Source organism: Peptoniphilus sp. HMSC062D09, assembly GCF_001811425.1.
Taxonomy (GTDB): Bacteria; Bacillota; Clostridia; order Tissierellales; family Peptoniphilaceae; genus Peptoniphilus_A.
The window spans coordinates 51499-103862 of record NZ_KV804685.1; the positions used below are offsets into that span (position 1 = coordinate 51499).

Consider the following 52364-nt stretch of genomic DNA (forward strand, 5'->3'; position numbering starts at 1 on the left):
TGCCAACTTCCTTCGTATGGAACACTGGATTTTCGATTCACCTGACCAAGTTGGACGAGCATATCAAGAATTCCAAGAAGAAATGTATCACAAAAATAATTTGATTAAGGGAGAATTTTATCTCAATGGCGAAAGAGTTGACCTTAAAAATGTAAAATGTCCAGTGCTTGCAATATTAGGCACAAAGGACAACCAAGTTCCTCCAAATGCTACTAGACCAATACCTAAGGCTGTTGGTTCAAAGGATGTTGAACTTGTTGAAGTTGAAACAGGTCACATTGGCCTCTTTGTATCTGGCAGAAGCCAAAGGGAAGTTGCACCAAAGATTAATGAATTTTTAACAAGCAGATCTAAATAAAAAATTAACCGGGCTTTGATGCTCGGTTTTTTAATTATATTTTAAATTTTGAGGCTCCTTAGTGGAGCTTTTCTTTTTGTATGCCTGAAAAACATAAAGGGACTCCTTAGTAAGAGTCATTATTTGTGACGTGGGGGGAAAATAAAAATCTAAAACTTTAAAAAAAATTTAATCAATTATAAAAAACAATAAAAAAAAGAGTACCAGACTTGGTACTCTTATGGTGCCCAGAGCCGGAATCGAACCAGCGACACGAGGATTTTCAGTCCTCTGCTCTACCGACTGAGCTATCTGGGCAAGTTAATGGTGGGCCTTCAGGGACTTGAACCCGGGACCTACCGGTTATGAGCCGGGCGCTCTAACCAACTGAGCTAAAGGCCCTCACCATTGGCGGAGAAAGAGGGATTTGAACCCTCGCGACCCTAATCGGGACCTACTCCCTTAGCAGGGGAGCCTCTTCAGCCACTTGAGTATTTCTCCAAATCGAAGGTCACTCTTTAGCAACTTACTTTATCTATTCTAACGGACCAGAAGTTTTTTGTCAACTATTTTTTACAAAAAATTTAAAATCTTTTTATACTTTCACCCTATTTAAAGGACCCTGCTCAAGCATTATCTCATACTTTTTAAAAAAAATAAAGGTAAAAAATGATATTGACATAAAATTAAATTGACTATATAATGAATGTATGAACAAATATCGAATCTTAATTCGTGTAATTTTTAGCGTGAGGTAATTATGAATAAATATATTTTTCACTTAAAGGGACTTACTTGTGCAAACTGCGCAGGAAAAATTGAAGAAAAACTTAAAGAGACGCCTGGCATGATAAATCTCAACTACGATTTTTTAAATGATGAGCTTACTTTTGAATCTGAAAAAGAATCTAAGGATTTAAAAAGTGAGATTCAAGATATAGTTGACTCCATAGAAGAGGGTGTAACAGTTACAGAAGATTTAAATGAAGAGATTGAGTATGAAGAGGAAGAAGAGGAGGAAGAAAACTTTTCTATTTACAAGTGTATCTTAGTCTTTTTTGGAATAATAATTCTACATTTTTTAAATCTTCCTGAAAAAATTAGATTTGTCTCTTACATAGTTTTATATGTAATTATTGGATACGATATAGTTAAAGCTTCCATTTCAAAAATTACCACGGGAAATTTTATGGATGAAAAATTTCTAATGACAGTGGCATCTATTGCAGCTATTATTTCTGGAGAATACGCCGAAGCTGTTGCTGTAATGCTATTTTATACTGTTGGAGAAATAATCCAAGATAGGGCTGTAGATAGTTCAAAGAAATCAATTAGAGAAGCCTTAAAATTAAAACCTGAATTTGCGAATTTAAAGAAGGGTGATAAGATAAGTAAAGTTGATCCAACGGAAGTTTCTGTTGGTCAAGTTATTGTAATTATGCCTGGAGAAAAAGTGCCTCTCGATGGAAAAATAATTAAGGGTGCATCAAACCTTGACACTTCAAATATTTCTGGAGAGTTTGCACCAATTTCTCTTGAAGTTGGGGACGAAATCACTTCAGGTTTTGTCAACTTAGACTCATCTCTTGAAGTTGAAGTTACAAAGGAATATAAAGAGGGGACAATTGCAAAAATTATTGACATGGTAAAAAATGCCAGTACAAACAAGGCGAAAGTTGAGAAATTCATCACAAGATTTGCAAAAATTTACACACCAATTGTCATAGGACTTGCAGTCTTACTTTTCCTAGTTTTAAATTTTGCAAGTTCACTAACTTTTAAAGAATCAATTTATAGGGCTGCCATATTTTTGGTAATATCCTGTCCTTGTGCTTTAGCAATTTCTGTTCCTCTTACAATTTTTGCAGGAATTGGCTCTCTTTCAAGAAGATCAATTTTTGTAAAGGGAGGAAATTCTATTGAAGCTTTGACAGATATTGATGGTGTTGCCTTTGATAAGACAGGAACAGTTACTAAGGGCGAATTTACTCTCGCAGAAGTTGAAGAAATAAAGGCTACAAGAGATGAAATTTTGGAAATTGCAGCAGTGGGAGAGATGTACTCAACTCATCCTATTGCAAAGGCAATTGTAAAAAGTTTTAAAACTACAAAGACGCCTGAACACTTAAATAACATTGGTGGAAAGGGAATTGAGTTTGAATTAGATGGCAAATCTTATTTAGTTGGAAATAAAAAATTAATGGACGACTTTTCTTTAAAACTTGAAAAGGAAGGAAGTTCAAATTTTGTAGATGTCTTTGTTGCAGATAAAAATGAAATTTTAGGAATTATAAAACTAAAAGATGAGATAAAAGAAGGCGTTAAGGAAAGTGTAGATAATCTTCACAAGAGGGGCGTAAAAACTTATATGTTCTCTGGCGACAAGGAAAATGTAGTTATGGAAATAGCCACTGAAGTTGGAATAGATTATTACAAGGGCTCACTTCTTCCTGATGACAAGGTTAGGGAAATAAGGGAAATCGAAAAAAATAAAAAGATTGCCTTTGTTGGAGACGGAACTAATGACGCACCTTCTCTTGCAAGCGCCTACCTAGGCATAAGTATGGGCAGCGGATCTGACATCGCCATTGAAACTTCAGATATAGTTTTATTAAAAAATGACATTTCCTCTGTAGTAAGAGCAATTGACATTGCAAAAAAAGTTAAAAAGATTGCCTATCAAAATATTTTTATAGCCCTATTTTTAAAGCTAGTAGTCCTAGTTCTTGGCGCAATAGGATATGTTTCCATGCCACTTGCTGTTTTTGCCGATGTGGGAGTTGCCCTTATCTGTATTTTAAATTCTCTTAGAGTTTTTAAGGAGAAATAAAACATAGTAAAATGCTATGAATTATTAGTGTTAATAAATAGTTGGATAATTTTAAAAATAAATTTTTAAGGTTTTTGAATTTAAAAAACACCATAAAAGCTTATAAAATAGAGAAAATTTATTATTTTTAATAAAATTAATAAAATTTCATCATAAAAAAATAACAATATTTATTGAAAAATTAAAATTATTATGTTACTATTATGACAGAACATTATGAATATAAAAATTCATAAATTTTGGTATAATTTTATGGAGGTAAATTAAATGGCATATGTAATTAACGATTCTTGCATCGCTTGTGGTGCATGTCAACCAGAATGTCCAGTAGGATGTATTTCTGAAGGAGATATCTATACAATTGACGAAGCTCAATGTATCGATTGCGGTAGCTGTGCAGCTGTTTGCCCAGTTGGTGCTCCAAATCCTGAAGACTAATTACTTAAAAGAAAGATAGGTTTCATGCCTATCTTTTTTTATTTTTAAATTTTATTTATTTTTAAAGAGAGAACTGTGTTTTCTCTTTTTTTATTGTAAATTTTTTGAAATAAAGTAAATATTTCACTATAAGTTCACAATTTCGGTTATAATAGATATAAACGAAAAGTTAAGAAATGTTTAATATTTTTATAATAAATATCAAACTTTATTTAAAAAAATATTGAATTAAGGCATTGAAAGTGCAATAATTATTTTTCATTAAATTTTAGTTAATAAAAAATCAATAAAATTAAAATAAATTATTTTAAATGAAGTATTAGAAATTATACTCAATTTGCTTTTAATTTGAAAGGAGAAGTAGAGTATGCTAATTCATATGGGATTAGATGTTGGTTCCACTACTGTAAAACTTGTAATATTAGATGAAAAATTAAATATCTTGTATAAAACTTATAGAAGACATTATTCTGATGTTAGAAAAACTGTAAAGGATGTCATCAATGAAGTTTATAAGGACTTCAAATATGAGACAGTTACTGTAAATGTAACTGGAAGTGGTGGTCTTTCTGTCCACAAATTTTTGGATATAGACTTTATCCAAGAAGTTGTGGCAGGAAGGGAGGCAATATCTTGTTTCATTCCAAAAACTGATGTTGCCATTGAACTTGGTGGCGAAGACTCAAAAATTACTTATTTAAGAGGGTCTGTTGAACAGAGAATGAACAGTATTTGTGCTGGAGGTACTGGTGCCTTTATAGATCAGATGGCGTCTCTTCTTCAGACTGATGCTTCTGGCTTAAATGAAATGGCAAAGGATTATGAAAAAATATATCCAATAGCATCTCGCTGTGGTGTCTTTGCCAAGACTGATGTGCAAGCACTTATTAATCAAGGTGCCAGCAAGTCTGACATAGCAATTTCTGTCTTCCAATCAGTTGTCAACCAAACTATTTCAAACCTTGCTTGTGGCAGACCAATTAGGGGAAATGTAGCCTTTTTAGGTGGACCCCTTCACTTTTTGCCAATGCTAAAGGAAAGATTTGTTGAAACTTTAAATTTAAGTGAAGACGAGATAATTTCACCAGAAAATTCACAAATATTTGTGGCTCTGGGAGCAGCTCTTTCTAGTTTTGATTCAAAGCCAATTTCCTTTGTGGAATTATTTAATCGCGTAAATAAAAGTGCCGACATAAACATCAAGGAAAGTGATGTAATGCCGCCACTTTTCACAAGTGATGAAGAAGTCATAGCCTTTCGTGAAAGACATAAGACTAAGTCACTTAAAAAAGTGGATTTAAAAACTTATAAAGGACCAATTTATTTGGGCATAGACTCAGGATCAACAACATCAAAACTTGTGGCAATTTCTGATAAAAATGAACTACTCTTCAGTTTTTATGGGTCAAACAAGGGCAATCCCCTTGACATAGCCATAGAAAACTTAAAAGAAATATATAAAGAAAAAAATGACAAGGCATATTTTGCTGGCTGTGGCACAACTGGTTATGGGGAAGAATTTTTAAAGGCTGCACTTAACTTAGACTTTGGAGAAGTTGAAACCATAGCTCACTTTACTGCTGCCAAATATTTTGACCCGGAAGTTGACTTTATTTTAGACATTGGCGGACAAGACATGAAGTCCATGAAAATTAGAAATGGCGTAATAGAATCAATACTTCTAAATGAAGCTTGCTCTGCCGGCTGTGGATCCTTCCTTGAAACTTTTGCTCATTCAGTAAATATGAGCGCAGAAGAATTTGCCAAGGAGGCAACATTGTCAAGAAAGCCAGTAGATTTAGGTTCACGCTGTACAGTTTTCATGAATTCCAATGTAAAGCAAGCTCAAAAGGAAGGGGCATCAGTGCCAGATATTTCTGCAGGACTTGCCTATTCTGTAATTAGAAATGCCATTCAAAAGGTAATAAAAATTAGGGACCCTAAGGAGTTAGGCGAACACATAGTAGTTCAAGGCGGCACATTTTTGTCTGATGCTGTCTTAAGAGCCTTCGAAAACTTGACTGGTGTTGATGTTACAAGACCAGACATTGCAGGCCTTATGGGTGCACTTGGAATGGCACTTATTTCTAAAGAAAAATCTACAGGTAAATCTAATTTAATATCTGAGGAAGAATTAGAAAAATTTGAATATAAATCAATTTCAACAAATTGTAGACAATGCACAAATAATTGTGCCCTTTCTGTAAATGTATTTCCCAATGGAAAGAGATACATCACAGGAAACAGGTGCGAAAAGGGAGCAGGTCGCTTAAGAAGTAAAGAAGATGAGCTGCCAAATATGTTCCGCTACAAATACGAAAGGGTCTTTGACTACAAATCACTTCCAGAAAGGGAAGCTAAGCGTGGTCTAGTGGGTATACCTAGAGTTCTAAATATTTATGAAAACTATCCCTTCTGGCATACATTTTTCACAGAGCTTGGATATTCAGTAGTCCTTTCAAGTAAATCGTCAAGAGAAATTTACGAAAAGGGAATAGAGACAATTACCAGTGAAACTGCTTGCTATCCGGCAAAAATTTCTCACGGTCACATAGAAGACCTGATAGAAAAGGGACTTGACTTTATATTTTACCCAGCAGTATTTTATGAAGAAAAGCAATTTGAGAAGGCAGACAACACATTAAACTGTCCTGTGGTGGCAGGTTATTCTGAAGTTATAAAGAACAATGTGGATGCCATAATTGATGGAAAAGTAAAGTTTATGAATCCCTTTATTTCCTTTGACGACAGAAAAAAACTTGAGAAGAGACTTTCTGATGTCTTCGACTTCATACCTAAAGACGAAGTGAAAAAAGCTGTCCGTGCAGCTTATGAAGAGCAAGACAGGTATAGACTTGATGTCTTAAATGAAGGCAATAGAATCTTAGAAGAAGTGACTAAAAAAAATCAAAGGGCAATAGTTTTATCAGGTAGGCCTTATCACATTGACCCAGAAATAAATCACGGCATACCAGAACTAATTACAAGCCTAGGTCTTGCTGTAATTTCTGAAGATGGAATTGCAAGAAATGTTGAAATCGACTCAAGACTTAGAGTCCTAGACCAATGGAATTATCACTCAAGACTTTACAGGGCGGCAAAATTTGTGGGAGAACATGAAAACTTAGAGCTTGTTCAACTTAACTCCTTTGGTTGCGGAATTGATGCAGTTACAACTGACCAAGTTCAACATATTTTAGAGTCCTACAACAAGATTTATACAGCCCTAAAAATTGACGAAGTTTCAAATTTAGGTGCCGTAAAAATTAGAATTAGGTCCTTAATTGAAGCAGCAGAAAAGAGAGAATTTGAAAAAATAGACGCTGAACTTGAAGGACTTCTTGACGATGATCCTGTAATGTTTACAAAGGAAATGAAGGAAGATTATACAATTTTAATGCCGCAAATGTCTCCGCTTCACTTTAGCGTTTTTGAACCAATCCTAAGACATGAGGGAATAAACATTGAACTCCTAGAAGATTCGGGTCACAAGGTTGTCAATGAAGGCTTAAAATATGTAAATAACGACGCTTGTTATCCATCAATTTTTGTAGTTGGACAATTTATGGATGCAGTAAAGTCTGGCAAGTATGACACAAACCGCCTGGCTCTTTTAATGAGTCAAACTGGTGGTGCTTGCAGGGCATCAAACTATGTTGGCTTTATAAGAAAGGCATTAAAGGATGCAGGTTACGGACACGTGCCAGTAATTGGACTTTCCTTCCAAGGAATTGAAAAGCACACAGGTCTTGAATTTGACAAAAAACAATTAGTTAGAATTGGCAGAAAATTAATTCAAGGCATGCTTTACGCAGATCTCATCATGAGACTTACTCAAGCAACGAGACCTTATGAAGTGATAAAGGGTTCAGCAAATATTTTGCGCGACAGATGGATTGACATTACCACATCAGAAGACTTAAATTACAGCAAGAAAACTTTTATATCCAACATTAACAAGATGATTGGAGAATTTAATAGACTTGAAATAAGAAATGAAAAGAAACCAAAAGTTGGAATAGTTGGAGAAATCTTAGTAAAGTATGACCCAGCTGCCAACAATCATGTGGCAGAACTTCTTGAAAAGGAAGGGGCAGAAGTTGTTATTCCTGATTTGACAGATTTTATGATGTATTCCTTTAAGAATGCAAGGGCAAAGGCTGATAAACTTTCAAAGTCAAGACTTACTGCCTTTGTATGTGAAATGGGAATTTCCTATATTGAATCCTACAGAAAGCATATTAGATTGGCACTTGAACCTACAAGGTTTATAGTTCCAGAAAAAATTGAAGAGATAATTGACTATGCAGAAAAGTATGTTGACCTTGGAAACCAATATGGTGAAGGATGGCTTTTGACTGGCGAAATGGTGGAACTAATTGAATCTGGCGTGGAAAATATTGTCTGCGTTCAACCTTTTGGCTGTCTTCCAAATCACATCACAGGCAAGGGCGTCATAAAGGCAATAAGAAATTCCTACGAAAGGGCAAATATCATTCCAATTGATTATGACGCTTCAGCATCAGAAGTTAATCAATTTAACAGAATTAAACTAATGCTTTCACAAGCCAAGAGAAATATGGAACAAGGCGAAGATAAATACAACAGAGGCTATTTAAAGAAAGCTGCCAGCTTAAAAAATTAAAATTTATTAAAGTTTAAAAAATAAAAAGGACAAAAAATTTCCCCTCAGCCTTGAGGGGATTTTTCTTGTCCTAATTTATTAATCTTAATTAAATATAAATTTTCTAAATAAACTCGAAATAATTAGATTTTTTTAAAAATATTTTTCAAAGTTTCATCTTGCAATAAATTATTTGTGCTATCTTGTTTTTTCTTTTCGTCGTTGTAAACTTGGATGTCCTTTTGTGGGTTGTAAGTTTGACCCTTAAGAGCTGCCTCAAAGGAATCCTTAGCTTCTTGCATCTTAACTTGGAAATCATTTAGTTCAATAATAAATTTTTTGGCAGAATCTTCATTTTTAGTCATAATAGATTCCTTAAGTCCAGGCAAAATTTCTAGTGCCTTTTCGCTTGCCCTTACAGTGTAATCGTGAGAGTTTTTAAATTTATCTGGCACGCTCATATTTTTAATTTTATCAACAGTATTTCTAATTTCAGAATCTGCTTTGTCATAGGCAGCATTTAAGTCTGCATCAGAAAGTTTTGCTGCATTTTCAAAGAAACTTGATTTTAAATTGACAATAGATTTAGTCAAATCATTTTGCAAATTTTTAATTTCCTTTACATATACTTCTTCATCAGTTGATAAATCTAGGATTGAAGAATTTGCTGAGTCCTTAATAATTACCTTAAAGTTGTCATTGTCCCACTTAACTTCAGCCTTCAAATTTTCAGCAACAAATCTTAGGGGAACAAAAGTGCGTTCGCTTTTTATAATAGCTGGTGCATCTAGTTCAAGATCTTTTCCATTTACCTTTGCTTTTTTTGAATCAATTTTTAATTCAATGGAAGTATCCTTGCCCTTAACAGTAACAAGTCTTGCATCATTATTCCAACCTACTTCATAACCTAGTGTTTCAGAAATAAATCTAATGGGAACCATGGTTCTGTCATTTTGAATAAAGGGTGCAACGTCTGATTTAATAATTTTTCCATTGTACTCAATTACTGGAGTTCTAGATGCAAATACATTTGAGCTAATAAAAATTAAGATTACTAGTGAGAATATAAGTGATTTAAATTTTTTCATTTAATTCTTCCTCCTTATTTACTTTTACTTGTGTAAGAGTTTGGGTCAAATTGCTTTTCAATATAAATTAAGTTAGAATCCTTGTCACCTTGAAGTTCAATAAAAGCACCATCTCTTTCTGTAGGTGAAACTTCACCCTTGTCATCATCCTTAAAGAATACAATGTATTCTTTGTTTGGTGTGAGAGTCTTAGGAAGGCTTACTTCAATTTGTGATAAGTCGCCCTTATAGTCCTTTAAGAAAGAAGTGTTCATGCCTTCTGCTGTTGAAGTTGAAATTCTAACTCTTGATATGTAATCAGAGTTTTTAATCAGTTCATTAACAGCTTCCTTGTCAAAGTTTGATGTAGTAATTTCTTCTTCGCTAGCTTCTTTTTCTACAGCAACAGAAGATATTTTTGCGTCATTAGTTTTTTCTGCCTTAGCATTTTTTTTGCCACAGCCTGCTAGACTAAGTGCCAAAGTAAAAGATATTAAAACAATTAATAATTTTTTCATAACTACCTCCAATTTAGTTAATTATATCATAAATAAGCTGAAGAAGAATTATATAATTTTAAATTAAGGACAATATGATATAATAAAAAGGGTGATAGAATGCCAAAAGAAGTGCTATTTATTTTAAATAAATTAAATGAAGAAGGCTTTGACGCCTACATTGTAGGAGGTTGCGTCAGGGACAAACTTTTGGGTCTTCATCCTCACGATTATGATATAACAACTTCTGCTGAGCCTAATGAAATTAAAAGAGTTTTTAAAGATTTTAAAACTATATTAATAGGCGAAGAGTTTGGCACAGTTGGCGTTTTAATTGATAAAACTCTTTACGAAGTCACGACTTTTAGGATTGATGGCAAGTATTTAAATTTTAGAAAGCCAGAAAATGTAACTTTTTCAAAAAGTTTAAGAGAAGATTTGAAGAGGCGAGACTTCACAATAAATGCCATGGCTATGGATTCAAATGGAGAGCTTTACGATCCCTTTGGCGGTAAAAAGGACTTAGATGATAAAGTTTTAAGGGCTGTTGGAAGGCCCAATGAAAGAATAAAAGAAGATGCCATAAGAATTTTAAGGGCAATTAGGTTTGCAGGTAGGTTTGATTTTTATATTGAAGATGAACTTTTCGATGCAATTTCCTTTGAAAGAAAACTCCTTAAAAAAATTTCCCCAGAGAGAATTTTTGATGAGTTTTCAAAAATGATAACATCAGAAAGACCTTCTTACTATCTACTTTTAATGGACGAGACGGGAGTTCTCGATGTAATTTTTCCGGAGCTAAAGAGGACAGTTGGCTTCTCACAATTTTCTCCCTACCACGACAAAACTCTCTTTGATCACTTAGTTTGTGTAATGGATGAGGTAAAGCCAGACTTAGCTCTTAGACTTGCGGGGCTTTTTCACGACATATCAAAGGTTGATACACTTTCCATTGGCGAAGATGGCAGGGGACACTTTTACGGTCACGAAGTTTTGGGATCAGATTTAGTTTCTGAAATTTTAAAGAGATATAGAGTCTCCAACAAAATTATTGATAAGGTTAAAATTTTAATTCTAGACCACATGAAGGTTCACAGCGAAATGACAGATAAGGCACTGAGAAGGCAGATAAAAAGAGTGGGAAGAGATAATGTATTGGACCTCTACGACCTTTTAATTGCCGATTGCAGGTGTACTAGAATTGATAGAGATGCAAGCTTTATTATAAAGAGAAAAAATAGGGTAAAAGAACTATTAGATGAAAAAGAAATGAAAACTGAAAAGTTTTTAGAGATAAATGGAAATGACATTAAGGCTTTGGGTTTTAAAGAAGGCAAGATTATTGGGAAAATCTTAAAGATCTTGAAAACTTAGTTTTAGATGACCCAGAGAAAAACAAGAGAGATTACTTAATAGATTATATAGATAAAAATTACAGGTGATAAAATGACAAGATTATTTGGAACAGACGGAGTTCGTGGCATTGCCAATCAAAAACTAACTCCAAAACTATGCTACGATATTGGAAGGGCAGCTGCCTTTGTACTTACAAAGAATAAAAAGGGAAAAGTTTTAGTTGGAAGAGATACAAGACTTTCAGGCGACTTAGTAGAATCTGCTCTTATTGCAGGCTTTATGAGCCTTGGACTTGATGTAGATGTGGCTGGAGTGATTCCTACACCAGGAGTAGCCTACCTCACTAGGACTGGAGACTACCTTTGCGGAGTTTCTATTTCTGCCTCACACAATCCCTTTGAATACAATGGCATAAAGTTTTTCTCTAGCGATGGACTTAAACTTGACGACAGTCTCGAAGATGACATTGAAGAAAAAGTTCTTTCTACTACAAAAATTTATAAAGATGTAACGGGAGAACAAGTGGGAAGAGTAAATAGGTCTCATGAATTTACAGAAAAATACATTTCTTACTTAAAGGGACTTACTGATGAGAGGTTTGATGGATTTGAAGTTGCAGTAGATGCAGGAAATGGCGCTCAATCCTTTATAGCAGAAGAAGTTTTAAAATCCTATGGAGCAAGGGTAAAAATTATAAATAATGAGCCCAATGGCAAAAATATCAACGATAAGTGCGGCTCAACAAATCCAAAATTAATTGAAGAACTAGTAAAAAAAGAAAAATCAAATATTGGCATGAGTTTTGACGGAGATGCAGACAGGATTATTGCTGTTGACGAAGAGGGGAAAATTGTTGATGGCGACCACATCTTGGCAATTGCTGCAACATACCTAAAGGAAAATAATAAACTTAATAATAATGCAGCTGTGGGAACTATAATGTCAAATATGGGCCTCAAAAAATATCTTGAGTCCATAGGCGTGGATTTTATCGAGACAAAAGTTGGCGACAGATACATTTTAGAGAGGATGTTAAAGGACGACTATATAATTGGGGCAGAACAATCTGGTCATGTCATCTTCCTTGACTACAATACAACTGGCGACGGACTTGCAACGGGAATACATCTTTTGGGAATCATGAAAAAAACTGGCAAAAAATTGTCAGAATTAAATGGACTTATGAAAGATTATCCACAAGTTTTAAAAAATGCAAGGGTTAGAGACGAATTAAAAAATAGATATGAAGAATTTCCTGATATAATTAAGGCAATAAAGGAAGTGGAAGAAGCTTATCACGGAAGTGGAAGAGTTGTAATTAGACCATCTGGTACAGAAGCTCTTGTTCGCGTTATGATCGAAGGCGAAGACACTTATAAACTTTCACAAGATGCTGATAAACTAGTAAAAATTATTGAAGAGAAATTGAATTAGGAGCATATAATGTACAAAATAATATCAGATACAAGTTGTGATTTATCAAAAGAAGAAGTAAAAGAATTGGGAATTGAATATGTGCCCTTTAAAATTGCCATTGATGGTGTTGAGTATGAAGATGATTACAATTTAAACATGGAAGAATACTTGGATAAAATGGAAAAGACAGAAAATGCAATAAAGACAGCTTGTCCATCACCCTATGATTATTTAAAAATTATTGAAGAAAATTCCGACAAGGACCTTTATATTCTTACAATTTCCTCAAAATTATCTGGATCTTACAATTCTGCCAAAATTGCAGAACAGGAAGCAAGGGAAAAATTTAAGGACATAAAAATTCATGTAATTGACACAAAGGCAGCCTCAGCAGGACACACAAGAGTGGTTTTAAAACTTTTAGATTTAGTTAAGGATAAAAGTTTTGAAGAAGTTGTGCCTGCCATCGAAAGTGAAGTCAACAATTCTACAACTATGTTTGTCCTTGAAAGCATGAAAAATTTAATAAAAAACGGAAGAATAAAAAAGTCTGCTGGTCTCATTGCCAATGTCTTAAATATTAGACCTATTATGATTTCAAAGGATGGAGATATTGAGCTATTTGAGATCAATCGTGGAATAAAAAAATCTCTTGATAAGATGATTAAGGCAATTGGAAGTGAATGCAAAGCAGGCGCCCCAAATCTTATTACAATTTCCTATGTCAAGAACAAAGAGCGTGCAGAGCAAATTAAAGATAAAATTGAAGAACTATACCAAGGTGCAATAGTTCACGTGAGACATACTAATGGTCTTTCCTCTGGATACGCAGACATTGGAGGTATTGTCATAGGTTTTTGAGGTGAATTATGAGAAAAAGCGAAAATGAAAAAAATTTTGAAGAAAAAATTAATACTGCTTTTAGAGAAGAAAATTTTAAAGAGATTGGCGATTTAATTGGCGAAGGAATCGACACTGCCATTGATGTTACAAAGTCATCTCTTAACAAATTTATAAATAAAAATAAGGTGGATTTGCCCTACAGCGTGCAAAATGACGACAGAATAATAAACCAAAACCCAAAAACTGTTAAAAGAGTGAAGACTTTGGGCTTTATTGCCAAGGCTTCAATAGTTTTTCATCTATTTGCACTCTTTGGATTTCTAATGGACATGTTTGATACTTATGGAACAATTAGAGAAGATCTCCCAGCTTTAATTTTTTGGGTAATACCTGCCCTTGTTATTTCTTTCTATATAAATTACAGAGTAAAAAAAGATAAGAATCAAATAATTAGGTTTAGAAAGTACAATCGTGAAATTGGAAATAATACAGTAATTCCAACAGCTGACCTTGCTGCTATAACTGCAAAGCCAATTGATTTTACAATAAATGATCTCTTAAATATGATTGAAAAGGACTATTACAGACAAGCTAGGATTGTGGAAAATGGAGAACTTTTTATATTAGATTCCAATACCTATAAGCTCTACAAGGAAGAAATGCTTCGCGACCCCAAGGAAAGGTATGAGGAGCTAGAGGATAAGGAAAGTAATGCTCTTGTAGAAGAATATTTATCTAGGGCAAAAAGAGATGTTACAGCTTTAACAGAAATGACTCCAAAACTTAGAGAGCCAATGAAAGCTAAGATATCTGAATTTTTACAAATAGTGGGAAAGATTTTTGAACTTTTAAAGGAAAATCCAAATACAGCAAAGGATTTAGACAAGGTCATAAATTTTTACTTGCCAACCACAGTAAAACTCATGGATAATTACATCGACCTAAGTGAAAAACCAACAGATTCAGTAAAATCATCTTTAAAATCCATGGAGCAAACTATGGATTTAGTAAATGATGGATTTATGAAAATGTTAGATAATATTTACCAAGAAAAAATCATGGACCTTTCAAGTGACATGAGCGTTTTAAAATCAATGCTTAGACAAGAAGGACTTTTAGACCAAGATAACTTTAATTTAGGAGGAAAATAAAATGGATAAAGAAATAAAATTATCCTTAACAGATGATTTCGAAGATCTAAATAAAGACAATGTATTACATGAAATGAAATTAGTTGACGAAAAAAATGAAGTGAGATTAAGTCCTGAAGAAGAAAAACAAGTTGAGGAATTTGCAAAGACAATTGATATAACAAATTCAAATATAGTTTTGCAATATGGAATTGGCGCACAGAGAAAAATTTCTAACTTTTCAGAAAAAACTCTTGAAAGTGTCAAGACTAAAGACCTTGGCGAAGTTGGCGACTTGCTTTCTGGAGTTGTAAATGAACTAAAGAGCTTTGATGTAGATGAAGATGACAACAAACTAGTTGGATTTTTCAAAAAGCAACTTAATAGTGTCACTTCTTTAAAGACAAAATACGATTCTGCAGAAAAAAATGTAAACAACATTATAAAGGCACTTGAAGACCATCAAGTCACTCTCATGAAAGACATTGCCATGCTTGACCAGATGTATGAACTAAATGAAAATTATTACAAAGAACTTAGCATGTACATACTTGCTGGCAGAAAAAAACTGGAAGAAGCTACAAATGTTGAACTTCCAAAACTTCAAGCAAAGGCACAGGAGACAAACCTACCTGTAGATGCACAAGTGGCAAATGATTATGTAAATATGATTAGCAGGTTTGAGAAGAAACTTCACGATTTGGACTTAACTAGAATGGTTTCAATTCAAATGGCGCCACAAATTAGAATGGTGCAATCATCAAACACAGTTATGGTTGAAAAAATTCAATCCACAATTGTAAATACAATTCCACTTTGGAAGTCTCAAATGGTAATTGCCCTAGGTGCAAATCACTCAAAGGAAGCTGCCAAGAGCACCAAGGAAGTAACTGATTTAACTAATAAACTTTTGAAGAAAAATGCAGAGACCTTAAAGCAAACTACAGTTGACACTGCAAGGCTTTCTGAAAGAGGAATAGTCGACATAGACACAATTAAGCACACAAATGACCAACTTATATCTGCTTTAAATGAAGTTCGTCAAATTCAAATTGAAGGCCACAAGAAGCGTGAAGAAGCATCCCTTGAATTAAGAAAGATTGAAGAAAACTTAAAGTCTTCACTAATAGAAATTGCAAATAAATAATTTTAAATTTAAAAAACTTAATAAAATGATAAAAGCCGAGAAGAAATCTTCTCGGCAATTTTTTTCATAAAATATTTTTTAAAATTTAAAAATTTATCTAAAGCTTATTTTTCCATCTTCAATTGAATCAATAATGGCAAGGGAAAGTAAATCGTAGCCCATATCCCTTATAATTTTGCCGCCTTCTTGGAATCCCTTTTCTATGGCAACTGATACTCCAGATACAGTTGCGCCTGACTGGTTTGCAACATCAATTAGTCCCTTTAGGGCATTTCCTTCAGCCAAAAAGTCATCGATTATAAGTAAATTGTCTTCAGGAGACAAAAATCTTTTAGAAACTGTAATTGTATAATTTTTCTTTGTAGTAAAGGATTCAACCTTTGATTCATAGACATCGTCACCAATGTTTAAAGTTTTTTGCTTTTTACAAAAGACAACCATGGCATCGTCAAAATGTTTTGATGCAACAGTGGCAAGGGCAATGCCGCTTGCCTCAATTGTTAGGATTTTATTTATTTTTTTATCTTTAAAATAGGATGCCATTTCTTCAGCAAGCTTATCTAAAAATTTTATGTCAAGTTGGTGATTTAAAAATGAATCTACCTTTACAATATTTCCATCTAAAATTCTTCCGTCTTTAATAATTCTTTCTTCTAATAATTTCATTTTACACCTCTCGATTTATTTTAAGTCATTAGGATAAACTAATCAAGACCAGTAATTATTTATTAAAAAAATATCTACTGTGGTATAATAAAGACATGAAGTACATATTTTTATTATTAGTTTTATTGACGGCATGCACAAAGGATACTCTAATAGATTCAGCTTCTGCAAATAATATAAGTGCAGAAATTATTTCGCAGGACAAGAAGTTTGGATATGATTTAAAAATTAAATCTGAAGGAAATGAATTTATAATTGATGTTGAGGACCTTAAACCATGGAAAGTTGATTTTTGTAATGTTGATGGAGGTGAGATGGAGCTTGCACTTGGCGTTTACAAAAAGACACCCTTTGATCCAAAATTTGATAGGAGATGTTTCTTATACAATATTGACTTTCAAAATAGAAAGTTAAAGCCAAAACTTAGGATTTCAAGACTATATAATCCTATTGTGGATTTTAATTTGTGCGATATTGATGGCGACTCTTACGACGAAATTATTTCAATCGAAAAAAATATTGATGGCAATTTTTTATTTGGAGTCTATGACTGGACTAATTTTGCCTTTCAAAGAAACCACGGCAGCATAATTTTAAAGGATGAGCCAAAGTTTTTAGATAAGGAGAAAAAAGTTGAAATAGCTGGTAGCGAGAGAGAATTATATTTAGAAGGAGATGAAATAAAATGGAAGTAAGGAAAAAAATACTTATTGCTTCACTTATAGGGCTTTCACTTCTAACTGCTTGTAAAAAAGATAAAGTAGAAGAAAGTCCAAAGGAAGAAGCAAAAATTGAAATGCAGGACACAAAATTTTTAGATGAAATGGAAAATAAAACTACCTATATTGACTACAAGCTTTCTCAGTTTACACCAAGTGTGAAAGATTATAAAGTAGCTGAAGATTTTTCCAATGTAGTAAATTTTTCTGAATTTGGAAATTTTACGCCTAAGCAAAAAGAAATGCTTCTAAAAAATGGTTTTGTAATCACTAAGCCAAAAAATTTAAAAGATAATGCCTATAGTGAAGAACCATGGAATTACGAATTTGACCAAATTCATCAAATTTATGAAGATAACGAGTATAAAAACTTAGCAAGTTTTGTGACAACTGATTCAGTAACTCACATCTTCCACATTTTTTATGATGGATTTTTGAGAAATTTGGAAAAAGATGAGCTTTATCCAAAATCTATTGACTTAAATAAAAGATTGTTAGCAGAAAATATAAATCTTTTTAATGAAATAAAAAATGAAAGGTTAAGGGACATACAAATAAAAAATATTGCCTTTATTGCTACAGGACTTAAGCTTTTGGGAAGCGAGCCAGAAAATTTGCCAGGAAAGGCAAAAGAATTAGTTGACGAAGAGATGAAAAATGTATCACAAGGAGAAGTTTGGCCATCTAATATAAATGAAAGAAACGTTGACTATTCACAACTTAAACCAAGAGGACACTACACAAGAAGCGAAGAATTAAAAAAATATTTTAAAGGAACAATGTATTTTGGTCAAGTTGGACTATTTATTGATAAGGATGATAAGCCTGATGAAGACAGTATCTTGCAAGGACTACTTTTAACACACTCAATTTATAAAAATCCTGAAATTCTAAAGACTTGGGAAGATTTAGTTGAGCCAATTGACTTTTTAGTTGAATCAGCCGATGACCTTTCTATAAGAGAGTATGCAAGGACGCTTTATGGAGTCTACGGAAAAGATTTTGATATAAATAAATTAGATGATGAGAAAAATTTAAGTAGTGCCTATAAAGTTTTAAGCCAGTATCCAGATCCACAAGTTGCTGGTTTTATGGGCAAGTCCTTTAGATTTATGCCACAAAGAGCAGTTATGGATAGCGTATTAATGCAAAATGTCGTTGACATAGCAAGGGATGACAAGCCATCTGATAGACCAATTTATTCTGGTCTTGACCTTATGACTTCCTTTGGTAATGAAAAGGCATTGGAAATTCAAAAAGAAGATCCTTATAATTCTCACTGGGATAAGTACAAGGAAAGGACAGATGAAAATATTTCTACTGTTGAGAAGATGGAAGATTTAGACTGGCAAAAGAATATGTATCGTGGCTGGCTATGGATGCTAAAGTCCTATGACCAAAAATTTGGCGAGGGCTATCCAATGTTTATGAGAAATGATGCTTGGGAAAGAAAAGACCTTGTATCTGCCCTTGGTTCCTTTGCAGAGTTAAAACACGACACAGTTTTATATGGCAAGGCTCTCATGGCAGAGATGGGTGGCGGAGGAGATACTGATATTCCAAAATCCTATGTTGAACCAAATGTAGAGCTTTACGAAAAATTAAATTGGCTTCTTGAATTTACAAAGGTCAATTTAAAAAATCGCGATATGTTAAGTGAAAAGTATGAAGAAAAAATAAATAACTTCCAAGCCATGGTAGTGAAGTTTAGAGACCTTTCTATTAAGGAACTTCAAAATGAGCCTCTTACAGAAGATGAAACTTTAGATTTGTTATACATTGGTGGAGAAATGGAAAGACTAATGGTGGATTTTGTTGAGTCTTCTGATGAAAATGAAGTTATGTATTGGTATGAAATACAAAATGCAACAGATAGGAGAATGCCAGTAGTAGTTGACTTAATGAGAGTTGTAGAAAATAGCGTAGGTCTTCCTAAGGATGAAATTTTTAGCATAGGAACAGGTAAGCCAATGGAAATTTTTGTAATTTATCCTCACCAAGGAAAACTTTACATGGGTAGGGGCGCAACTTTCTCTTACTACGAATTTTTAAATAAGGAAAGACTTACTGATGAAGTTTGGCAAAAGATGGTTTATGATGAAGCAACTGGTTTTCCAACTTGGTACAAGGACCTTGTAACAGAAGAAAAGGAAGCTATAGAATTTGATAGCTATGGACCAGATTATGAAGAAAGCATGTATAAAGAATAGTTAAAGAGGGCGAGTCCCTCTTTTTTTCTTGCAAAATTTTAAATTTGAAATTAACATGTGTTATAATGTTTTGAGGTGATAATATGCTTTTAGAATTAGTTGAAAAGAGAAGAAGTATAAGAAAATTTACTGACGAAAAAGTTTCTGATGAGGACTTAAAGGAAATTTTAACTATTGCACTTCATGCCCCAACGGCAAAAAATAGAAATCCAGTGAGGTATATTGTAATTCGAGATAAAAAAAGGCTAGAAGAACTATCTCACTATAAAATAAATGGAGCAGGCTTTTTAGCTGGAGCAGATCTTGCCATTGCTGTTCTTACAGACACAGAAATTGCACCAAATACCAACCATCAAGATGCATCTATAGCTGCAACTTTTATTTTACTTGCCGCAGCTGACTTAGATCTTGGTGCAACTTGGGCAAATGTAGTTGATGCAAGACATGAATCTGGAATTTCTGCTCAAGAATTTTTGCACAAATTCTTTGACTTAGAGGACAAGTTTGATGTGGAATGTATAATTGGCATAGGTCATCCCGCAGAAGAAAAGTCAGAAAAAGTTCCCTTTGAATATTCTGAAAATGTATTTGAGGATCTCAATGATAAAGTTAAATAATTTAGAAGAAACAGAAAAATTTGGAAGGTTTTTGGGAGAAAATTTAAGACCAGGAGATGTTCTTTGCCTCAACGGAGACTTGGGGGCAGGCAAGACAACCTTAACGAAGAGCATTGCCCTTGGACTTGGCATTGATGATTATGTAACTAGTCCAACTTTTACCATAGTCAATGAATATTATGGCAAGATTAACCTCTATCACATTGACACCTATCGCCTTGACGACAAAGTTGATGTGGCTTATCTTGGCTTTGATGAGTACTTTTATTCTGATGGCGTGACAATAGTGGAATGGGCAGAAAAAATTAAGGAGGCTCTTCCAGAGGAATATATTGAGATAAATATTTCATCAAGTGGAGACACTAGAGAGCTTGAAATTAATTTTATTGGCAATAGATTTGAAAAGCTGAAGGAGAAATTAAATGAAAGTTTTGGGAATTGACACTTCTACAAAGACAACGGCAATAGGACTTATTGAAGACGAGGAAGTCCTTTGCGATTACAATTTAACAGGTCGCGTGGCCCACTCTGAATCTGTAACAGATATGATTCATGAAATTTTTAAAAAATTTGAATTTACCCTAGAAGACATAGATTTAATTGCAGTGGGTCTAGGTCCAGGTTCTTTTACAGGTCTAAGAATTGGCATAACTATAGCCAAGGTCATGGCTTTTGCCCTTGATGTAGATGTAATTGGAGTTTCATCTCTTCTTGCAAATTCCATGTCAGATTATGGTCTTGTGTCAACAATAGTTGATGCAAGGCGTGGCAATGTCTATGCTTCAATAATAAAAAATGAGGATGAGCCAGAGGTTCTATTTGAAGATGAAATTTTATCCTTTGAGAAATTCAAAGATGAACTCAAAAAATATCGAGAAATAACTATTGCAGGACTTGATGGAGATAAATTTATTGGAGAAATTAGTAATGGCAAATTGTCAAAAAATAAGGCAATGAGGGGCTCAAACATTGCAAGGCTTGGTCTAATAGATTACAAAAAGAATGGTCCCATGGATGCCTTTAATTTAGTTCCTAATTATTTGAAAATTTCTCAGGCAGAAGCACAATATGAAAAGAATAACGAGACTGGCAAATAAAAATGATGTAGATGGAATCTATGAAATCGAAGCAGCAAACTTCGACTTTCCTTGGTCAAAAAATGCCATAGAAAATTCCATTATAAATGATGACTTGCAGGACATAGTAATAACTGAAGTTGATGGAATCTTAGTAGGCTACATCAGCTACATGATAGTCTTCGATGAGATTCACATCGCAAATGTTGCTGTGAGAAGTGAATACAGGGGACAAAAAATTTCTCTTGACCTCTTTGATTTTTTGACAAAAAAAGCAGATGAGGAGAAATTAAAAATAACTTTAGAAGTTGCAGAGAAAAATAAAATTGCAATTAATTTATACAGAAAATATAATTTTAAAATATCAGGAATGAGAAAAAATTATTACGGCATTGACAGAGATGCCTATATAATGTGGAGGGAGTGATGAGATGAAAGTTTTGGCAGTGGAATCATCATGCGATGAAACTTCAGTTGCCGTCGTGAAAGATGGTCGCGAAGTTTATTCAAATGTAATTGCATCCCAAATTGACACTCACAAAAAATTTGGCGGAGTTGTGCCTGAAATTGCATCAAGACAACATGTTGAGGCTATAAATACAGTCTTAAAGGAAGGACTTGACCAGGCGGGCGTAAAATTAGATGACATAGATATTATTGCAGCTACAAAGGGACCAGGGCTTATTGGTGCACTTTTAGTTGGACTTAGTGCAGGGAAGGCTCTTGCACTTGCTACAGGTAAGCCTTTTGTTGGAGTTAACCACATAGTTGGTCATGTGTGTGCCAATTATATTTCCTTTAAGGATTTAGAGCCTCCATTTATTGGCCTAATTATTTCTGGTGGTCACACTTATTTAATTGAAGTTAAGGACTATGTTGACTTTACTCTTCATGGAAGGACTGTTGACGATGCAGTGGGAGAAGCCTTTGATAAGGTTGCAAGATCCCTTGGACTTGCTTATCCAGGTGGACCACTAATTGATGCTCTTGCAAAAAAGGGAAAAGAGACAATTGAATTTCCAAGAGTAATGATTAAGGAAGACAATTACAATTTTTCCTTTAGTGGACTTAAGACAGCCGTCCTAAATTATTTAAACAGCACAAGGCTTCGTGGCGAAGAAATTATAACAGAAGATGTGTGCAAGTCCTTCCAAGAGGCAGTAGTTGATGTCCTTCTTGAAAAATCCTTTAGACTTGCAAGGGAAAAGAATATGGATAAAATTGTTCTCTGCGGCGGAGTTTCTGCCAACTCAAGAATTAGAGAGGCCTTTGAAGAAAGGGGAAGAGAAGAAAATATAAAAATTTTCTATCCTGAACTTAAACTTTGCACGGACAATGCAGCCATGATTGCATCAGCTGCCTATTACGAATACATGGCAGGAAAAGTTGATGAAGAAAATTTTGCAAATCCAAACTTAGGATTAAAGTAAATTTGCTAAAAAATAAAAAGTGCATCTCTGCACTCTTTATAAATTATTTATAAATTTTAAAATTTCCATCTTAGAAAGATTATTTTCAAAAACTTCCAAGTGGTCAATGCCCATTATGTCGTGGGCATTTTTTATGCCTTCTTGCACTAATTTTTCTACAGAATAAAGTTCTCCAAAGTCAGAATTTTTAGAAGAGATGAAAAATAAATTGCAAATTTTATTTACATTTCTCTTGTAACTTTCTCCAGGAATTTTTTTGTAGTTTTCAAAAACTGAAATGCTTACATTTTTTAAATTAAATCTTAAATCTGCATAATTTTCTTCCAAGTTAAAAAGCTTAATTAGTGCGAAGAAGAAGTCTTCGCCATTTAATGCCTTAAAAGCATTACCTACGAAAATGGAATTTTTATTTGGATTTAAAATTTTTAAAATTACCTCATTGCCAATAATTTTTGCAGAGATGCCAGACTTTACTTTAAAGATGAAAAAATCATTATCTTGCAAATTTTTCTTTAATTTCTTTATAAAGGAGTCGTCAGAAAATTCTAAATTGACAAATAAAATTGATGAGTCTCTAGTCTTTCCCTCGATTTCCTTGTAAATATTTTGTGTAGAAAAATTATTTTTTGAAATGTAGCTAGATAAAATTTTTTCAGGAATGTTTGTTGTGTTTCCCAATGCCAAATTTGACAGATAAGTTGGAGATTCAATGGAAATAATGTCCTTTAAATCAGTTAAAACTTCTTCAACTTGCTCATTCTTTTCAAAAGTTAGTTTATCTACATAATTATCTTTGGCAATGAAGTCGATAAACTTATACTCGTCATAAAAGTTTACGCCAAGTTCAATTAAATAGTCCCTTAAAAATTTATAAATTCTATCTGTATCCAGATCAAAATAAGATTCTGAGCCTATAAAATCTGATAAAGCTTCCTTTAATTCAAGAACAGGAGAAGTTGACTTCAAGTTGTAGATGCTAGCCAAGTAATAAAATAAATTTGAACTTAAAAAGTCAGAGAACAAAAAGTATTGTTCAAGGGAAGTTTTATCATCTAAGTCCATGGGATAAAGCATTAGCTTGTATAATTTCTTTTTGCTTGCTTCATCAACTTCTAAAACTTTAGAAAATTTATTTAAGGATAAGTCCAAAAGCATGGGCTTTTCTTTTTTTGCAATTTTTTCAGAGATTTTGTTTAATTCATCTTCATCTAAAATATTCTTCAACACTTCATAGGTGTTTTTAAAATTAAATTCTGAAAACCTATTGTCAAAGGTTGGGTAATTATTTTCGCCTTCCTTTATTTTTACAAATTCGTTAAAGTTCTTAGTGTAAATATTTATATTAAGTGGCGATAAATTTGCGTGATTTATAAGAGCGTAGGCAAGGGCTAAATTGCCAAAGCCGTCGCCAAGTAAGTAAGCTTTTGAGTTTTCGTCGCGATTAGGCATTAAGACTTTTACATCATCATCGGAGACTTTTTTTGCAGCAAAAATGGCAGCAGAAATTGTTGCAGCTGCAATAGCTAATTTTTTGATGTCATCTTTTCTTGACATAATCTCACCTCAATTTAATTTTACCCAATTTTTACAAGACTTAATTCAATTTGTTAAATTGTTTTTTTACAAGTATAATAAGGACTGGAGGGATTAACTTGAAAAATTATAAATTAATCGAAGAAAAATATATAGACGAAGTTGCATCAAATTGCAAGGTCTATTCTCATATAAAAACTGGCGCAAAAGTGTTGACACTGGAAAATAATGACGACAACAAGGCCTTTGGCATAGGTTTTAGAACTCCACCTGAAAGGGGCAATGGAGTTTGCCATATTGTTGAGCACTGCGTACTTTCTGGCTCAAGAAAATTTAAAACTAAGGAGCCCTTTATGGATTTGATAAAGTCATCACTGCAAACTTTTTTAAATGCCATGACTTTTCCAGACAAGACAATTTATCCTGTGTCAAGTCGAAATGAAAAGGACTTTTATAACTTAATGGATGTCTATTTAGATGCAGTTTTTTATCCAAGCATCTATGAAGAAGAAAAAATATTTCTACAAGAAGGTTGGCACTACGATTTAAAAAGTGAAGATGACGAATTAAAATACAATGGCGTTGTCTACAACGAAATGAAGGGAGTTTATTCTTCATCAGAAAATATTGTATCTGATGCCATGATATTTAATCTTCACGAAAACTCATCCTATGGAGTGGACTCTGGTGGCGACCCAAAATTAATACCAAGCCTTTCCTATGAGGAATTTAAAAATTATCACAAAAAATATTATCATCCATCAAATTCTTACATTTATCTTTATGGAAATCAAAATATGGAAGAGGCTCTTGATTTTATAGACAAAAATTATTTAGCTGACTTTGATAGACAAGAAATAAATTCAGAAATAATTTTAAATTATGAATTAAAGGTTACTAAGGATGTTGAGATTACTTTTTCTGCATCAAAGGAAGAGATGAAGGAAAAAATCGACTATCTTTCCAAGGGTTGGACTATTGGCTATGCTGATTCAAAGATGGATGTCTTCATGCGCGACTTTTTGGCTGAACTTTTAATTGATGCCCAAGCTGGACCACTTAAAAAGGCAATTCTTGAGGCAGGCCTTGCTGAAGATGTTTATTCAGAAACTTCATCTTCACTTCCACTAGACCTTTCCATTGTCCTAAAAAACACTGACGCAGATAAAAAAGATGAGTTTTTAAAAATTTTAGATGAAACCTTAAGGAACTTAGTGGAAAATGGTATTGACAGAGATCTTCTTGAAGCAACTTTAAATAAATTTGAATTTATCTTTAGAGAAGGCGGCGGCACACAAAAGGCAATAATTTACTATATAAGGGCCCTTAACTCATGGCTTTACGACCAGTCACCACTAGATGCCCTATATTACAACGATGTTTTATCTGAAGTTAAGGAAAAACTTGATGACAAGTTCGTGGAAAATTACATCAAGGAAAAATTAATTGACAATAATTATTCTGTAAACTTATCTGCAAGACCTGAACTTGATAAAAATGAAAGAGAAGAAAAAGATTTAAGGGAAAAACTAAAAACTTTAAAGGAAAAAATGACTAAGGAAGAAAGGGAAGAAGTCATCAAAAAAAGCCTTGAACTAGAAAAATATCAAAGCCAGGAAGACTCTCTTGAAGCAAAAGGAACTATTCCATCTTTGGAACTTTCTGACATTGACGAAAAAGTCACAGACTATGAATTGGAAGAAGATAAAATTAAAGATGTGCTTTACCTAAAGTCTAATCAAGAGACAAATGGCATTGTCTACACAACAATTTCTCACGATATTTCTTTTATTGAAAAAGAAGAAATCGAAACAATGTCCCTTCTTCTATCCTTAATCGGACTAATTGACACGAAAAATTATTCTTACGAAAAATTAAATAACGAAATTTACAAATCAACTGGTGGCATTAGTTTTAATCCAACTGTCTATGTTGACTCAAAGGACAAGGAAAAATATTCTCTTAGAATGAACATCAAGATGAAATCTACTGCAGACAATGTAAAGAGGGGCCTTGAAATAGTTAAAGAAATTATGAATAATTCACTTCTCGATTCAAAAAAGAGAATTAAGGAACTTTTAAACATTTTGAAGTCAAGAGTTGAGTCCACTATGCTACAAAATGGACATCAATTTATAATTTCAATTTTAAAATCTTACTACTCAAGGGTTGCAGACCTTCAATCTCACCTAGGGGGACTTGATTATTATGACTTCATGAGAGATTTAGTGGAAAACTTTGAAGACAGATGGGAAGAATTTGAAAAAGAATCTGAAAAAATTTATAAGAAATTATTTGTAAGAGATAATCTAATAATTTCAACAACGGGAAATATTTCTGACTTAAATAAAATTAAGGATGACTTAAAAAATTATATAGAAAAATTAGAAGTTAAGAATGTAAAGCCTTGCCCATATGAATTTAAAAGTGACAATAAAAATGAAGGGCTCTATACAACTTCTAATGTAGTCTATGTGTCAAAGGGCTACGACCTTGAAGAACTTGGCATAAAATACACAGGCGACCTTACAGTTCTTGCCAACATATTAAATTCATCCTACCTTCACAACGAAATCAGAGCAAAGGGTGGAGCCTACGGTGCAGGTATTACCATTGGAAGAAATGGGGACATGGCAACTTACTCCTACAGAGACCCAAATTTGAAAAACACTGTAGAAGTTTATGATAGCATTGGAAAATTTGTTGAGAATTTAAAAATGTCAGAGGTCGACTTAAAGGACTTTATCATAGGTTCTATGAATGCCTTTGACCCACTTTTATCGCCAGAACAAATTGGAGATATAAATTTATCAAGATTTATAACTGGACTCACAGCAGAAGATATAGAAAAATCTAAAAAAGAAGCCTTGGAAACTAAGGTAGAAAAATTAAATTCCTATGGAAAAATATTTGATAAGGCAATGAAGAAAAATTATCTAGCAGCCTTTGGCAGTGAAAGTATAATAAGAGAAGACGGAGACCTATTTAAGGAAATTAAATCTATTAAATAGTTGGAGGATTTATGCTAAATTATCCAAAAATATTAGAAAAAATTGAAAAATTAATGAAAGAGGCGGGAGAAATTTTCTTTGATCTTGATCCAAAAAATAATTTTGAGATGAAGGGCAGAAATGATTTCGTAACTGAAGTTGATTTTGAAGTCCAAGAATTTTTAGAAAAAAATCTTTTAAATTTAATTGAGGGATCCAACCTCTTGGCAGAAGAAAAGGGCAAGTCCAGTGAAGACTTAAAGGATTATACATGGGTTTTGGATCCCGTAGACGGCACGACAAATTTAGTTCACGGCTTTAACCACTCTGTCATAAGCCTTGCACTTTTGGTAAAATCAGAAATTGTTCTTGGAGCAATTTATGATCCCTTTAGAGATGAATTTTTCTCTGCAATTAAGGGTCAAGGTGCAAAACTAAATGGCGGTGAGATAAAAGTCTCTCCTGATAAAAATTTTTCAGACACCCTAATTGGAGCTGGCACTGGTGGAGGAAGAGCTGGTCGTTCTGATGAGACCTTTGAAATGCTGAGGTTTATCTTTGATAGGACTAATGGCATAAGAAGGCTTGGCACTGCCGCCCTAGAGATGTGTTATGCAGCTTGTGGCAGGTACGATGCCTTTATAGATGATGCACTTAATCTTTGGGACTATGCTGCTGGCACTTTAATCGTTAGAGAAGCAGGTGGTCTTGTTATAAATATGCATGGAGAAGAGGTAAACTGTGAGAGACACGGCGGCATAATTTGCGGCAACAGACTGGCAGTGGAAGAACTGAAAAGATTTATATATTGATAGCACGGCTTATGCCGTGTTTTTTTTTTAACTTTTTAAAAGACAATAAAGGGGATATAATTAAAATAAGAAAATTTACATATAATAAAGAATGATTTTACAAAAAATTTACAATTTAAGACTAAGATATTTGAGAGGGGATTTATGAGACACGCAATAGTAGATATAGGTTCAAATACAATAAGGCTTATTGTCTTTGATATTGAAGAAAATAGCAAAAATTTTAAAAAAGTTTTAAACAAGAAGTACACTGCAGGACTTATTACTTATGTGCATGATGGCGAGCTTTCAGGCAAGGGAATAAAAAAACTTATAAAAACTCTTGCCAGCATAAAAAATATTGTCCTTGAACTTAATGTGGACACTTTTTCGCCCTTTGCAACGGCTTCACTTAGAAATTTGGAAAACACTGAAGAAGTCCTAGAAGAAGTAAAAAGGGAACTTGACATTGACATTGATGTCTTGGAGCAAGTTGACGAAGCCTTCCTTGGCAATGTGGGCATAAGAAGTGAAATAAGAGTAGATAGGGGAGTTACTATTGATATTGGTGGTGCCAGTACAGAAATAGTTTATTTTGAATTAGATGGACCTCAAGAGTTTATCAACTTAAAGACTGGTTCACTGCTTCTTTTTGGAGAAAATGTATCAAGAATTTTACCAAAGAAAAGTGAAATTCGTTCAATTGAAAAGGCTGTTCTTCGAGAAATTAATTCCTCACATTTTTCTGTTAAATCAAACAAATTAATAGGAATTGGTGGAACTATAAGGACAACTGGTAAGGTAATTGCAGATTTGTGGTCTTCAGATGAAGAACATTTTACCCTAAAGGATATCTACAAGCTCCTTGATCTAATTAATGATAGGAACACTGAGACTATTAGGTCAATTATTAGGATTAATCCTGCCCGAATACACACCTTAGTACCTGGCATCATTATTTTAAAAATTGTAATGGAAAAACTTGGAATAAATGAAATTCAAGTTTCTGACAATGGTCTTAGAGAAGGTTATTTAATTTATAAAGTATTGGAAGGTAATAATGAAATCTTATTTTCAAAATAGAGAGCTGTCCTGGCTCAGATTTAACGAGAGAGTTTTATTAGAAGCAACTGAAGAAAGGGTACCAGACCTTGAAAAATTAAAATTCGTCAGCATTTTTGTTTCAAATTTAGATGAATTTTTCATGGTGAGGGTGGGCTCTCTTCACGATCTCTCTTCTCTAAAAAAAGAAGTTAAAGACAACAAAACTGGCATGAGTGCAGAAGAGCAAATCAATGCAATTTTAAATACCTTGCCAGAAATGTACAGAGAAAAAGATGAAATTTTTAAAAATGTAAGTGAAAGTTTAGAAAAGTCCAAGATCAAAAAGTTAAAATACAATGATTTAAATTTAGAGCAAAAAAAGTTTGTGGAAGATTTTTACATGAAGAGAATTGACCAATTGGTCTCTCCTCAAATTGTTGACTTAAATCATCCCTTTCCTTTTTTAGAAAACACTAAGTTATATGCCTTTGCCCATCTTGAAAAGAACAAAGAAAAGGTCTTTGGAATAGTTCCTGTAAGGAATACTTATCCAAAATACTTACTTCTTCCTGGAGAAAATGTTGAGTACATTTTGATGGAAGAAATAATTTTAAATCAAATTGATCAAATTTTTAAAGAATATAAAATTTTATCAAAGAACATAATTAAGGTGACTAGAAATACTGACTTTGTCGATGACAGAGACACTTGGGAAGAGTTTGACGACTACACTGAATACATGAAGAGCATATTGAAAAAGAGAAAGAGGCTTAATGTTGTAAGACTTGAATCAGAAGGCAAGCTTTCCAAGCAGGCTCTCAGCTTTTTGCTAGAAAAAATTGAACTGAAAGAAGATGCCTATTTTCCTCTTGAGTCACCTCTCAACATGAAATATGTTTTTAGCTTAATCGATGAAATTCCACAAGCAATAAAGAGCAAACTCTTGTATAAAGATCTGATTCAATATAATCCTGCTGAATTTACAAGAAGTGTAATAGAAGATGTAAGACACAAGGACAGGATTTTGTCCTATCCTTATGAAAGTATGGATACCTTTTTAAGTCTGTTAAAGGAAGCAGCCAATGACCCTGACTGTAAATCTATAAAAATTACAATTTATAGGCTTGCAAAAAATTCCAAGGTTGTTAGATATTTGGCAGAAGCTGCGCAAAATGGAAAGGAAGTAACAGTTTTTGTAGAATTAAAGGCAAGATTTGATGAAGAATCAAATATAAATTATGCCAATATCCTCTATGAAGAAGGCTGCAACATTATTTATGGCTTTAACAAGTACAAGATGCACTCCAAAATTTGCTTAATAACCTTTAGAAATCCAAAGACAGAAAATTTAAACTACATCACTCAAATTGGCACAGGCAACTATAACGAGTCAACTGCAAAACAATACACAGACTTTTCACTAATAACTGCAAGCCCAGAAATTGGTCTTGATGCCACAGACTTTTTCAAAAATATGTCCATAGGAAACCTAGGTGGAAAGTACATGCACCTCTTACAATCCCCAACTACATTAAAGACTGGTTTAATGCATCATGTAGAAAGAGAAATTGCAAAAGGAGAAGATGGATACATCCTCTGCAAATTTAATTCCCTAACTGACAAGGACTTCATCGAAAAATTTATCGAAGCTTCACAAAAGGGTGTAAAGGTGGATTTAATAATCAGTGGAATTTCTTGTCTACTTCCTGGCATAAAAGGTCAAAGCGAAAACATAAGGATTAGATCAATCGTTGGAAGGTTCTTGGAACATCCTAGGGTATATGTCTTTGGAAAAGAAAATCCAGTGATGTATATTTCTTCTGCAGACTTGATGACTAGAAATACAGAGAACAGGGTGGAAATAGCTACGCCAATCCTAGATTCAGAAATAAAAGAAAGAATTTTAAAATATTTGCAAGTCCAAATGGGAGACAATGTTGGAGCAAGGCTTATGAATAGTAGCGGCGAATATGAAAAAATAAAAGATGATGGCGAAAAAATTTCTTCTCAAAGCTACTTTGTAGAGGAAGCAGAAGAAAAGAACTTTGCGGCTAAGTCTAAAGTAGAAAAAATAATTGTAGATAAAGATAAAGTAGGAGATAAGGAAAGTGAAAAGAGGGAATCCTTCTTCGGAAAACTATTAAAAATATTTAAAAAATAGATTTATTTTACTCCTAGCGCGGCTGGGAGTATTTTTATTCTTAAAGCTTTAAAAAATTAAAAAAATTCAAAACAAAAATTTTCACTCATTCTTTACTCAAAATTTTTATCAAATATACACTTTTTCATTAAAATTAAGGCAATCCTATTTGTTACATCCACAGCTGTGACCAGCTTAACAAGTTTTGAAAAACTATTGACAATTAAAAATTAAATTGTTAATATCTAAGTGGCTCATATTTTGAGTGAAAGTGTGCCTAGGGATCCGGGCTTTGCCAAGGACCGAGCGGTACGGATACTTTTTTAAGTATCACACCTTAGGGAAAAAAGCCCAGAGGGGTAGGTTTTACAAAAATCTGCCTCTTTGGGCTTTATTTTATTTTACTGGAGGAAATTATGAAGACTATTTACCAAGGAAAAACTAAGAATGTTTTAGAAGATGATGGAAGATGTTACCTTAAATTTAAGGATGATATGACAGGAACTGACGGAGTTTTTGATACTGGTGGAAACCAAGTAGCTGGTAGTGTTGAAGGTGCAGGAAAAGAGTGCTTAAAAGTTACAAAATACTTCTTCGAAAAAATTAACGAAGCTGGAATTAACACTCATTACATTTCTGCTGATCTTGATAATAATTTAATGGAAGTAAAAAGAGCAAAGGTTTTTGGTAAAGGTCTTGAAGTTATTACAAGATTCAAAGCTGTAGGTTCTTTCTACAGAAGATATGGTCTTTATGTTGAAGAAGGTCAAGAACTTCCTGAATATACTGAATTTACTTTAAAAGATGATGGAAGAGACGATCCTCTAATTACAAAGGAAGGTCTTGTTGTTCTAGGTATTCTAAAAGCTGAAGAATATGACAAGATTGTTGAAATGAATAAAAAAATCGCTAATGTTGTTAAAGACATTTTAGCTGAAAGTGGACTTGACCTTTACGATATCAAATTTGAATATGGTAGACTTGAAGGTTCTGACGAAATCGTACTAATTGACGAAGTAAGTGGTGGAAACATGAGAGCATATAAAGATGGCAAATATGTAGAACCACTTGAAGTTTCAAAATATTTAAACATTTAAGGAGTAAAAATGAGAGTATCAATTATAATGGGTTCAATTTCTGACAGAGAAATTGCAGATAAGATTGTTGCAAAATTAATGGAATTTGGAATTGAGTATGACGCCAAAGTAATTTCTGCTCACAGAGCCTTAAATCAGTTGCAAGATTATGTTAAAAATTCTGAAGATGAAAGCCAAGTTTTCATCTCAATTGCAGGCAAGGCTGCTCACCTTGGTGGTGTAATCGCAGCTCTTACTACTAGACCTGTTATCGGAGTTCCTGTTAAGAGTTCCACTCTTGACGGACTTGATGCACTTCTTTCCACTGTTCAAATGCCAAGCGGCGTACCAGTTGCCACAGTTGCAATAAATGGTGGAGAAAATGCTGCAATTTTAGCAGCAGAAATTTTAGCTATTTCCGATGATAATTTAAAGGAAAAGTTAAAGAAATTTAGATCTGATATGTCAGAAAAAATTGCAAACACCGATTATGTTTATGAAGGATAAAAGGAGCGGAGATGGCAATTAATTATAAAGATGCTGGCGTAGATGTTGATGCCGGTCAAAGAGAAGTTGAATTAATTAAAAGTATTGTTGCAAAAACTCAGTCAAAGGATGTTTTATCATCCCTTGGCGGTTTTTCAGGTCTTTTCAATTTAGATTTAAGTGAAATTAAAAATCCAGTTCTTGTAAGTGGAACTGATGGAGTTGGCACAAAGGTTATTTTGGCTCACATGCTTAATAAGCACGATACTATTGGTATTGACTGTGTTGCTATGTGTGTAAATGATATTTTATGTCAAGGGGCAAGGCCACTTTTCTTCTTGGACTACATTGCTACAGGCAAATTAGTTCCTGAAAAAATGGAAGAAATTGTAAAGGGTGTTGCTGAAGGTTGTATTCAGTCTTCTGCTTCACTTATAGGTGGAGAAACTGCAGAAATGCCAGGAGTTTATCAAGAAGACCAATATGACCTTGCAGGTTTTGCTGTTGGAGTAGTTGATAAAGATAAAATTATTGATGGTTCAAGCATTAAAGAAGGAGACATAATTTTTGGACTTTCTTCTAATGGTATTCACTCTAACGGATATTCCCTAGTTAGAAAAATTGTCTTTGATCACTGCAAATTTGATTTAAGTGAAAAATTTGATGAACTTGACTCAACACTTGGTGAAGAACTTTTAAAACCAACTAGAATTTATGTAAAGGAAATTCTTGAACTACTTAAAGTTGTTGATATCAAGGGCATGAGCCATATAACTGGCGGCGGTTTTTACGAAAACATTCCAAGAATGATCCCAGATGGACTTTGTGCAAAAGTGGACGCATCTGTTGCAGAAACTCCAGAAATTTTTAAACTTCTAAAGAAGTGGGCAGATCTTAAAGACAAAGATATGTATTCTACTTTTAACATGGGAGTTGGACTTACTTTTGTTGTAAAAGAAGATGATAGAGATAAGGTCCTTGATTTCTTTAAAGATAGCGACTTAAAGCTTTATGAACTCGGAAAAGTTGTAGCTGGAGAAGATAAAATTGAACTTAGCTTCTAAAAATATTGCAGTTTTAATTTCAGGTGGTGGCACAAATCTTCAAGCCATCATTGACAATACAAAAAATAATTATATCAATGGAAAGATAAAAATTGTCATTTCTAATAGAGAAGATGCTTATGGGCTTACTCGTGCAAAGAATGCAGGTATAAAGGCTGTAGTGATAAAGGACGACGAAAAACTTATAAGCACTTTATCTGAAAATAAAATTGACTTAATTGTTCTGGCAGGATATTTAAAAATCTTGCCAGAAAAAATTACCAAAATATATGAAAATAAAATAATAAATATTCATCCATCACTAATCCCTGCCTTTTGTGGTAGGGGTTATTATGGATTAAAAGTCCATGAGGCCGTCATCAAAAAAGGTGTAAAATACACTGGTGCCACTACTCATTTTGTAAATGAAGGCGCAGATGAAGGTCCTATTATCATGCAAAGAATTACTGAAGTGGGAGAGGAAACTCCTGAAGAACTTCAAGCAAAGGTCTTAAAGATTGAGCATGAAATTTTGCCTCTTTCTGTAAAATATTTTTGCGAAGATAAGTTAAAAGTTGTTAATGGAAAAGTTGTGATCGGAGGTTAGTATGAGAGCACTTATTTCAGTTTTTGACAAAGAAGGAATTGTTGAATTTGCAAAGGAACTTGCAAATAGAAATTGGGAAATCATTTCTACTGGCGGAACTTTCAAAAAGTTAAAGGATGCAGGAATTGATGTTATATCTGTGGATTCTGTCACAGGTTTTCCAGAGATTTTAGATGGGAGAGTAAAGACTCTAAATCCAAAAATTCACGGCGGAATCTTAGCTAGACGCGACATAAAAGAACACATGGAAACTTTAAAGGATGAAGAAATTATACCAATTGATATGGTTGTGAACAATCTCTATCCTTTTGAAGAAAAGCTACTTGAAAAGGCTGACCACGAAACTATGATTGAAAACATAGATATTGGTGGTCCATCTATGATTAGGGCTGCTGCCAAAAATTATAGAGATGTCTTTATTGTAACTGATCCAAGTGATTATGAAGATGTACTTAATAATTTAGAGGGAGATAATTTAGAGTTTAAAGAATATCTTGCGAAGAAGGCCTTTAACTACACAGGTCATTATGATGCTGTAATTTCAAATTATTTCTTAAAGAGACTTCCTGAAGAATTTCCTAAATATATTAACAAGAGCTACAAGCTTGTTGAAGAATTGAGATATGGCGAAAACCCACATCAAAAGGCAGCTTTTTATGAAGATTCTTACACACCAGATAAGGTTGAATATAAGGTTCTTCATGGCAAACAAATTTCCTATAACAACTTAAACGATATGTATTCTGCCCTCAATGCAGTCATTAATTTTGAAAAGCCAGCTGCAGTTGCAGTTAAGCACACTGATCCATGTGGAATTGGTACAGGGGAAAGTCTTGAAGAAGCCTTTCTTAAAGCCTATGAATGTGACGACGAATCAATCTTTGGTGGCATCATTGCCCTTAATAGGGAAGTTGATGGAAAAACTGCAGAACACCTCTCAAAGATTTTCCTTGAAATTGTTGTTGGACCAAGTTTTTCTAAGGAAGCCTTTGAAATTTTGACTCAAAAGAAAAATATAAGGCTTGTAGAAATTCCTGAATTCCAAAGACTTTATGAAGGTGGAAAGAGATTTAAGCAAGTTTTAAACGGAATTATCATCCAAGATTCAGATGATATAGTTTGGGATGAAGAAAAACTTTCCTTTGTTTCAAATAGAAAACCAAGTGAAAAAGAATTAGAAGAATTAAAATTTGCCTTTACTTGCTGCAAGACAACTTTCTCAAACTCGGTTGTCATTGCAAAAAATGGCGGAACTCTTGCCCTTGGTCAAGGTGAAACAAAGAGAGCTTGGGCTGTGGAAGAGGCAATTGATAGGGCTGGAGAAAAGGCAAAGGGAGCAGTTCTTGCATCTGATGGATTTTTCTTTAGAGATACAATTGAACTTCTTTATAAGGCAGGCATTGATGTAATAATTCAGCCGGGCGGCTCTGTAAAGGATCAAGAAGTTATTGATTATACAAATGAGCATGATATTTGTCTTGTCTTTACAAATATAAGACATTTCAGACACTAGGAGGACAAATGAAGGTACTTGTAATTGGAAATGGCGGAAGAGAACACGCACTTGCATGGAAACTTAGTGAAAGTAAAAGCGTTGATAAAATATTCATGGCAAGGGGGAATGGCGGCACAGAAGATTTTTGCGAAAATCTAGACCTTGATCCCAAGGACATTGATGGACTATTAAAGTTTTCTGATGAAGAAAAAATTGATTTAACAGTAGTTGGTCCTGAAGATCCACTTTGCATGGGGATTGTAGATGCCTTTAAGGAAAAGGGATTAAAAGTTTTTGGACCAAACAAAGCCTGTGCAAGATTTGAAAAGTCAAAGGAATTTACAAAGAAATTTTTGGAAAAATATTCTATTCCAACTGCAAAATACAAAAGTTTTGAAAATTATGACGATGCAATTGAAAGCTTAAGTGAATTTTCTTATCCACTTGTTGTAAAAGCTGACGGACTTTGCCTAGGTAAGGGCGTAATAATTTGCCAAAACTTAGAGGAAGCAAAGGATGCTCTTCATAAAATATTTAAGGATAGAATTTTTGGCGACGAAGGAAGTACTGTTGTCATAGAAGAATTTTTGACAGGGGAAGAAGCTTCTGTACTTTGCCTTGTATCAGACAACAAATTATTTCCACTAGAAAGAGCCAAGGACCACAAGCAAATTTTTGATGGCGACAAGGGTCCAAACACTGGCGGCGTGGGAACTTATTCACCAGTAGCAGCAAGCAAAGAACTAGAAAAAAATCTTCAAGTAATTTATAGGCAAATAGAAGATGGACTAGATGAAGAAAAATTAACTTACTCAGGAATTTTATTTATAGGCTTTATGATTGAAGAAGACAAGCCAAAAGTTTTGGAATTTAATGTGCGCTTTGGCGATCCAGAGACAGAAGTCCTAATGCCAAGACTTGACTGTGACTTATTTGAACTTTTAAATAAGACAATTGATGGAAAATTAAAAGAAGAAGACATCAAGTGGAAGGATGAAACTTGCCTAACAGTTATAATGTGTTCAGGTGGCTATCCAGGTTCCTATGAAAAGGGCAAAAAAATTTCTGGGCTTGATGATGTAGACAGCGACATAATAGTTTTCCACAATGGAACAAAAAAATCTGATGCCCTCTACACTAATGGCGGCAGAGTCCTATCAGTGACAGCTTTAGAAAAAAACTTAGAGGAAGCTCGAAAAAAAGCCTACGAAAATGTAGCAAAAATAAATTTTGATGGCGCCTACTTTAGAAAAGACATTGGTACAAAATAAAATAAAAATATTTAAGATGCTGTGATAGAAATTCATAGCATCTTTTTTTCTTGCAGAAAAAAATTTTTGTATTAAACTATAAGAGGTGATTAATTTGAAAATAAAAACCTATGAAAATTTGCACGAGACTTTTTTAGTTTTATTTTTTATAACAATTGCAGGTGGCTTTCAAGATGCCTACTCCTACTTAATGAGGGGGAAGGTCTTCGCCAATGCACAGACGGGAAATATTGTACTTCTCTTCAAAAATATTGTTGACTTAAATTTTAAGGCATCAATTTCATATTTAATACCAGTCATAGCCTTTGCCTTTGGCGTATATGTTGCAGTTTGTTTTGAATATGCTATCGAAAAGAAAATTCTTCATTGGCGTCAATACATAGTTGCCTTTGAAATAATTATTATGGTAATTGTTGCACTTATTCCTGAAAATTTAAACAATCTTGCCAATGCCCTACTTTCTTTTTCCTGTGCCATGCAAGTTTATTCCTTTAAGAAAATTTATGGACTTAACTTTGCAACTACAATGTGTATAGGAAATCTTAGGAGCGCCACAGAAAATCTTTCCAAGTACCACATAACAAGAGATAGAGAATACCTTGAAAAATCAAAAAAATATTACACAGTAATTTTAATTTTTGGCATGGGAGCAGCTCTTGGCTATATTACATCAGATTTTTTTGGCATTAAGTCTATATTAATTGCAGCAGCCTTCCTTACAATCTCTTTTATAATTTTATTTTTTGAAGAGAGAGCTAAATAAGAATAAGCTTTAAATTAATAGATAGGTAATTATCTTAAATTTTTACATAAGAAAAAATTTTACTATTTTATATTTTATTTATTAATATGAAAGAGTGAAAACCTTTTAAATTTGAATTTAAATTGATTTCTTAAAATAAAGGTAAAACTTTTCCATAATAGTAAGTATAGTATAATAGCCTTAATTTTATAAAAAAATCCTTTTGATTTAATTGGCTGAAATCAAATATAATTTTTTCGAAATTTTTAAAAAGGGCAAAATTTTGCCTTATATCAAGGTCTGAGCACAGTTTGCCCAGACTTTTTTATTGCAGGATTATTTATTGGTGTAAAGGAGAAAAAGGAAAAAGGATTATTTTTTTAGAAAGACTATTTATATTATTAATAATTTGTATTTTAAAAATCCTCTATTTAAATTGTTGAAAAATATTATCAAAAATTTGCATTTTTTCAGAAGATTATTTGTAAGAAATATATCAAAATTAAATTTTACTTTGTGTAAATATTAGGTAAAATTTTTGTATTTAAAAAATTCCTTTGTATGTTCATATATTGAGAATAATATTGACCTTTGCTATTTAATGTGATAAAATCTCTTTAATTTATAAACCAATATTAAATAAATTAGAAGAGGTGTAAAAAATGAAAGTAAAATTTAAGAGGTTTATGGGTATTATGATGCTATTATTAGCAATTATCGCTTTTAGCGGTTGTCAAAAAGTTGACAATGGAGCTAAAGAAGAAGGCAAAGAAGCTAATGTTGCTGCTGCCGATGTCAAAGAAGATGGCGTTAAAGCGCAATTTGAAGCTCTTAAAGATGGCGAAGAATTCCATATTGGAATTATAACTGGTACAGTATCACAAGGTGAAGATGAGTTCCGTGCTGCTCAAAAAGCTATTGAACTTTATGGTTCTGCTGATGAAGGCGGAGTTATTAAACACGACACTTATCCAGACAGATTTGAAGCTGAGCAAGAAACTACAATTTCAAAAATTGTAGCTATGGCAGATGACCCTCTAATGAAAGCTGTAATTGTAAATCAATCAGTTCCAGGAACTGTAGCAGCCTTTAATCAAATTAGAGAAAAAAGACCTGATATCATTCTTGTAAACTTAGTTGCACAAGAAGATACAGTAATGGTAGAAAAAGCAGCTGACCTAGTAATGGATGCTGATAATGTTTCCAGAGGTTACAGAATTATTGCTGCAGCTAAGGAAATGGGAGCTACTAAATTTGCCCACATCACTTTCCCTAGACACATGTCTATTGAACTTTTAGCTCTTAGAAGAGCTATCATGGAAGAAGCTTGTAAGGACCTAGGACTTGAATTTATTTCACTTAACGCACCAGATCCAACAACTGATATTGGTATCCCAGGAGCACAACAATATGTAGCTGAAAATATTCAACCTTGGATTGACAAGTATGGTAAAGACACTGCTTTCTTCTGTACAAATGATGCACATACTGAGCCACTTCTTAGAGGTGTTGCAGCTGGTGGAGCTATCTTTGTAGAACAAGATTTACCATCTCCAATCATGGGTTATCCAAAGGCATTCTCTGTTGATATTAAAGATATGGCAGGAGATTGGCAAGCAATCAACGCTGCTGTTGAAAAAGCTGTTATTGAAAAAGGCGGCGACAAGAGAATGGGTACTTGGGCTTATTCATTAGGTTATTCACTAACTCTTGGTGCACTTGATCATGTAATGGATGTTCTTAAGGGACAAGGAGAACTTCTTAACCAAGAACAAATCGTAAGTGCTATTGAAAAATATACTGAAGGTGCTAAATGGATGGTTGAAAACTATATAGATAGAGCTTCTGGAGAAAAGAAAGAAAATCACTTCTTACTATCTCAAGACACTTATGTATATGGTAGAGGTTACCTAGGTATGGATAAAGTTGAAGTTCCTGAAAAATACATGAATCTTAATGTTGATTTAGATGCTATTGAAGCTGCTCAAGAACAAGCTGAAGGACAAGCTAAATAATTATTTTATAAGAAAAATTAAAGTCAACGGGCTACCGTTGATTTTAATTTTATTTTAAGAAGATGGAGGGATTTTGTTGACAAACAGTTTACTTGAAGTCAAAAATGTCAGCAAGAGTTTTGGCGAAAACGCCGTCTTAAAGGATGTTAATTTCAACCTTCAAAAGGGAGAAATTTTGGGACTTGTTGGTGAAAATGGTGCCGGTAAGTCCACTCTTATGAATATAATTTTCGGAATGGAAGTTATTAAAGACACAGGCGGCTATAACGGTGAAATTTATTTTGACGGAAAATTAATTGACTTCAAAAACCCAATTGACGCCTTAAATGCAGGCATAGGCATGGTACATCAAGAATTTAGTTTAATCCCTGGATTTACAGTTGCAGAAAATATTACTCTCGATATGGAGAAGACAAATTCCTCTGTAATTTCTAAAATTTTTGGTAAAAAACTAGAGAGTATAGATGCTAAAGAAAATATTAGAATAGCAGGTAAGTCTCTCGACACTTTGGAAGTTAGCATTGATACTAATGCTTTAGTTTCCGAAATGCCTGTTGGTCACAAGCAATTTATTGAAATTGCTAGGGAAATGACAAGAAAAGATGTTAAGTTAATAATTATGGATGAGCCAACTGCTGTACTTACAGAAACTGAAGCTAATAACCTTATTGCTTCACTAAGGACACTAGCAGATCTTGGCATTTCTATAATTTTCATCACTCACAGACTTCGTGAAATCATAAATGTATGTGATCAAGTCGTTGTACTTAGAGATGGTGAAATAATTGAAGACAGAAAGAATGAAAATCTATCTATTGAACAAATTGCTAAATGGATGGTTGGTAGAGATGATGAATCAAAGAAGATAGCTGTAGAGAAAGTGGATAAGAATTTAGATGAAAATGACCACATTCTTGAAATTGAAAACCTCTGGGTTGATATGCCTGGTGAAGCTGTCTACGATGTAAGTCTTTCTGTTATAAGAGGAGAAATTTTAGGCATTGCTGGTCTTGCTGGTCAAGGTAAACTTGGTATTCCAAATGGAATTTTGGGCACTTATCCAGTAGGTGGCAAGCTAATTTATAATGGCAAAGAATTAAAACTTGGCGATACTTTAGATATTTTGAGAAATAAAATTGCCTTTGTTTCTGAAGATAGAAGAGGTGTAGGTCTTTTATTGGAAGAGCCAATTTTTTGGAATATAGCTTTTAATGCTATGCAAGTTCAAGAAAAGTTTATCAAAAGAGTTCTTGGATTTAAGTTTAGAGATGAAGCTAAGATGAAAGAGCTATCCAATGAATACATTGAATCTCTTCACATAAAGACAACTGGTCCAGAACAAAAGGCAGGAAACCTATCTGGTGGAAACCAACAAAAGATTTGTCTTGCTAAAGCTTTTGCCATGGAACCAGACCTTTTATTTGTATCTGAACCTACTAGAGGTATAGACATTGGTGCAAAGGAACTTGTACTAGATGCCTTAAAAGAAAGTAATGAAAAGGACAATACAACTATTGTCATGGTTTCATCAGAACTTGAAGAACTTAGAAGTATATGTAATAGAATTGCTGTTATTTGTGAAGGGAAAATCGCAGGTATTTTACCAGCGAATGCTGAAGCAACAGAATTTGGACTTCTAATGAGTGGAGAAGTGGAGGCAGTAAATGACTAAAAAGAAAAGTTTAATTAACAAAATTGGAATTCCACGACTTATTATTGGAGTCTTCTTACTAATTCTTTTTATTGCAGCTCCAATGGCTGGCGTTTCATTAGTCGATTCTATTGACAATGTTCTTTCAAGATTTGGTATGTTTTCAGTTTTAGTTTTATCCCTTGTTCCAATGGTACAATCTGGTTGTGGACTTAACTTTGGTATCCCAATTGGAGTTGTAGCGGGAATTCTTGGTGGTGTAACTTCAATTGAATTTGGTTTTACAGGTTTTAAAGGGATTTTCATAGCAATGCTATTTGCATCTCTTATAGCAGTTGTGTTTGGATTTTTCTACGGACTACTTTTAAATAGAATTAAGGGCGATGAAATGCTTATTGCAACTTATGTTGGATATTCATTCACAGCTTTTATGTGTATTGCCTATTTAATTCTTCCTTACAAGAATCCAGTTTCTGTTTTAAGTTATGGAGGAAAGGGACTATCCCAACAAATTCCAGTTGCAGATTATTGGATGAAGTCAAAAATTTTGGAAGATGGCACTAAGGTAACTGTTGGTGTATTAAATAACTTTTTAAGTATTAATATACTTGGTGTTAAAATTCCTGTGGGTATGTTTTTATTATTTGCACTTATGGCATTTATTGTATGGGCATTTTTCAAGACAAAAACTGGTACTGCAATGACAGCTGTAGGATCTAACTCAGAATATGCAAAGGCTGCTGGTATTCACATTAACAAGGTAAGACTTGTTTCTGTAATTCTTTCAACAGTTATTGCTGCCATCGGTATTGTTATTTACCAACAATCCTATGGTTTTATACAACTTTACCAAGCGCCACTTTCCTTTACATTCCAAACAGTAGCTGCACTATTAATAGGTGGTGCAAGTATTAACAAGGCATCAATTCCAAATGTTATAATTGGTACATTTTTATTCCAAGGTGTAATTACACTTACTCCTACTGTAATAAATGGTGCATTAAATATTGATATTTCAGAAATATTAAGAATGATAATCACAAATGGAATGATAATTTACGCACTAACAAGGAGGAGTAAAGATGAATAAGAAATTTAATTTTAAAGAATTTTTATACAGATTTATGGTTCCTATATTGTTTATAATTATAGTTGTTGTTGGTCTTATAATTGCAAAACCACCACTATCTTATATAACAAATGAACTTTCCAAGAGAATGATAAGAAATACATTCCTTGTACTTTCTCTTATCATACCGATTATTGCTGGTATGGGTATCAACTTTGGTATTCCACTTGGAGCAATGGCTGGTCAAATTGGAATAATTTTTGCACAAGACTGGGGCTTTACTGGAGCAACTGGACTTTTAATAGCTGCTCTTATTGGAACTCCGATTGCAGTTTTACTTGGTCAATTTTCTGGAAGAGTTTTAAATAGAGCAAGAGGAAGAGAAATGATTACATCAATGATGCTTGCCTTCTTTATCCTAGGATGGTACATGCTTTTCCTATTGTACTTCTGCGGAACTTTAATTCCAATGAGAACAAGAGCCATGGTATTATCATCAGGTTATGGTATTAAAAACTCCATTACCCTTGCATCTGCCCAAGGCTTTGACAATATTTTAAAATTCAGAATTAATATTCCTATTACTGCAAAACATCAAATTTTATTTGATGTGCCAGTAGTTACAATTTTAATTATTGCTTTACTTTGCGCATTTATCGTATGGTTTAGAAACACTAAACTTGGTCACGATATGAAGGCAGTTGGACAAGATCAATTTGTATCTTCCAACGCAGGTATGAACTCTGATAAAATCAGAATTGCATCTATAGTAATGTCAACTGTACTTGCTTGCTATGGACAAATTATTTATCTTCAAAATATTGGTACACTTGCAACTTATGCAGGTCAAGACCAAGCAGCACTTTACGCTGCAGCATCAATCCTTGTTGGTGGTGCATCTGTATCCAAGGCATCAATTCCAAATGTAATCTTAGGTACTGCACTATTCCACTTGATGTTTATCGTTCTTCCACAAGCAGGAAGAGTTTTAACAGGCGATGCCATGATGGGTGAATATTTTAGAACATTTATCTCCTACGGCGTTGTTACTCTTGCACTTATTCTTCACGCTTTTGAAAGAAAGAGAGAACTTGAAGCAAATAGGTTGAAGATGCGAGAAGATAGATTAAATGAAAATAAAAAAGAAGAAGTTGCTGATAATTAATATTAATGTAATTTCAAAATTTATATTAAAAAATTGCTCAAGAATACTTGGGCAATTTTTTGCGTTTTATAGACTTATAATTAATGTTTTCTAAAAATAATTTTCTTGCTTATAACTACAAAGAATTTTAAATAAAAATTGGAATTAAATATCTATATATTTATTATTTTCCATGATAAAGGGCGGCGCTACATTGGGGTCCTTGTAGTCCTCAAACTTTTCCTTTAAGTACTTGTAGCAGGACTCCTTGTCAGAAAATTTTATTGCCTGATAGGGCTCTTCAAAGGAAATTTTTTCTATAAACAAATATTCTTTTTCAAGGGGAAGCAGAACTCCAATATGACCAATAAAAAGATAATCGCCGTCTAAATTGTCATGAAGGACTACAGAAAGCATCTTAATTTTTTCAGGGAAGCTGAAATTTGATAAAAATTCCGACATAAGATCTCCTTGAAGCTTCGGATCCTTGCTACTTTTTGTTGAAACTCTTGAAAACAAGCCTTTAAAATTTTTAAATTCCTCATCAGTAAATAAATTTGAATTTTTAATTGCTTCTTCGTCCATAAAAAGTAGGTCGTCATCAATTTTTGTCTCTATCTTAAATTTCATCTCATACTTTAAAAGTAAAAAGGAATTAATTCTACAATTTGTGTCGGGAAAATCGTGTTTGAGCTTACTTCTCTCATCAATAATTTTGCCAGTATCAATATTTATACTAGATAAGCTTTTAAAATCGCCAGTGAGAAGATTATGTGATATGCCTTTGTTATAATCTCTTACAAGAGCAGCAAACTTTTCCAGGCTTTGGCTATTCACACTTCCATCAAGGGAATTTTTAACAAAATCTAAAGTCTTTTCATCATTTAAATTAGAAATTTCTGGCTCTCCTATTTTTTCTTCAATCATTTCTCCATTATCAATATTATTTTTATTTGTTAAATTATTTTTTGCACAGGCTGATGTAAGAAATGCAAGGCAAGCAAATAAAATTAAAATTTTTCTTTTCATCTTACCTCCAAGAATTAAATTATCAAAGTAGATTATACAATAAATAATATTTTTTCTAAATGATATCTTGCATAAATAAGTGCCAAAAAAACATAAACATATCTTTTACATAATTATAATGATAAACTAATAACATAAGATGAAAGCAGGTGGGACATGGATAAATTTAACTTAACTTATATTGAAAATAAAAATATTTATGCAGATATTTCTGACTTTAATTATGATTCTGCAAAAATTGTTAATAATTTTCACAAGTCCTTTGACATCTATGAAAAGACTCCTCTAGTGGACTTGAAAAATTTAGCAGAGGAAATTGGACTAAGGAAATTTTTTGTAAAGGATGAATCCTATAGATTTGGATTAAATGCCTTTAAGGTCCTTGGTGCAAGTTATGCCATAGCAAGTTATATAGGAGAAAAAATTGGATTAAGTGAAAATAATTTAACTTTTGATGAAATAACTTCAGATGAGACAAAGAAAAAACTGGGGGAAATAATTTTCACCACTGCAACAGATGGCAATCACGGTCGCGCTGTAGCTTGGACTGCAAATAAACTTGGTCAAAGGTCAAAAGTCTTTATGCCAAAGGGGACTACTCTTGAGAGATTAGAAAACATTAGGAGAGAAAATTCTGACGCCAATATTATGGAGGAAAATTATGACGACTGCGTGAGGCTTGCTGCAAAATTTGCAAGAGAAAATAAGGGCGTCTTAATTCAAGATACTTCCTGGCAAGGTTACACTGAAGTCCCAAAAAACATTATGAAGGGCTATATGACCATGGCTTATGAAGCTTTTATGGACTTAAAGGAAAAAGAAATGCTTCCAACTCATATTTTCTTGCAGACAGGTGTTGGCTCTATGGCAGCATCAATGACTGCATTTTTTAGAAATGTAATGAAGGAGAATCCTCCAAAAATTATTATTGTGGAGCCTAATAAGGCAAATTGCCTTTACAGAACTGCCCATGCCAATGATGGCAGGCTTCATTTTGTAAAGGGCCATCTCAACTCAATAATGGCGGGACTAAACTGTGGTGAGCCAGTTACTATTGGTTGGCCTATTTTAGAGTCCTATGCTGATTATTTTTTGTCAGTAGATGATTATTACACTGCCCTTGGCATGAGAATTTTAGGAAATAGTATTGGAGATGATAGAAAAATTATTTCTGGTGAATCAGGTGCTGTGACTACTGGCATTGTTTATGAACTCATGAAAGGCGAAGATCTAAGGGAATATAGAGAGAAGATTGGCTTAGACAAAGATTCACTTGTTCTATGTTTTTCAACAGAAGGGGACACAGACAAGAAAACTTACAGAGAAATAGTTTGGCGTGGAAGGTATAATAGTTAAAATTTTTTTATTTTTTAAAATTTACTAACCTAAATTTTTGAAAAGATTAATGTTTATAAAATTTAATATATGAAGTTTTTAGACTTTGCATAAGGCAGAGTCTTTTTTACTTACTCTAAAAAATTTTTAAAATAAAAATAAAAAAGTGTTGAACTTTATTTACAAAAGGGGTATTATATTTTTTGAAAAGATGAACGATGTTCAGTTTTTAAGGGAGGATATATGTTAAAGTCTGAAGAAAGAAAAAAAGAAAAAGAAAATAAAATTACAACAGCTGCTCTTTCTTCCTTTAGAGATAAGGGAATAGAGTCAACTTCAATTAGAGACATAATGAATAGAACAGACTTAGGGCTAGGTACATTTTATCTCTACTTCAGAGACAAAAGAGATCTTGAAGAAAAAATTGTTTTAGATATTATGACAGAATTAATTGTTAATGCCGAAGCTAAGTGTAAAGGTGAGGATTCTAAAAAGAGATTGATTTCCTTTTTTGATTATATAATTGAGCATTTAATAAAGGATCCACTTGAGTTAAAACTTATTTCAAATAATTTAAACTGGGCTCTTTATGCAAAAGTTGAAAATGATGATAGGTTTAAAGAAGAAGAGACAACTTTACATTTTATTTTAAATAAGTATTCAAATTTGTTTCCTGCAATTTTATCAGACGAAGAGAGGCTTTTTATTTTGTCGCTCACTATTAGAATTGTGCTTTCAACTTGTGAGTCCGCATTAATGGATGATTCAGTGCTTGAAATAGAAGATATGAAACCAGTTTTATATAAAATTGTGGACAGGATATTTAGGTAGTGTTTGAATGAAAAAATTTACAAAATTTATTTCACATAGACCTAAGTTTGTGCTTTTGGTTATGACCCTACTTCTTATTCCAGCCTTTTTAGGTTATAAGCTTACGGGAGTCAACTATGATATTTTATCTTACTTGCCAAAGGACTTAAAATCTACTCAAGGTCAGGAGATTTTGGATAAGGATTTTAAAAATGCTGCCACAGGCATGTTAATCCTAGAGGGGACTGACCATGAAGCAGAAGTTTTGAGAGAAAAAATACTAAAAATTGATGGCGTAGAAGATGTAATTTCTAAGACATCAACTGTTGGCAATATGATTCCCAGTGAATTTTTGCCAGATGATATAAAAGATATTTTTTATGCTGAAGATTCTACCCTAATGATCGTAAAATTTAGCGAGTCGTCTTCATCATTAAAGACTATGTCTGCTATTGATCAAATTAGAAGTATCGAATCAAATCAAAAATATTTAAGTGGGATTTCCTCTCTAGTAAAAGATACCAAGGACTTAATTGACAAGGAAACGCCAATATATGTTGCCCTTGCTGTTACTCTCGGACTTATTATTTTATCTCTTACTAATGAATCCACAATCATACCCTTTGTTTTTATTCTAACTATAGGTTATGCAGTTTTATATAACTTTGGGACTAATATATTTTTGGGAGAGATATCCTATATCACCAAGGCCATAGCGGCGGTTTTGCAGCTGGCAGTTACCATGGACTATTCTATATTCCTCTACCACAGATATGTAGAAGAGAAAAAGAATTTTGACAATAAAAATGATGCCATGGACATGGCAATTCAAGAAACTATTTCTTCACTCTTTGCCTCATCTCTGACAACTTTTGCAGGCTTTATTGTTTTAATAGCCATGAGATTAGGACTTGGAAAAGACATTGGTCTTGTAATGAGTAAGGGTGTCTTAATAGGACTCATAGCAACAGTTACAGTTCTTCCTGCCATGCTACTTGTAGCTGAAAAATTTATCAACAAGTACAATCACAGAGTAATGCTTCCTGAATTTAATAAGTTGGCAGATTTTACAATAAAGCATAAAAAAACTCTTTTTACAGTTTTTCTTTTGCTTTTTGTACCTGCAATTTATGGTTCAGTTAATACAAAACTTTACTACAACTTGGACAGATCGCTTCCACAGGACTTAGATTCAATAGTTGCCTTAAATAAAATGAAAAAAGATTATGATATGGCAAGTACCCACTTCATTGTTGTAAAAGATGACCTTTCAAAGTCAGACTTAGAAGGTCTTATAAGCGATATAAAGGGCGTCGAGGGCATAAACTCTGTTTTGAGTGCAAGTTCTGTCACAGGATACACTATCCCAAGTGAATTTTTGCCTGAGAAGCTTCAGGATAATTTTTCAAAAAATGGCTATCAGATGATTATGGCAAACTCCAAGTTTCAAACAGCATCGCCAGAAGTGAAAAAGCAAGTTGGAGAAATGAAAAGTATCATTAATAAATATGACAAGGAAGGTTATTTGACTGGAGAAGCAGTTTTAACTGATGACTTAACAGTTATTTCAGATAGAGACTTTCAAATTGTAAATATAATTTCTATTGCAGTTGTATTTTTAATTATTGCCATAGTCTTTAAGTCCATTGGCATTCCAATTGTCTTAATTGGAGCAATTGAACTTGCAATCCAAATAAATATGGGAATTCCATTTTATTTAAATCACACTATACCTTTTATCACATCAATAATAATTGGGGTAATACAGCTTGGATCTACTATTGACTACTCGATTTTAATGACTGACAGATTTTTGGCTGAATATAATAAAACCAAGAATGTAGATGAGTCTATCAAAATTTCAGTTAAGGAGACTTCAAAATCCATTGTCACATCTGCTTTATCCTTTATGGCAGCCACAATTGGTGTAGGTATTTTTTCAAAAATGGAAATTGTATCGACGATTTGTACATTTTTAGCTAGAGGTGCAATTATTAGTATGTGCGTAATTATACTATTATTGCCTGCTATTATTTCAGTATGTTTTCCAATAATAAAGAAAACTACTAAGGGTTTAGATTAAAAAATATTTTAAGGAGAAGAAAAATGAATAAAAAAGTTCAAAAAGGTGTAATTACAGTTGTTTTGTCTTCCATGATTTTGACAAATACAGCTTTTGCTGCATCAAATGTCATAAATAAAAGTGAAACTGTTTATGTCTTAAAAGAAAATGACAATATTAAAGATAAAACTGTTTCAGTTTGGTTAAATTCAGAAGAAAATATTAAGGGCAAGGACAAGTCCAACTTAAAAAATGTTAAAAATTTGAAGACTGATGAAGAAGTTGAAAATAAAAATGGTTATATTTATTGGGATGAAAATGTAAAGGACATTTACTACCAAGGCAAGAGTGAAGAAAATATTCCAATTGATGTAAAAATTGATTATTATCTTGACGGCGAAAAAATGGAAAATAGTGAATTAAAGGGCAAGTCTGGCCACCTTAAATTAGTTATTTCAACTGAAAACAATAAGTATGTCATAAAGAATATTGCAGGCAAAAAAACTAAGGTCTATGCACCTTATACAGTTATAGCAGCACTATCCTTCCCACTAGAAGTTGCATCAAACATTGAATCTGATGATGCAAAAATTGCAAAGGATGGCAAAAATGAAGTTGTAACTTCAGTATTGACTCCAGGTCTTAGAGAAAACTTTGAAAGTATTTTAGAAGATAGGCAAATGGAAGAATTTAGAAGTGAAGCAGTAGTTGAAATGGATATAAAAGATTACGATCCAGTGGAAGCTTATGTGGTAATCTCTAATGAGTTATTCCAAAACGAAGCAGATTTAGAGACAATTGACAAGCTTCGTGATGGCGTTAGAGAGCTTGAAGACAATTCACAAAAACTAGTTGACGCATCTACAAAACTATCTGAAGCCCAAGGCAAATTAAATGATGGTCTAAGCGAACTGGGCGATGGAACTGTTAAACTTAAGGATGGTTCCAAAGAGCTTTACGATAAATCTGGAGACTTCGAAGAAAAAATTGACGAAGTAATTGAAAAGGTTGAGCCAATTCCAGGTGCTGCAGAAGAAATGTATGAAGGTGGTAGCAAATTAACTTCTGGAATTAGCGACTATACTTCTGCAGTGGGCAAGATGAATGAAAAAACTGGAGAAATGAAAGATGGAGCCAAAAAACTTCATGATGGCTCAGTTGAACTAGACAATGGACTTGGAAAGTTAAAGGATGCCACAGTACAATTAAGAGAAGGTTCAAGTAAATTAAGTAAGATTGACGAAATGAAGGAAGAAGCTTTAAAGAAGTTGTCAGAATTAAAATCTGGAATAGGACAGCTTTCTGCCGGCGCCCATAAACTTGAGGCAGGAGCAGCAAAGGCTTATGAAGGTGCAAATAAACTTGCAGCAGGTGAAGGTGAATTTAATTCTAATTTCCAAGCCTTAAATGGAAAAGTTCAAGCTATGAATGTGCCAGATCTATCAGGACTTGGAAATATAAATGTTGAAGGAGATTTAAAAAACATTGGTGCAAAAGCACAAGAAATTGGTGGAAGTGCACAGTCAATAGGATTATCAGCTGCTGAAATTGGAAAAGCTATAGCAGTATTAAGTCAAAGTGAGGACCCAGCGGCACAACAAGCTATTGGAATATTACAGGGTGCGGCAGCAAACTTAGGACAAAATGCAGCTGGTATTGGACAAAATGCACAGAGTATTGGAGCATCAACACAAAAAGTTGGAAATGACCTTCAAGCGCTAAAAGGTTTAAGCAGTATGGCTGGACAATTAGAAGGTTTAAATGAATTAAAGGGCGGAATGAATCAACTTGCACAAGCGTCAGAACAAATAAATGCTGGAGCAAGTCAACTTCCTGCAGGTCTTGAAGAGTTAAAAGGTGGAACAACAGAGCTTTCTAATGGAGCAAATCAAATTAATTCTGCTCTTGAAAAGGCTATGTCAGAAGCAGCATCAAAACTTGACACTTCACAACTTATGAAGCTTTCAGATTCTCTTGTCAAACTTGATGATGCAGCAGGAAAATTAAAGGACGGCTCATCAAAATTAAGAGAAGGAACAGAAAAGAGTGAGGATGCAGTAAATAAATTTACAGATGCAATTACTGAGCTTGACTCAAATTCACCTAAACTAAATTCAGGAGCAAATGAACTTACTGAGGGACTATTAGAATTCCGCGACAAGTCTGTATTATTTAAAGATTTTCCAAGACTTAAGACTGAAGGTGTAGTTCCTTTGAGAGATGGAATTAAGAAGTTAGATGACGGAATCATCGACTTAAACTCTGGAGCTATTGAATTAAAAGATGGTGGAGTCTTAATAGATGACAACATGAAAATTTTTGCAGAAAAATTAGAAGAATTTAAACAAAAGGGAATTGATGAATTAGACAAGAAGACACAAGAACTTCCTGAGTTTAAAGAAATTGTTGACACTATGTCTGAACTCTCTAAAGAAGATTCATCCTTTACAGGAACTTCTGAAGACTTTGATACTAAGTATAGAATAATCGAAAAAATAAAATAATGTGACAAATCCGAAAATTTGGGTATTACATGATTAATATCAATTTTTAGGAGGCCATTATGGAAATTAAAAAAGGAAACAATTGTTACTATATAGGAGAAGACGAAAATAATTACAAGGGAATTTTGACTTACGAAGAAAAGGGCGATGTAATAGATGCTACACACACTATTGTAAAACCTGAGTACGGCGGACAAGGTCTTGCAGGTGAGCTTGTAAAAAAACTTGTAGAAGATGCAAGAAACGAGAATAAAAAAATAAAGGGAACTTGCTCCTATGTTGAGAAAAAACTTGAATCAAGTGACTTTGACGATGTAAGAGCTTAAAAATGAGATGGGTGAGACATTGCCCATCTTTTTTAATTAAATATTTACGCTCACGCTTTAAAGCAGTATAATTAGCAAAAGGAAGTGGGAATATGGCAGAAAAGTCTAAAGCAAAAAAAGAACATATTTTGATTGAAATAGCAAATTCTATTAGCCACGGAATTGGTGTTATCCTTGGAATTATTTTCTTGTTGATGTTAATTATTCCAAGTGCAAAAAATGGCGAGGTCTTAAAGACAGTTGCCTTTTCTATATATGGTGGATGCTTTATATTTATGTATTTAATGAGCACAATTTACCATGCAATTCAGCACAAGGGAGCAAAAAAAATTCTTAGAATTTTCGACCATGTGTCCATATATTATTTTATAGCAGGAAGTTTTACTCCAATAATACTTTTACTTACAAAGGGAAAGTTTAGATTATTTTTTATAATTTTAATCTGGGCAATAGCAATTTTTGGAACAGTTTTTAAGATTGCTACATATAAAGATTATGACAAGTTAAAAACTATTTCTGTTATTATTTATATTGCCATGGGTTGGCTTTCTGTATTTTTAATTAAGCCAATTGTAGCAAATACAACTTGGAAGTTTATGCTTCTCTTAGTTTTAGGTGGCGTTGTTTATACTGCAGGAACTTATTTCTACAAATCAAAGAAGTTCAAAGGCAATCACATAATTTGGCACTTCTTTGTCTTAGCAGCATCAATAATTCACTTTATTGCCTTTTATCTTTATATTTCATAAAAAATTTTGGTTCATCAAATTGATGGACCAATTTTTTTGTAAAAAAAAA

At 33.3% G+C, this 52364-nt stretch carries 41 protein-coding genes, 3 tRNA genes and 1 pseudogene; 37 read left to right on the forward strand and 8 right to left on the reverse strand.

The window, feature by feature from the left end; all coding sequences use genetic code 11:
- Positions 1–358: pseudogene (locus HMPREF2801_RS00500) on the forward strand (class III poly(R)-hydroxyalkanoic acid synthase subunit PhaC); the annotation flags it as partial.
- Between the two features lie 221 nt (positions 359–579).
- Here the strand turns inward: HMPREF2801_RS00500 and HMPREF2801_RS00505 are convergent.
- From HMPREF2801_RS00505 to HMPREF2801_RS00515, 3 genes are all read right to left on the reverse strand, one after another.
- Positions 580–655: transfer RNA gene (locus tag HMPREF2801_RS00505), tRNA-Phe, on the reverse strand.
- 7 nt (positions 656–662) lie between these two features.
- Positions 663–739: transfer RNA gene (locus HMPREF2801_RS00510), tRNA-Ile, on the reverse strand.
- A 7-nt stretch (positions 740–746) separates the two neighbouring features.
- Positions 747–838 (reverse strand) — tRNA-Ser (locus HMPREF2801_RS00515).
- Between the two features lie 259 nt (positions 839–1097).
- Between HMPREF2801_RS00515 and HMPREF2801_RS00520 the strand changes: the two genes are divergently transcribed.
- The 3 genes from HMPREF2801_RS00520 (at position 1098) to HMPREF2801_RS00530 (ending at position 8250) form a co-directional block, all read left to right on the forward strand.
- Positions 1098–3167, forward strand: a complete 2070-nt coding sequence (locus tag HMPREF2801_RS00520; RefSeq protein WP_070609978.1) for a heavy metal translocating P-type ATPase — start codon at positions 1098–1100, stop codon at positions 3165–3167.
- 267 nt (positions 3168–3434) lie between these two features.
- Positions 3435–3605 carry a DUF362 domain-containing protein gene (locus tag HMPREF2801_RS00525; protein ID WP_019124611.1) on the forward strand — a complete coding sequence of 57 codons (171 nt, stop codon included), beginning with the start codon at positions 3435–3437 and terminating at the stop codon, positions 3603–3605.
- Between the two features lie 367 nt (positions 3606–3972).
- Positions 3973–8250, forward strand: coding sequence for a 2-hydroxyacyl-CoA dehydratase (locus tag HMPREF2801_RS00530; RefSeq protein WP_070609979.1), 4278 nt, complete (start codon positions 3973–3975; stop codon positions 8248–8250).
- A gap of 122 nt (positions 8251–8372) precedes the next feature.
- Here HMPREF2801_RS00530 and HMPREF2801_RS00535 read toward each other — a convergent pair whose 3' ends face one another.
- A complete protein-coding gene (locus HMPREF2801_RS00535; protein ID WP_070609980.1) occupies positions 8373–9317 on the reverse strand; it encodes a copper amine oxidase N-terminal domain-containing protein in 945 nt (314 codons plus the stop codon).
- 14 nt (positions 9318–9331) lie between these two features.
- Entirely contained in the window at positions 9332–9814 is a 483-nt protein-coding gene (locus HMPREF2801_RS00540; protein WP_070609981.1) for a hypothetical protein, read from the reverse strand.
- Positions 9815–9913: 99 nt separating this feature from the next.
- On the opposite strand from HMPREF2801_RS00540, the gene HMPREF2801_RS00545 reads away from it, so the two are divergent.
- The 5 genes from HMPREF2801_RS00545 (at position 9914) to HMPREF2801_RS00565 (ending at position 15685) form a co-directional block, all read left to right on the forward strand.
- Positions 9914–11167: a CCA tRNA nucleotidyltransferase gene (locus HMPREF2801_RS00545; RefSeq protein ID WP_246829950.1), complete on the forward strand. Its 1254-nt coding sequence runs from the start codon at positions 9914–9916 to the stop codon at positions 11165–11167.
- A gap of 72 nt (positions 11168–11239) precedes the next feature.
- Positions 11240–12583: a phosphoglucosamine mutase gene (gene glmM / locus HMPREF2801_RS00550; protein WP_070609982.1), complete on the forward strand. Its 1344-nt coding sequence runs from the start codon at positions 11240–11242 to the stop codon at positions 12581–12583.
- Between the two features lie 9 nt (positions 12584–12592).
- Entirely contained in the window at positions 12593–13426 is an 834-nt protein-coding gene (locus HMPREF2801_RS00555) for a DegV family protein (RefSeq protein WP_070609984.1), read from the forward strand.
- 8 nt (positions 13427–13434) lie between these two features.
- Entirely contained in the window at positions 13435–14559 is a 1125-nt protein-coding gene (locus HMPREF2801_RS00560; protein WP_070609990.1) for a 5-bromo-4-chloroindolyl phosphate hydrolysis family protein, read from the forward strand.
- Between the two features lies 1 nt (position 14560).
- Positions 14561–15685, forward strand: coding sequence for a toxic anion resistance protein (locus tag HMPREF2801_RS00565; RefSeq protein ID WP_070609992.1), 1125 nt, complete (start codon positions 14561–14563; stop codon positions 15683–15685).
- 93 nt (positions 15686–15778) lie between these two features.
- Here the strand turns inward: HMPREF2801_RS00565 and HMPREF2801_RS00570 are convergent, their stop codons facing one another.
- On the reverse strand, positions 15779–16351 hold the full coding sequence (locus HMPREF2801_RS00570; RefSeq protein ID WP_070609994.1) for a xanthine phosphoribosyltransferase: 573 nt from the start codon (positions 16349–16351) through the stop codon (positions 15779–15781).
- Positions 16352–16446: 95 nt separating this feature from the next.
- Between HMPREF2801_RS00570 and HMPREF2801_RS00575 the strand changes: the two genes are divergently transcribed.
- From HMPREF2801_RS00575 to tsaD, 7 genes are all read left to right on the forward strand, one after another.
- Positions 16447–17046, forward strand: a complete 600-nt coding sequence (locus HMPREF2801_RS00575; RefSeq protein WP_070609995.1) for a hypothetical protein — start codon at positions 16447–16449, stop codon at positions 17044–17046.
- On the forward strand, positions 17037–19280 hold the full coding sequence (locus tag HMPREF2801_RS00580; protein WP_070609996.1) for a DUF3160 domain-containing protein: 2244 nt from the start codon (positions 17037–17039) through the stop codon (positions 19278–19280). The genes HMPREF2801_RS00575 and HMPREF2801_RS00580 overlap by 10 nt, the downstream gene beginning before the upstream one ends.
- Before the next feature lie 83 nt (positions 19281–19363).
- Positions 19364–19897, forward strand: a complete 534-nt coding sequence (locus HMPREF2801_RS00585; protein ID WP_070609998.1) for a nitroreductase family protein — start codon at positions 19364–19366, stop codon at positions 19895–19897.
- Positions 19881–20339, forward strand: a complete 459-nt coding sequence (gene tsaE / locus HMPREF2801_RS00590) for a tRNA (adenosine(37)-N6)-threonylcarbamoyltransferase complex ATPase subunit type 1 TsaE (RefSeq protein ID WP_070610000.1) — start codon at positions 19881–19883, stop codon at positions 20337–20339. The genes HMPREF2801_RS00585 and tsaE overlap by 17 nt, the downstream gene beginning before the upstream one ends.
- Positions 20320–20994 carry a tRNA (adenosine(37)-N6)-threonylcarbamoyltransferase complex dimerization subunit type 1 TsaB gene (gene tsaB / locus HMPREF2801_RS00595; protein WP_070610002.1) on the forward strand — a complete coding sequence of 225 codons (675 nt, stop codon included), beginning with the start codon at positions 20320–20322 and terminating at the stop codon, positions 20992–20994. The genes tsaE and tsaB overlap by 20 nt, the downstream gene beginning before the upstream one ends.
- Positions 20966–21400, forward strand: a complete 435-nt coding sequence (rimI, locus tag HMPREF2801_RS00600) for a ribosomal protein S18-alanine N-acetyltransferase (protein ID WP_019124596.1) — start codon at positions 20966–20968, stop codon at positions 21398–21400. The genes tsaB and rimI overlap by 29 nt, the downstream gene beginning before the upstream one ends.
- A gap of 4 nt (positions 21401–21404) precedes the next feature.
- Positions 21405–22403: a tRNA (adenosine(37)-N6)-threonylcarbamoyltransferase complex transferase subunit TsaD gene (tsaD, locus tag HMPREF2801_RS00605; protein WP_070610004.1), complete on the forward strand. Its 999-nt coding sequence runs from the start codon at positions 21405–21407 to the stop codon at positions 22401–22403.
- A gap of 36 nt (positions 22404–22439) precedes the next feature.
- On the opposite strand, the gene HMPREF2801_RS00610 is transcribed toward tsaD, so the two are convergent.
- Positions 22440–23957 (reverse strand): oleate hydratase, encoded by a 1518-nt coding sequence (locus tag HMPREF2801_RS00610; RefSeq protein ID WP_070610006.1) that lies wholly within the window; start codon positions 23955–23957, stop codon positions 22440–22442.
- A 98-nt stretch (positions 23958–24055) separates the two neighbouring features.
- Here HMPREF2801_RS00610 and HMPREF2801_RS00615 point away from each other — a divergent pair, with 98 nt between their 5' ends.
- The 15 genes from HMPREF2801_RS00615 to HMPREF2801_RS00685 all read left to right on the forward strand — a co-directional run bounded on the left by HMPREF2801_RS00615 (position 24056) and on the right by HMPREF2801_RS00685 (position 43521).
- The gene (locus tag HMPREF2801_RS00615) at positions 24056–26947 is read left to right on the forward strand and encodes an insulinase family protein (protein WP_070610008.1); all 2892 of its coding nucleotides are present in this window, start codon (positions 24056–24058) and stop codon (positions 26945–26947) included.
- 11 nt (positions 26948–26958) lie between these two features.
- Entirely contained in the window at positions 26959–27738 is a 780-nt protein-coding gene (locus tag HMPREF2801_RS00620) for an inositol monophosphatase family protein (protein ID WP_070610011.1), read from the forward strand.
- A gap of 144 nt (positions 27739–27882) precedes the next feature.
- On the forward strand, positions 27883–28800 hold the full coding sequence (locus HMPREF2801_RS00625; protein WP_070610012.1) for a Ppx/GppA phosphatase family protein: 918 nt from the start codon (positions 27883–27885) through the stop codon (positions 28798–28800).
- Positions 28778–30922, forward strand: a complete 2145-nt coding sequence (gene ppk1, locus HMPREF2801_RS00630; protein WP_210394440.1) for a polyphosphate kinase 1 — start codon at positions 28778–28780, stop codon at positions 30920–30922. The genes HMPREF2801_RS00625 and ppk1 overlap by 23 nt, the downstream gene beginning before the upstream one ends.
- A gap of 395 nt (positions 30923–31317) precedes the next feature.
- On the forward strand, positions 31318–31998 hold the full coding sequence (locus tag HMPREF2801_RS00635; protein ID WP_070610016.1) for a phosphoribosylaminoimidazolesuccinocarboxamide synthase: 681 nt from the start codon (positions 31318–31320) through the stop codon (positions 31996–31998).
- Positions 31999–32007: 9 nt separating this feature from the next.
- Positions 32008–32484: a 5-(carboxyamino)imidazole ribonucleotide mutase gene (gene purE / locus HMPREF2801_RS00640; protein ID WP_070610017.1), complete on the forward strand. Its 477-nt coding sequence runs from the start codon at positions 32008–32010 to the stop codon at positions 32482–32484.
- 11 nt (positions 32485–32495) lie between these two features.
- Positions 32496–33527, forward strand: a complete 1032-nt coding sequence (gene purM, locus HMPREF2801_RS00645) for a phosphoribosylformylglycinamidine cyclo-ligase (RefSeq protein WP_070610018.1) — start codon at positions 32496–32498, stop codon at positions 33525–33527.
- A complete protein-coding gene (gene purN, locus HMPREF2801_RS00650; protein ID WP_070610019.1) occupies positions 33511–34113 on the forward strand; it encodes a phosphoribosylglycinamide formyltransferase in 603 nt (200 codons plus the stop codon). Before purM ends, purN begins: the two co-directional genes overlap by 17 nt.
- Position 34114: 1 nt before the next feature.
- Entirely contained in the window at positions 34115–35626 is a 1512-nt protein-coding gene (purH, locus tag HMPREF2801_RS00655; RefSeq protein ID WP_070610020.1) for a bifunctional phosphoribosylaminoimidazolecarboxamide formyltransferase/IMP cyclohydrolase, read from the forward strand.
- 8 nt (positions 35627–35634) lie between these two features.
- Positions 35635–36879, forward strand: a complete 1245-nt coding sequence (purD, locus tag HMPREF2801_RS00660; RefSeq protein ID WP_070610022.1) for a phosphoribosylamine--glycine ligase — start codon at positions 35635–35637, stop codon at positions 36877–36879.
- Between the two features lie 94 nt (positions 36880–36973).
- A complete protein-coding gene (locus HMPREF2801_RS00665; protein WP_070610024.1) occupies positions 36974–37642 on the forward strand; it encodes a YoaK family protein in 669 nt (222 codons plus the stop codon).
- 641 nt (positions 37643–38283) lie between these two features.
- Complete coding sequence (locus HMPREF2801_RS00670; protein ID WP_070610026.1) at positions 38284–39636, forward strand: DUF3798 domain-containing protein; 1353 nt, start codon at positions 38284–38286, stop codon at positions 39634–39636.
- Between the two features lie 76 nt (positions 39637–39712).
- Positions 39713–41308: a sugar ABC transporter ATP-binding protein gene (locus HMPREF2801_RS00675; RefSeq protein WP_070610028.1), complete on the forward strand. Its 1596-nt coding sequence runs from the start codon at positions 39713–39715 to the stop codon at positions 41306–41308.
- The gene (locus HMPREF2801_RS00680; RefSeq protein ID WP_019124574.1) at positions 41301–42377 is read left to right on the forward strand and encodes an ABC transporter permease subunit; all 1077 of its coding nucleotides are present in this window, start codon (positions 41301–41303) and stop codon (positions 42375–42377) included. The genes HMPREF2801_RS00675 and HMPREF2801_RS00680 overlap by 8 nt, the downstream gene beginning before the upstream one ends.
- Positions 42370–43521, forward strand: a complete 1152-nt coding sequence (locus HMPREF2801_RS00685) for an ABC transporter permease subunit (RefSeq protein WP_070610029.1) — start codon at positions 42370–42372, stop codon at positions 43519–43521. Before HMPREF2801_RS00680 ends, HMPREF2801_RS00685 begins: the two co-directional genes overlap by 8 nt.
- A gap of 144 nt (positions 43522–43665) precedes the next feature.
- On the opposite strand, the gene HMPREF2801_RS00690 is transcribed toward HMPREF2801_RS00685, so the two are convergent.
- Complete coding sequence (locus HMPREF2801_RS00690; RefSeq protein WP_070610031.1) at positions 43666–44529, reverse strand: DUF4300 family protein; 864 nt, start codon at positions 44527–44529, stop codon at positions 43666–43668.
- Between the two features lie 156 nt (positions 44530–44685).
- Between HMPREF2801_RS00690 and dpaL the strand changes: the two genes are divergently transcribed.
- The 6 genes from dpaL (at position 44686) to HMPREF2801_RS00720 (ending at position 52315) form a co-directional block, all read left to right on the forward strand.
- Positions 44686–45885, forward strand: a complete 1200-nt coding sequence (dpaL, locus tag HMPREF2801_RS00695) for a diaminopropionate ammonia-lyase (protein WP_070610033.1) — start codon at positions 44686–44688, stop codon at positions 45883–45885.
- Positions 45886–46107: 222 nt separating this feature from the next.
- Complete coding sequence (locus HMPREF2801_RS00700) at positions 46108–46695, forward strand: TetR/AcrR family transcriptional regulator (protein WP_070610035.1); 588 nt, start codon at positions 46108–46110, stop codon at positions 46693–46695.
- A gap of 7 nt (positions 46696–46702) precedes the next feature.
- On the forward strand, positions 46703–48757 hold the full coding sequence (locus HMPREF2801_RS00705; RefSeq protein WP_070610037.1) for an efflux RND transporter permease subunit: 2055 nt from the start codon (positions 46703–46705) through the stop codon (positions 48755–48757).
- Between the two features lie 23 nt (positions 48758–48780).
- Positions 48781–51240 carry a YhgE/Pip domain-containing protein gene (locus HMPREF2801_RS00710; protein ID WP_070610039.1) on the forward strand — a complete coding sequence of 820 codons (2460 nt, stop codon included), beginning with the start codon at positions 48781–48783 and terminating at the stop codon, positions 51238–51240.
- A 59-nt stretch (positions 51241–51299) separates the two neighbouring features.
- Complete coding sequence (locus tag HMPREF2801_RS00715) at positions 51300–51566, forward strand: GNAT family N-acetyltransferase (RefSeq protein WP_019124567.1); 267 nt, start codon at positions 51300–51302, stop codon at positions 51564–51566.
- A gap of 92 nt (positions 51567–51658) precedes the next feature.
- A complete protein-coding gene (locus tag HMPREF2801_RS00720; RefSeq protein ID WP_019124566.1) occupies positions 51659–52315 on the forward strand; it encodes a PAQR family membrane homeostasis protein TrhA in 657 nt (218 codons plus the stop codon).
- The last annotated feature ends 49 nt before the right edge of the window (positions 52316–52364 follow it).

What these genes read in the sequence shown, in the direction of transcription:
- tsaD (WP_070610004.1), top strand. Translation starts at nt 21,405, where the DNA reads ATGAAAGTTTTGGCAGTGGAATCATCATGCGATGAAACTTCAGTTGCC.
- HMPREF2801_RS00680 (WP_019124574.1), top strand. Translation starts at nt 41,301, where the DNA reads ATGACTAAAAAGAAAAGTTTAATTAACAAAATTGGAATTCCACGACTT.
- glmM (WP_070609982.1), top strand. Translation starts at nt 11,240, where the DNA reads ATGACAAGATTATTTGGAACAGACGGAGTTCGTGGCATTGCCAATCAA.
- tsaB (WP_070610002.1), top strand. Translation starts at nt 20,320, where the DNA reads ATGAAAGTTTTGGGAATTGACACTTCTACAAAGACAACGGCAATAGGA.
- HMPREF2801_RS00575 (WP_070609995.1), top strand. Translation starts at nt 16,447, where the DNA reads ATGAAGTACATATTTTTATTATTAGTTTTATTGACGGCATGCACAAAG.
- tsaE (WP_070610000.1), top strand. Translation starts at nt 19,881, where the DNA reads ATGATAAAGTTAAATAATTTAGAAGAAACAGAAAAATTTGGAAGGTTT.
- rimI (WP_019124596.1), top strand. Translation starts at nt 20,966, where the DNA reads ATGAAAAGAATAACGAGACTGGCAAATAAAAATGATGTAGATGGAATC.
- HMPREF2801_RS00690 (WP_070610031.1), bottom strand. Translation starts at nt 44,529, where the DNA reads ATGAAAAGAAAAATTTTAATTTTATTTGCTTGCCTTGCATTTCTTACA.
- purM (WP_070610018.1), top strand. Translation starts at nt 32,496, where the DNA reads ATGGCAATTAATTATAAAGATGCTGGCGTAGATGTTGATGCCGGTCAA.
- HMPREF2801_RS00530 (WP_070609979.1), top strand. Translation starts at nt 3,973, where the DNA reads ATGCTAATTCATATGGGATTAGATGTTGGTTCCACTACTGTAAAACTT.
- HMPREF2801_RS00520 (WP_070609978.1), top strand. Translation starts at nt 1,098, where the DNA reads ATGAATAAATATATTTTTCACTTAAAGGGACTTACTTGTGCAAACTGC.
- HMPREF2801_RS00545 (WP_246829950.1), top strand. Translation starts at nt 9,914, where the DNA reads ATGCCAAAAGAAGTGCTATTTATTTTAAATAAATTAAATGAAGAAGGC.
- HMPREF2801_RS00720 (WP_019124566.1), top strand. Translation starts at nt 51,659, where the DNA reads ATGGCAGAAAAGTCTAAAGCAAAAAAAGAACATATTTTGATTGAAATA.
- HMPREF2801_RS00560 (WP_070609990.1), top strand. Translation starts at nt 13,435, where the DNA reads ATGAGAAAAAGCGAAAATGAAAAAAATTTTGAAGAAAAAATTAATACT.
- dpaL (WP_070610033.1), top strand. Translation starts at nt 44,686, where the DNA reads ATGGATAAATTTAACTTAACTTATATTGAAAATAAAAATATTTATGCA.
- HMPREF2801_RS00580 (WP_070609996.1), top strand. Translation starts at nt 17,037, where the DNA reads ATGGAAGTAAGGAAAAAAATACTTATTGCTTCACTTATAGGGCTTTCA.
- HMPREF2801_RS00525 (WP_019124611.1), top strand. Translation starts at nt 3,435, where the DNA reads ATGGCATATGTAATTAACGATTCTTGCATCGCTTGTGGTGCATGTCAA.
- HMPREF2801_RS00710 (WP_070610039.1), top strand. Translation starts at nt 48,781, where the DNA reads ATGAATAAAAAAGTTCAAAAAGGTGTAATTACAGTTGTTTTGTCTTCC.
- HMPREF2801_RS00565 (WP_070609992.1), top strand. Translation starts at nt 14,561, where the DNA reads ATGGATAAAGAAATAAAATTATCCTTAACAGATGATTTCGAAGATCTA.
- HMPREF2801_RS00625 (WP_070610012.1), top strand. Translation starts at nt 27,883, where the DNA reads ATGAGACACGCAATAGTAGATATAGGTTCAAATACAATAAGGCTTATT.
- HMPREF2801_RS00635 (WP_070610016.1), top strand. Translation starts at nt 31,318, where the DNA reads ATGAAGACTATTTACCAAGGAAAAACTAAGAATGTTTTAGAAGATGAT.
- HMPREF2801_RS00685 (WP_070610029.1), top strand. Translation starts at nt 42,370, where the DNA reads ATGAATAAGAAATTTAATTTTAAAGAATTTTTATACAGATTTATGGTT.
- HMPREF2801_RS00705 (WP_070610037.1), top strand. Translation starts at nt 46,703, where the DNA reads ATGAAAAAATTTACAAAATTTATTTCACATAGACCTAAGTTTGTGCTT.
- HMPREF2801_RS00535 (WP_070609980.1), bottom strand. Translation starts at nt 9,317, where the DNA reads ATGAAAAAATTTAAATCACTTATATTCTCACTAGTAATCTTAATTTTT.
- HMPREF2801_RS00570 (WP_070609994.1), bottom strand. Translation starts at nt 16,351, where the DNA reads ATGAAATTATTAGAAGAAAGAATTATTAAAGACGGAAGAATTTTAGAT.
- HMPREF2801_RS00700 (WP_070610035.1), top strand. Translation starts at nt 46,108, where the DNA reads ATGTTAAAGTCTGAAGAAAGAAAAAAAGAAAAAGAAAATAAAATTACA.
- purD (WP_070610022.1), top strand. Translation starts at nt 35,635, where the DNA reads ATGAAGGTACTTGTAATTGGAAATGGCGGAAGAGAACACGCACTTGCA.
- HMPREF2801_RS00715 (WP_019124567.1), top strand. Translation starts at nt 51,300, where the DNA reads ATGGAAATTAAAAAAGGAAACAATTGTTACTATATAGGAGAAGACGAA.
- HMPREF2801_RS00555 (WP_070609984.1), top strand. Translation starts at nt 12,593, where the DNA reads ATGTACAAAATAATATCAGATACAAGTTGTGATTTATCAAAAGAAGAA.
- HMPREF2801_RS00610 (WP_070610006.1), bottom strand. Translation starts at nt 23,957, where the DNA reads ATGTCAAGAAAAGATGACATCAAAAAATTAGCTATTGCAGCTGCAACA.
- HMPREF2801_RS00585 (WP_070609998.1), top strand. Translation starts at nt 19,364, where the DNA reads ATGCTTTTAGAATTAGTTGAAAAGAGAAGAAGTATAAGAAAATTTACT.
- ppk1 (WP_210394440.1), top strand. Translation starts at nt 28,778, where the DNA reads ATGAAATCTTATTTTCAAAATAGAGAGCTGTCCTGGCTCAGATTTAAC.
- purE (WP_070610017.1), top strand. Translation starts at nt 32,008, where the DNA reads ATGAGAGTATCAATTATAATGGGTTCAATTTCTGACAGAGAAATTGCA.
- purH (WP_070610020.1), top strand. Translation starts at nt 34,115, where the DNA reads ATGAGAGCACTTATTTCAGTTTTTGACAAAGAAGGAATTGTTGAATTT.
- HMPREF2801_RS00540 (WP_070609981.1), bottom strand. Translation starts at nt 9,814, where the DNA reads ATGAAAAAATTATTAATTGTTTTAATATCTTTTACTTTGGCACTTAGT.
- HMPREF2801_RS00620 (WP_070610011.1), top strand. Translation starts at nt 26,959, where the DNA reads ATGCTAAATTATCCAAAAATATTAGAAAAAATTGAAAAATTAATGAAA.
- HMPREF2801_RS00670 (WP_070610026.1), top strand. Translation starts at nt 38,284, where the DNA reads ATGAAAGTAAAATTTAAGAGGTTTATGGGTATTATGATGCTATTATTA.